The organism is Halomonas sp. IOP_31 (assembly GCF_021151495.1).
Classification (GTDB): Bacteria; Pseudomonadota; Gammaproteobacteria; order Pseudomonadales; family Halomonadaceae; genus Modicisalibacter; species Modicisalibacter zincidurans.
This window is the reverse complement of sequence record NZ_JAIRBP010000003.1, coordinates 1-56402: the sequence shown is the minus strand read 5'-3', so window position 1 is coordinate 56402 and position 56402 is coordinate 1. Positions and strand designations below refer to the sequence as shown.

General features: G+C 62.9%; 57 protein-coding genes and 1 pseudogene (1 of these 58 running past the window's edge). 39 read left to right on the top strand and 19 right to left on the bottom strand.

Annotated features, from left to right (window positions below):
- Positions 1–1593: the 3' portion of an ATP-binding cassette domain-containing protein gene (locus K7I12_RS02975; protein ID WP_231662964.1), read on the top strand. It extends 342 nt beyond the left edge of the window; only the last 1593 of its 1935 coding nucleotides appear in the window; its start codon lies beyond the left edge, outside the window; its stop codon occupies positions 1591–1593.
- 29 nt (positions 1594–1622) lie between these two features.
- On the opposite strand, the gene dtd is transcribed toward K7I12_RS02975, so the two are convergent.
- From dtd to thiD (K7I12_RS02960), 3 genes are all read right to left on the bottom strand, one after another.
- Positions 1623–2060 (bottom strand): D-aminoacyl-tRNA deacylase, encoded by a 438-nt coding sequence (gene dtd / locus K7I12_RS02970; RefSeq protein WP_031384919.1) that lies wholly within the window; start codon positions 2058–2060, stop codon positions 1623–1625.
- A gap of 301 nt (positions 2061–2361) precedes the next feature.
- Positions 2362–3213, bottom strand: a complete 852-nt coding sequence (locus tag K7I12_RS02965; RefSeq protein WP_031384920.1) for a universal stress protein — start codon at positions 3211–3213, stop codon at positions 2362–2364.
- 112 nt (positions 3214–3325) lie between these two features.
- Positions 3326–4138: a bifunctional hydroxymethylpyrimidine kinase/phosphomethylpyrimidine kinase gene (thiD, locus tag K7I12_RS02960; protein ID WP_231662962.1), complete on the bottom strand. Its 813-nt coding sequence runs from the start codon at positions 4136–4138 to the stop codon at positions 3326–3328.
- Between the two features lie 60 nt (positions 4139–4198).
- Between thiD (K7I12_RS02960) and K7I12_RS02955 the strand changes: the two genes are divergently transcribed.
- The 14 genes from K7I12_RS02955 (at position 4199) to nuoN (ending at position 19941) form a co-directional block, all read left to right on the top strand.
- The gene (locus K7I12_RS02955) at positions 4199–4627 is read left to right on the top strand and encodes a YqaA family protein (RefSeq protein ID WP_231662960.1); all 429 of its coding nucleotides are present in this window, start codon (positions 4199–4201) and stop codon (positions 4625–4627) included.
- Positions 4628–4871: 244 nt separating this feature from the next.
- On the top strand, positions 4872–5279 hold the full coding sequence (ndhC, locus tag K7I12_RS02950) for an NADH-quinone oxidoreductase subunit A (protein WP_231662959.1): 408 nt from the start codon (positions 4872–4874) through the stop codon (positions 5277–5279).
- A 95-nt stretch (positions 5280–5374) separates the two neighbouring features.
- Positions 5375–6055: an NADH-quinone oxidoreductase subunit B gene (locus K7I12_RS02945; RefSeq protein ID WP_231662957.1), complete on the top strand. Its 681-nt coding sequence runs from the start codon at positions 5375–5377 to the stop codon at positions 6053–6055.
- Positions 6056–6095: 40 nt separating this feature from the next.
- Positions 6096–7871 (top strand): NADH-quinone oxidoreductase subunit C/D, encoded by a 1776-nt coding sequence (gene nuoC, locus K7I12_RS02940; RefSeq protein ID WP_231662956.1) that lies wholly within the window; start codon positions 6096–6098, stop codon positions 7869–7871.
- Between the two features lies 1 nt (position 7872).
- Positions 7873–8382, top strand: a complete 510-nt coding sequence (nuoE, locus tag K7I12_RS02935) for an NADH-quinone oxidoreductase subunit NuoE (RefSeq protein WP_231662955.1) — start codon at positions 7873–7875, stop codon at positions 8380–8382.
- Complete coding sequence (nuoF, locus tag K7I12_RS02930; protein ID WP_231662953.1) at positions 8379–9755, top strand: NADH-quinone oxidoreductase subunit NuoF; 1377 nt, start codon at positions 8379–8381, stop codon at positions 9753–9755. Before nuoE ends, nuoF begins: the two co-directional genes overlap by 4 nt.
- A gap of 33 nt (positions 9756–9788) precedes the next feature.
- A complete protein-coding gene (nuoG, locus tag K7I12_RS02925) occupies positions 9789–12569 on the top strand; it encodes an NADH-quinone oxidoreductase subunit NuoG (RefSeq protein WP_231662951.1) in 2781 nt (926 codons plus the stop codon).
- The gene (gene nuoH, locus K7I12_RS02920; RefSeq protein ID WP_231662949.1) at positions 12566–13546 is read left to right on the top strand and encodes an NADH-quinone oxidoreductase subunit NuoH; all 981 of its coding nucleotides are present in this window, start codon (positions 12566–12568) and stop codon (positions 13544–13546) included. The genes nuoG and nuoH overlap by 4 nt, the downstream gene beginning before the upstream one ends.
- Positions 13547–13576: 30 nt before the next feature.
- Positions 13577–14116 carry an NADH-quinone oxidoreductase subunit NuoI gene (gene nuoI, locus K7I12_RS02915; protein ID WP_031384930.1) on the top strand — a complete coding sequence of 180 codons (540 nt, stop codon included), beginning with the start codon at positions 13577–13579 and terminating at the stop codon, positions 14114–14116.
- A 26-nt stretch (positions 14117–14142) separates the two neighbouring features.
- Positions 14143–14688: an NADH-quinone oxidoreductase subunit J gene (nuoJ, locus tag K7I12_RS02910; protein ID WP_031384931.1), complete on the top strand. Its 546-nt coding sequence runs from the start codon at positions 14143–14145 to the stop codon at positions 14686–14688.
- A complete protein-coding gene (gene nuoK / locus K7I12_RS02905; protein ID WP_031384932.1) occupies positions 14685–14993 on the top strand; it encodes an NADH-quinone oxidoreductase subunit NuoK in 309 nt (102 codons plus the stop codon). The genes nuoJ and nuoK overlap by 4 nt, the downstream gene beginning before the upstream one ends.
- A gap of 11 nt (positions 14994–15004) precedes the next feature.
- Positions 15005–16858 carry an NADH-quinone oxidoreductase subunit L gene (nuoL, locus tag K7I12_RS02900; protein ID WP_031384933.1) on the top strand — a complete coding sequence of 618 codons (1854 nt, stop codon included), beginning with the start codon at positions 15005–15007 and terminating at the stop codon, positions 16856–16858.
- An 87-nt stretch (positions 16859–16945) separates the two neighbouring features.
- The gene (nuoM, locus tag K7I12_RS02895; RefSeq protein WP_231662948.1) at positions 16946–18490 is read left to right on the top strand and encodes an NADH-quinone oxidoreductase subunit M; all 1545 of its coding nucleotides are present in this window, start codon (positions 16946–16948) and stop codon (positions 18488–18490) included.
- Positions 18487–19941 carry an NADH-quinone oxidoreductase subunit NuoN gene (gene nuoN, locus K7I12_RS02890; protein ID WP_231662947.1) on the top strand — a complete coding sequence of 485 codons (1455 nt, stop codon included), beginning with the start codon at positions 18487–18489 and terminating at the stop codon, positions 19939–19941. Before nuoM ends, nuoN begins: the two co-directional genes overlap by 4 nt.
- Positions 19942–19972: 31 nt before the next feature.
- Here the strand turns inward: nuoN and K7I12_RS02885 are convergent, their stop codons facing one another.
- The 4 genes from K7I12_RS02885 to K7I12_RS02870 all read right to left on the bottom strand — a co-directional run bounded on the left by K7I12_RS02885 (position 19973) and on the right by K7I12_RS02870 (position 23512).
- On the bottom strand, positions 19973–21379 hold the full coding sequence (locus K7I12_RS02885; RefSeq protein WP_031384936.1) for a TRAP transporter large permease: 1407 nt from the start codon (positions 21377–21379) through the stop codon (positions 19973–19975).
- A complete protein-coding gene (locus K7I12_RS02880) occupies positions 21379–21936 on the bottom strand; it encodes a TRAP transporter small permease subunit (RefSeq protein WP_031384937.1) in 558 nt (185 codons plus the stop codon). Before K7I12_RS02880 ends, K7I12_RS02885 begins: the two co-directional genes overlap by 1 nt.
- Before the next feature lie 126 nt (positions 21937–22062).
- Positions 22063–22875, bottom strand: a complete 813-nt coding sequence (locus tag K7I12_RS02875) for an endonuclease/exonuclease/phosphatase family protein (RefSeq protein WP_231662945.1) — start codon at positions 22873–22875, stop codon at positions 22063–22065.
- A gap of 4 nt (positions 22876–22879) precedes the next feature.
- The gene (locus K7I12_RS02870) at positions 22880–23512 is read right to left on the bottom strand and encodes a thiol:disulfide interchange protein DsbA/DsbL (protein ID WP_031384939.1); all 633 of its coding nucleotides are present in this window, start codon (positions 23510–23512) and stop codon (positions 22880–22882) included.
- Between the two features lie 326 nt (positions 23513–23838).
- Between K7I12_RS02870 and yihA the strand changes: the two genes are divergently transcribed.
- Positions 23839–24426: a ribosome biogenesis GTP-binding protein YihA/YsxC gene (gene yihA / locus K7I12_RS02865; protein ID WP_231663026.1), complete on the top strand. Its 588-nt coding sequence runs from the start codon at positions 23839–23841 to the stop codon at positions 24424–24426.
- A gap of 38 nt (positions 24427–24464) precedes the next feature.
- Here the strand turns inward: yihA and K7I12_RS02860 are convergent, their stop codons facing one another.
- The 5 genes from K7I12_RS02860 to rdgB all read right to left on the bottom strand — a co-directional run bounded on the left by K7I12_RS02860 (position 24465) and on the right by rdgB (position 28799).
- Positions 24465–25241, bottom strand: coding sequence for an HAD family hydrolase (locus K7I12_RS02860; protein ID WP_231662943.1), 777 nt, complete (start codon positions 25239–25241; stop codon positions 24465–24467).
- A 152-nt stretch (positions 25242–25393) separates the two neighbouring features.
- Positions 25394–26245, bottom strand: coding sequence for a 23S rRNA (adenine(2030)-N(6))-methyltransferase RlmJ (locus tag K7I12_RS02855; protein ID WP_231662941.1), 852 nt, complete (start codon positions 26243–26245; stop codon positions 25394–25396).
- 67 nt (positions 26246–26312) lie between these two features.
- Positions 26313–26987 (bottom strand): OmpA family protein, encoded by a 675-nt coding sequence (locus K7I12_RS17450; protein WP_031384943.1) that lies wholly within the window; start codon positions 26985–26987, stop codon positions 26313–26315.
- A 49-nt stretch (positions 26988–27036) separates the two neighbouring features.
- The gene (hemW, locus tag K7I12_RS02840; protein ID WP_031384944.1) at positions 27037–28212 is read right to left on the bottom strand and encodes a radical SAM family heme chaperone HemW; all 1176 of its coding nucleotides are present in this window, start codon (positions 28210–28212) and stop codon (positions 27037–27039) included.
- Complete coding sequence (gene rdgB / locus K7I12_RS02835; RefSeq protein ID WP_031384945.1) at positions 28209–28799, bottom strand: RdgB/HAM1 family non-canonical purine NTP pyrophosphatase; 591 nt, start codon at positions 28797–28799, stop codon at positions 28209–28211. The genes hemW and rdgB overlap by 4 nt, the downstream gene beginning before the upstream one ends.
- 428 nt (positions 28800–29227) lie before the next feature.
- On the opposite strand from rdgB, the gene K7I12_RS02830 reads away from it, so the two are divergent.
- From K7I12_RS02830 to K7I12_RS02805, 6 genes are all read left to right on the top strand, one after another.
- Positions 29228–29896, top strand: a complete 669-nt coding sequence (locus K7I12_RS02830; protein ID WP_031384946.1) for a LuxR C-terminal-related transcriptional regulator — start codon at positions 29228–29230, stop codon at positions 29894–29896.
- A 45-nt stretch (positions 29897–29941) separates the two neighbouring features.
- A complete protein-coding gene (locus K7I12_RS02825; RefSeq protein WP_035575390.1) occupies positions 29942–30469 on the top strand; it encodes a CsgE family curli-type amyloid fiber assembly protein in 528 nt (175 codons plus the stop codon).
- A gap of 19 nt (positions 30470–30488) precedes the next feature.
- Positions 30489–30893, top strand: coding sequence for a curli assembly protein CsgF (locus K7I12_RS02820; protein WP_031384948.1), 405 nt, complete (start codon positions 30489–30491; stop codon positions 30891–30893).
- Between the two features lie 39 nt (positions 30894–30932).
- On the top strand, positions 30933–31763 hold the full coding sequence (locus K7I12_RS02815; RefSeq protein ID WP_031384949.1) for a CsgG/HfaB family protein: 831 nt from the start codon (positions 30933–30935) through the stop codon (positions 31761–31763).
- A gap of 363 nt (positions 31764–32126) precedes the next feature.
- Positions 32127–32702, top strand: a complete 576-nt coding sequence (locus tag K7I12_RS02810) for a hypothetical protein (protein ID WP_160171099.1) — start codon at positions 32127–32129, stop codon at positions 32700–32702.
- 62 nt (positions 32703–32764) lie between these two features.
- On the top strand, positions 32765–33451 hold the full coding sequence (locus K7I12_RS02805; RefSeq protein ID WP_231662939.1) for a hypothetical protein: 687 nt from the start codon (positions 32765–32767) through the stop codon (positions 33449–33451).
- 85 nt (positions 33452–33536) lie between these two features.
- Here K7I12_RS02805 and K7I12_RS02800 read toward each other — a convergent pair whose 3' ends face one another.
- The 7 genes from K7I12_RS02800 to K7I12_RS02770 all read right to left on the bottom strand — a co-directional run bounded on the left by K7I12_RS02800 (position 33537) and on the right by K7I12_RS02770 (position 40682).
- The gene (locus K7I12_RS02800) at positions 33537–33905 is read right to left on the bottom strand and encodes a hypothetical protein (protein ID WP_150113125.1); all 369 of its coding nucleotides are present in this window, start codon (positions 33903–33905) and stop codon (positions 33537–33539) included.
- An 83-nt stretch (positions 33906–33988) separates the two neighbouring features.
- Positions 33989–35557 (bottom strand): bifunctional aminoglycoside phosphotransferase/ATP-binding protein, encoded by a 1569-nt coding sequence (locus tag K7I12_RS02795; RefSeq protein WP_031384950.1) that lies wholly within the window; start codon positions 35555–35557, stop codon positions 33989–33991.
- 27 nt (positions 35558–35584) lie between these two features.
- Entirely contained in the window at positions 35585–36871 is a 1287-nt protein-coding gene (hemL, locus tag K7I12_RS02790) for a glutamate-1-semialdehyde 2,1-aminomutase (RefSeq protein WP_031384951.1), read from the bottom strand.
- A 75-nt stretch (positions 36872–36946) separates the two neighbouring features.
- The gene (thiE, locus tag K7I12_RS02785; RefSeq protein ID WP_231662938.1) at positions 36947–37606 is read right to left on the bottom strand and encodes a thiamine phosphate synthase; all 660 of its coding nucleotides are present in this window, start codon (positions 37604–37606) and stop codon (positions 36947–36949) included.
- Positions 37603–38436 carry a bifunctional hydroxymethylpyrimidine kinase/phosphomethylpyrimidine kinase gene (thiD, locus tag K7I12_RS02780; RefSeq protein WP_031384953.1) on the bottom strand — a complete coding sequence of 278 codons (834 nt, stop codon included), beginning with the start codon at positions 38434–38436 and terminating at the stop codon, positions 37603–37605. The genes thiE and thiD (K7I12_RS02780) overlap by 4 nt, the downstream gene beginning before the upstream one ends.
- The gene (gene hemJ / locus K7I12_RS02775; protein WP_031384954.1) at positions 38436–38867 is read right to left on the bottom strand and encodes a protoporphyrinogen oxidase HemJ; all 432 of its coding nucleotides are present in this window, start codon (positions 38865–38867) and stop codon (positions 38436–38438) included. Before hemJ ends, thiD (K7I12_RS02780) begins: the two co-directional genes overlap by 1 nt.
- Positions 38868–38933: 66 nt before the next feature.
- Positions 38934–40682, bottom strand: coding sequence for a chloride channel protein (locus K7I12_RS02770; RefSeq protein ID WP_031384955.1), 1749 nt, complete (start codon positions 40680–40682; stop codon positions 38934–38936).
- Between the two features lie 223 nt (positions 40683–40905).
- Between K7I12_RS02770 and erpA the strand changes: the two genes are divergently transcribed.
- From erpA to K7I12_RS02685, 17 genes and pseudogenes are all read left to right on the top strand, one after another.
- A complete protein-coding gene (gene erpA, locus K7I12_RS02765) occupies positions 40906–41259 on the top strand; it encodes an iron-sulfur cluster insertion protein ErpA (protein ID WP_031384956.1) in 354 nt (117 codons plus the stop codon).
- Between the two features lie 121 nt (positions 41260–41380).
- Positions 41381–42163, top strand: a complete 783-nt coding sequence (locus K7I12_RS02760) for a transporter substrate-binding domain-containing protein (RefSeq protein WP_231662937.1) — start codon at positions 41381–41383, stop codon at positions 42161–42163.
- A 108-nt stretch (positions 42164–42271) separates the two neighbouring features.
- Positions 42272–42943: an amino acid ABC transporter permease gene (locus K7I12_RS02755; RefSeq protein ID WP_031384958.1), complete on the top strand. Its 672-nt coding sequence runs from the start codon at positions 42272–42274 to the stop codon at positions 42941–42943.
- A 10-nt stretch (positions 42944–42953) separates the two neighbouring features.
- Complete coding sequence (locus K7I12_RS02750) at positions 42954–43733, top strand: amino acid ABC transporter ATP-binding protein (protein WP_031384959.1); 780 nt, start codon at positions 42954–42956, stop codon at positions 43731–43733.
- A 587-nt stretch (positions 43734–44320) separates the two neighbouring features.
- Positions 44321–46240: a tRNA uridine-5-carboxymethylaminomethyl(34) synthesis enzyme MnmG gene (gene mnmG / locus K7I12_RS02745; protein WP_231662936.1), complete on the top strand. Its 1920-nt coding sequence runs from the start codon at positions 44321–44323 to the stop codon at positions 46238–46240.
- On the top strand, positions 46237–46863 hold the full coding sequence (gene rsmG / locus K7I12_RS02740; protein WP_231662935.1) for a 16S rRNA (guanine(527)-N(7))-methyltransferase RsmG: 627 nt from the start codon (positions 46237–46239) through the stop codon (positions 46861–46863). Before mnmG ends, rsmG begins: the two co-directional genes overlap by 4 nt.
- Before the next feature lie 201 nt (positions 46864–47064).
- Positions 47065–47832, top strand: a complete 768-nt coding sequence (locus K7I12_RS02735) for a ParA family protein (protein ID WP_031384962.1) — start codon at positions 47065–47067, stop codon at positions 47830–47832.
- Positions 47833–47890: 58 nt separating this feature from the next.
- Positions 47891–48805 carry a ParB/RepB/Spo0J family partition protein gene (locus K7I12_RS02730; RefSeq protein WP_031384963.1) on the top strand — a complete coding sequence of 305 codons (915 nt, stop codon included), beginning with the start codon at positions 47891–47893 and terminating at the stop codon, positions 48803–48805.
- A gap of 213 nt (positions 48806–49018) precedes the next feature.
- Positions 49019–49414 (top strand): F0F1 ATP synthase subunit I, encoded by a 396-nt coding sequence (locus tag K7I12_RS02725; protein WP_031384964.1) that lies wholly within the window; start codon positions 49019–49021, stop codon positions 49412–49414.
- 15 nt (positions 49415–49429) lie between these two features.
- Positions 49430–50296: a F0F1 ATP synthase subunit A gene (gene atpB, locus K7I12_RS02720; RefSeq protein WP_231662933.1), complete on the top strand. Its 867-nt coding sequence runs from the start codon at positions 49430–49432 to the stop codon at positions 50294–50296.
- 60 nt (positions 50297–50356) lie between these two features.
- Entirely contained in the window at positions 50357–50605 is a 249-nt protein-coding gene (gene atpE, locus K7I12_RS02715; protein ID WP_011508579.1) for a F0F1 ATP synthase subunit C, read from the top strand.
- A 66-nt stretch (positions 50606–50671) separates the two neighbouring features.
- Positions 50672–51142, top strand: coding sequence for a F0F1 ATP synthase subunit B (locus K7I12_RS02710; protein ID WP_231662932.1), 471 nt, complete (start codon positions 50672–50674; stop codon positions 51140–51142).
- A gap of 11 nt (positions 51143–51153) precedes the next feature.
- On the top strand, positions 51154–51693 hold the full coding sequence (locus K7I12_RS02705; protein WP_231662931.1) for a F0F1 ATP synthase subunit delta: 540 nt from the start codon (positions 51154–51156) through the stop codon (positions 51691–51693).
- Positions 51694–51709: 16 nt separating this feature from the next.
- A complete protein-coding gene (gene atpA / locus K7I12_RS02700) occupies positions 51710–53254 on the top strand; it encodes a F0F1 ATP synthase subunit alpha (protein ID WP_231662930.1) in 1545 nt (514 codons plus the stop codon).
- Positions 53255–53319: 65 nt separating this feature from the next.
- Positions 53320–54207, top strand: a complete 888-nt coding sequence (gene atpG, locus K7I12_RS02695; RefSeq protein WP_231662929.1) for a F0F1 ATP synthase subunit gamma — start codon at positions 53320–53322, stop codon at positions 54205–54207.
- A 51-nt stretch (positions 54208–54258) separates the two neighbouring features.
- Positions 54259–55635 carry a F0F1 ATP synthase subunit beta gene (gene atpD, locus K7I12_RS02690; protein ID WP_231662928.1) on the top strand — a complete coding sequence of 459 codons (1377 nt, stop codon included), beginning with the start codon at positions 54259–54261 and terminating at the stop codon, positions 55633–55635.
- Positions 55636–55659: 24 nt separating this feature from the next.
- A pseudogene (locus K7I12_RS02685) lies at positions 55660–56086 on the top strand (F0F1 ATP synthase subunit epsilon).
- Positions 56087–56402 lie beyond the last annotated feature (316 nt).

Below are 56402 nucleotides of genomic sequence, written 5' to 3'. Positions count from 1 at the left end.
GGCCGGCTCGAGGCCCTCGACGGTTACAGTGCGCCGGCCCGGGCGGCGCGGCTGCTGGTCGGGCTGGGTTTTACACAGGCCGATCTCGCGCGCCCGCTGGCGGCATTCTCGGGCGGCTGGCGAATGCGCGTCAACCTTGCCCAGACGCTGTTCATGCCCTCCGACCTGCTGCTGCTCGACGAGCCCACCAACCACCTCGATCTGGACGCGCTGCTGTGGCTCGAGCAATGGCTGACGCGCTACCCCGGCACGCTGCTGCTGATCTCCCACGACCGCGACTTCCTCGACGCGGTATGCGACCACATCGTTCACGTCGACCAGCGCCGGCTGACGCTCTACAGCGGCAATTACACCACCTTCGAGCGCACCCGCGCCGACAAGCTCGCCCAGCAGCAGGCCGAGGCCGCCAAGCAGCAGGCGCGGCGCGAGGAGATCGAGCGCTTCGTGGCACGCTTTCGCGCCCAGGCGACCAAGGCGCGCCAGGCGCAGAGCCGGCTGAAGATGCTCGAACGCATGCAGACCATCGCCGTGGCGCACGTCGATTCGCCGTTCCACTTCACGCTGCCGTCCGCCGACAAGAGCTCGCATCCGCTGCTGGTGCTCGACGAGGCGCGGCTGGGCTATGCGGACGACTCGGCGCTGCTCGACGACGTCAAGCTGACCCTGCTGCCCGGCCAGCGCATCGGCCTGCTGGGCCCCAACGGCGCCGGCAAGTCGACGCTGATCAAGTCGCTGACCGGCGATTTGCCGCTGCTGGCCGGCAAGCGGGTGCCCGGCGAGCACTTGAAGATCGGCTACTTCGCCCAGCACCAGCTTGACGGGCTCGACCTCGCCGCCACGCCGTTCATGCACGTGCAGCGGTTGTCGCCGAGGGCCAGCGACCAGGCGATCCGCGATTTCCTGGGCGGCTTCGGCTTTCGCGGCGACGATGCCTTCGGCGAGGTGGCGCGCTGTTCCGGCGGCGAAAAAGCGCGCCTGGCGCTGGCGCTGGTGGCCTGGCAAAAACCCAACCTGCTGCTGCTCGACGAGCCCACCAACCACCTCGACCTGGAGATGCGCGAAGCGCTCACCGAGGCGCTCGCGGCCTTCGAGGGCACGGTGATCATCGTCTCCCACGATCGTCACCTGCTGCGCGCCACGGTCGACGCGTTCTGGCGGGTTGCCGACGGCAAGGTAACGCCCTTCGATGGCGATCTCGACGACTACCGGGCCTGGCTCAAGGCGCGACTCGAGGGCGCGCGGCGCGAAGCGCGAGCCGAGAAGGCCGGTGCGGTGACGGCCGAGGTGCCGCCAGCCGACCGCAAGGCCTCGCGGCGTGCCGCCGCCGAGCTGCGCGACAAGCTGCGCCCGCTCAAGCGCGAGCGCGACAAGGTCGAGCGGCGCATGAGCGAGGCTCAAGGGCGGCTCGCCACACTCGAGGCGGCGCTGGGCGAACCCGCGCTTTATACCGAGGCGGCGCGCAAGACCGAGCTGACCGATCTGCTGGCCCGCCAGGGCGAGCTCAAGGCCGAGGTAGACGCACTCGAGCAGGCCTGGCTCGAGGCCGAGGAGAAACTGGAACGGCTGGAGGCCGAGCTGGTCGGCGCAAACTGAGTCTGGCTCGCTTGCTCGATGGAGGTGATTCAGGTTTCCAGCAGAAAGGTCACCGGTCCTTCGTTGACCAACGCAACCTGCATGTCGGCGCCGAACTCGCCGCTGGCGACGCGCGGCCAGGCCTGGCGCGCCTCGCCGAGCAGATAGTCGAACAGCCGTCGGCCCTCGTCGGGCGGGGCCGCGCTGGAAAAGCTCGGCCGCAGGCCCTTGCCGGTATCGGCGGCCAGGGTAAACTGCGAGACCAGCAGCAGTCCGCCGTCGGCCTGTTTCAGGTCGCGGTTCATCTTGCCGGCCTCGTCGCCGAACACCCGGTAGTGCAGCAACTTGTGCAACAGCGTGTCGGCGCGTGTCGTATCGTCGCCCTTTTGCACGCCGATCAGTGCCAGCAGGCCGTGATCGATGGCGCCGACGGTCTGTCCATCGACCGCCACGCTGGCGCGACTGACGCGTTGGATCAATGCTCGCATGAGAATTCCGATGGCAAGAAACACATCGGAGACGAGCGTAGCATGGTCCGGGCGCAACGAGCGCAGCGCGAGGATGTCCGTGAAATGAGTCTGCGATGTCCGTGAAATGAGTCTGCGGTCCGCGACATCTACGTCGAACGGGCCGACGAGCGCGGCAGGCGAACCCTGAATACGCTCGCCAAGGCCATTCAGGCGGCCGAGCGAGAAAAGCCGCAGCCGATTGCCGTGACGCGGCCGCGGCTTGTGAACCCAAGGCCCGGCGGATGGCGAGCGGGCCGGGCAGCCACCGCCAAGAGGCCCGCTACCAGGCCCGACAGATCATCAGATCGCAGTGAGGGTCGGCGAGCAGCTGCTCGTTGAGGACATTGTAATGATCTCGGCCCCGGCGGTATTGGTTGCTCAGCGCCAGCAGATCCGGGGGCAGGCGACGCAGACGGCTCGCCAGCACCTCGTCCGGATCGCCTTGTTCGAGCACCAGTTCGAGTTCGGGCACGTCGCCCAGCTCGTCAAGCAGCGCGTCGACCTCGCGCTCGAGTTGACGACGCAGCCCCGCGAGCTCGCTATCGCGCCAGCGGGCATAGTCGCTATTCGAGGCGAGTTCATGTTCGCCGGGGATGTCCCAGGCGTAGAGCAGCGTCAGGCAGGCCTCGGGGAAGCGGGTCAGGGCCTGTCGCAGGACCTGACGACCGGCCATGGAAAAGTCGACGGGAACCAAGATGTCGCGCCACGGCTGATCGGGCGAATGGCTGACCGAGAATACCGGACAGGGCGCGCTGCGCATTACCCGGGCCAGGGTGGTACCGCCAACCAGGTCGGGCTGGCCACGCTTGCGATGGGTACCGAGCATGATCAGCGAGGCCTTGCGTTCGTGGGCCTCGCGCACGATCTCGGCATACGGTTCGCCGGTCATGGTCTGAATCAACACTTCCGGCTCGGGCAGCGCATAATCCTCGCGCAGATCCTGCAGGGTGCGTTCCATGTCGGCGACCACGGCGTCTTCAAGATCGCGCAGCGCCTGGTGCGGCAAATGCGGATCGAGCACATGCAGCACGTCGAGGCGCGCGCCGTTGTCCACGGCCAGGCGCACCGCCCGGGCGAAAGCGGCACGATTCTCGGCGGAAAGGTCACAGGCAAACAGCAGGGTCTGAGGCATGGCGGCATCCTCCCACGATTGTCACTCGGCGAGTCGCTCGGCGGCGACGAACCCGCAAGCGTGATTGGAAGCATGGTGCGCCCTGTCGCGGTCTGCAAGTTTCGCCGGCCGGCTACCACCAGGCATGGAAATGATGCACCGGCCCGCGGCCATGGCCGACGCTGAGCCGCTCGCTCGCGTGCAGCGCCTGGCTGAGCCACACCTTGGCATGCTGGACCGCGCTGACCAGCGGCTCGCCCCGGGCCAAGTGGGCGGTGATCGCCGAGGACAGCGTGCAGCCGGCACCATGCAAATTGCGGGTGGCGATGCGCTCGGCCTCGAGCCAGCTGCTGCCCTCGGCGGAACCCAGCAGATCCGGACAGCGCTCGCCGTCGAGATGGCCGCCCTTGAGAAGCACGTGCGGGGCGCCCAGGTCGAGCAGTCGGGGGAGCAGCGCCTGCATGGCGTCGCTGTCGCGCGGCGTGTCGGCATCGAGCAGCACCGCCGCTTCGGGCAGGTTGGGCGTGATCAGGTCGGCGCCGGGTACCAGCACCTCGCGGACCGCCTGGATGCCTGCGTCGTCGACCAGGATGTCGCCGCTCTTGGCGACCATCACCGGGTCGAGCACCACCCAGCGCGGCCGCCGGCGCTCCAGGCACTCGCGCACGGTTTCGGCGACCTCGCGGCCGGCGATCATGCCGATTTTCACGGCGTCGATGGCGACGTCGTCGAGCAGGGTGTCGAATTGCTCGGCGATGAACGCGGCGGGCACCGGCTGCACGCCGCTGACGCCGCGAGTATTCTGCGCGGTCAGTGCGGTGATCACGCTGGTGGCGTAGGTGCCCAGCGCCGAGAAGGTCTTGAGGTCGGCCTGGATGCCGGCCCCCCCCGAGGGATCGGAGCCGGCGATGGTCAATACATTGGCGATACGAGGAGTCGCGGACATTATCGGATGCAGCTTGCGTTGGAAAAGCTATAGCCTAGTGCATCGGGCGGGGTGTCGGCCATGCTGAGCCTGTTTCTGGTGGCGCTGGCCAGTGCCACGGTGCTGCCCGGCGGCTCGGAGGCGTGGCTGGCGCGCCAGTGGTGTCTCGGCGAGCCACCCTTGGCGCTATGGGGCGTGGCCACACTGGGCAATACGCTAGGCAGTCTGATCAACGTTGCCCTGGGACGCTATGCCCGCGATTTCCAGGGGCGTCGCTGGTTCCCCGTCTCGGTGAGCGCCCTGGTACGCGGCGAGCGCTGGTACGCCCGGCTGGGTGCATGGAGCCTGCTGCTAAGCTGGGCCCCGCTGGTGGGCGATGCATTGACCATGCTGGCCGGCGTGATGCGCCTGCCCTGGTGGCGCGCGAGCCTGTTGATCTTGATCGCCAAGGGTGTACGCTACGCCGTGCTGCTCTGGCTGGCCGGCCGCTGGCTGGCGCCGCTGTGCTGAATCGCGATCGGCACTCAAGGATGGCCTCCAGCCGCCGATAGCGTATTCTTGAGATGGGCGGGAGATGAGTATGAATGTTTATCAGTCAGCGTGGCTGCGCCGAAAGTACCGCTTGCCTCTGACAATTCTCTAATGATCTCCTATACTTGACCCGTACGGACAAAGGCCAGGCCTCAAAAACTACAATCAATGATCGCTGAGCGATTGGGTCTGTCTACCGTTCATGGTTTTAACGAGGGAATGCATGAACCAGAACGCTACCGCGATCATCGCGCAATACTGGGCCGCCGGCCTGTTTGTCGTTGCCGTCGTCGCCCTGTGCGCCTTCATGATCGGTGCCGCCAGTTTGCTCGGTGGGCGCAGCAAGGGACGCAGCAAGTCCCTGCCGTTCGAGTCCGGGGTGGTGGGTACGGGTAGTGCTCGCCAGCGTTTTTCCGTCAAGTTTTACCTGGTCGCGATGCTCTTCGTGATCTTCGATATCGAGGCCGTGTTCCTGTTCGCCTGGGCCGTATCGGTGCGCGAGGTGGGCTGGGGCGGTTTCGCCGGGGCGGCGGTGTTCATTTTCATTCTGCTCGCCGGCCTGGTTTACGACAGCCGTGTCGGCGCCCTCGACTGGGCTCCCAAACGCAAGATGCGTGATCCCGGTTCCTGAACCGGACGTTCCGGCCTTGCTATGCAGCAAGACCCGATACCGACCCGGGATGCTCAATAACGACGTGGCAGCTAGCCGCTAGCTGGAGGAGATGCATGGCTTATACCCTCACGCGTGCCGAAGACGCCGTGTCAGCGGACGCACGTTATCCACTGGGCGAGCGTCAGCGGGTCGAGGACGACCCGATGAAGCAGCAGATCCATCGCAGCGTCTTTACCGGCAAGTTGGAAGAGGTGCTCAATTCGGCCGTCAACTGGGGGCGCAAGAATTCCCTGTGGCCCTACAATTTCGGCCTGTCGTGCTGTTACGTGGAAATGACCACGGCCTTTACCGCGCCGCACGACATCGCCCGTTTCGGCGCCGAGGTGATTCGCGCCTCCCCGCGCCAGGCGGATTTCATGGTCATCGCCGGAACCTGTTTCATCAAGATGGCGCCGGTCATCCAGCAGCTCTATGACCAGATGCTCGAGCCCAAGTGGGTGATCTCGATGGGCTCCTGCGCCAACTCGGGAGGCATGTACGACATCTACTCGGTGGTCCAGGGCGTCGACAAGTTTCTGCCGGTGGACGTTTACGTGCCCGGTTGTCCGCCACGCCCCGAGGCCTTCCTGCAGGGTCTGCAGCTGCTTCAGGACTCGATCCAGGAGGAGCGGCGGCCGTTGTCGTGGGTGGTCGGCGACCAGGGCGTCTATCGCGCCGAAATGCCCTCGCAGCGCGAGAAAGCGCGGGCGCAGCGCATCCAGGCCACCGAATTGCGTACGCCCGACAGCATCTGAGCGCGCTTTCACTTTTTGTCGCAGGAGCCAGTTCACGTCCATGAGCGTTGCCACACCGACCCCCGATTCGACGGCCGCCGACGATCCCGTCGTCGGTGCGCTCAAGCAGCGCTTCGGCGATCATGCCATCCTCGAGCAGGCGACGCTGACCGGCATGCCGGTGCTGTGGGTGGCCCGGGAGGTATTGATCGAGGCACTGAGCTTCTTGCGCGACATGCCCGAGCCGTTCGATATGCTCTACGATCTGTCGGCGATCGACGAACGTCTGCGCGGCAACCGACGCGGCCTGCCCGCCGCGGATTTCACGGTCTTCTATCAGCTGCTGTCGATCTCGCGCAACCGCGACGTGATGCTCAAGGTGGCGTTGCACGAGGATGACCTGGCGTTGCCCACCAGCGTGTCGCTCTACCCCAACGCCAACTGGTACGAGCGCGAAGTGTGGGACATGTTCGGCGTCGACTTCCGCGGCCATCCGCATCTCACCCGGATCCTCATGCCGCCGACCTGGCAAGGCAATCCGCTGCGCAAGGATCACGGCGCGCGGGCCACCGAGTTCGACCCCTACACCCTGACCGTCGAAGGCCAGCGGGTCGAGCAGGAGGCGTTGCAATTCAAGCCCGAAGACTGGGGCATGCAGCGCGAGAACGCCGACACCGAATTCATGTTCCTCAACCTGGGGCCCAACCACCCTTCCGCCCACGGGGCCTTCCGCATCGTCCTGCAGCTCGACGGCGAGGAGATCGTCGACTGCGTGCCGGATATCGGCTATCACCATCGTGGCGCCGAAAAGATGGGCGAGCGCCAGTCCTGGCACAGTTACATTCCCTACACCGACCGCGTCGACTACACCGGCGGGGTGATGAACAACTTCCCTTACATCCTGGCGGTGGAGAAGCTCGCCGGCATCCAGGTGCCCGAACGGGCCCAGACCATTCGCATCATGATGGCCGAGATGTTTCGCATCACCAGCCATTTGCTGTTCCTGGGCACCTATCTGCAGGACCTGGGGGCGATGACTCCGGTATTCTTCACCTTCACTGATCGCCAGAAGGGCTACGAGGTGATCGAGGCGATCACCGGCTTTCGCATGCATCCGGCCTCGTTCCGCATCGGTGGGGTGGCCCAGGACCTGCCCAGGGGCTGGAAGAAGCTGGTGCAGGGCTTTCTCGACTGGATGCCCAAGCGGCTGCGCGAGTACGAACGGGCGATGATGGAGAATGCCATCGTCCGCGAACGGACCCGCCACATCGCCGCCTTCACCACCCGCGAGGCACTTGCCTGGGGGGTCACCGGGCCCAATCTGCGCGCCACCGGCTGCGACTTCGATCTGCGCAAGAAGCGTCCTTACGGCGGCTACGAGAACTTCGATTTCGAGGTGCCGCTGGGCGCCAACGGCGACGTCTTCGATCGCGGTCAGCTGCGCATCGAGGAGATGCGCCAGAGCCTGCGCATCATTCAGCAGTGCGTCGACCACATGCCCGCCGGCGACTACAAGGCCGACCATCCGCTGACCACGCCGCCGCCGCGCGAGAAGATGCTGCAGCACATCGAGACGCTGATCACCCACTTCCTGCAGGTGTCGTGGGGGCCGGTGCTCAAGCCCAACGAGTCGCAGCAGATGATCGAGGCGACCAAGGGCATCAACAGCTACTACCTGACCAGTGACGGCAACACCATGAGCTATCGCACGCGCATCCGCACGCCGAGTTTCCCGCACCTTCAGCAGATTCCCGCGTTGATGCGCGGTGGCTTCGTGCCCGACCTGATTGCCCACCTGGGCAGTATCGATTTCGTGATGGCCGACGTGGATCGCTGACATGACCGAGAGCGCACGACACATCGCCAGCGATGGCGAAGGTTTCACCCTTGCCGACGAGGATCGCCGGGCGATCGAGCACGAGCGCGCTCACTACGAGCAGCCCCAGGCGGCCTGCATCGAGGCGCTCAAGATCGTCCAGCGCCGCCACGGCTGGGTGCCCGACGCGGCGATCCCCGCCATCGCCGAAGTGCTGGGCATCGGTCCCGCTTCCGTCGAGGGCGTGGCGACGTTTTACAGCCTGATCTTTCGTCAGCCGGTGGGGCGCCACGTGATCCTGGTCTGCGACAGCAGTTCCTGCTTCCTGACGGGCTACGAGGAACTCGGCGACGCCCTGGCCAAACGCCTCGGTATCGGCCTGGGTCAGACCACCGCGGACGGCCGCTTCACCCTGCTGCCGGTGTGCTGCCTGGGCGCCTGCGATCGCGGCCCGGCGATGATGATCGATGACGACACCTTCGGCCCCATCGCGCCTGACGATCTGGATGAACTCCTGGAGGCCTATCCATGAATGCGATACCCAAGGACTCCCGGCTGCGCTACCACTGCCAACTGCGCCAGAGCGCCGCCGAGCGCCACGCCGACACCCATCCGCTGACCTGGCGGCTGCGCGAGGATGGCGCGCGGGTCGGGCTCGAGGAGTATCGCGACAAGGAAGGCTATCGCGCCGCCGCCCACGCCCTCGAGCATTGTTCCAGCGCCGACGTGATCGACACCATGAAGAAGGCCAACGTGCGTGGCCGCGGTGGCGGCGGCTTCTCCGCCGGCGTCAAGTGGGGGCTGACCCAGGTGGGCGACCATCTGCCGCGCGGCTACCTGCTCTGCAACGCCGACGAGATGGAACCGGGCACCTTCAAGGATCGTCTGTTGATGGAGCAGCAGCCGCATCTGCTGATCGAGGGCATGATCATCGCCGGCTACGCCAACCGCTCCCGATACGGTTACATCTTCCTGCGCGGCGAATATGTCGAGGCGGCGCATTCCCTGGCCCTGGCCATCGAGGAGGCGCGAGAAGCGGGCTGGCTGGGCAGCAACGTCGGCGGTAGCGGCTTCGATTTCGATATCGCCCTGCACACCGGCGCCGGCCGTTACATCTGCGGCGAGGAGACCGCGCTGATCAACTCCCTGGAGGGCAAGCGCGCCAACCCGCGCGCCAAGCCGCCGTTTCCGGGTCAGTCCGGCGCCTGGGGCAAGCCGACGGTGGTCAACAACGTGGAGACCCTGTGCAACGCCCCGGCGGTGATGCGCCACGGCGCGGACTGGTATCAGGGCCTGTCCGGCGGCCTCAGCGACGATGGCGGCACCAAGCTCTATGGCGTCTCGGGGCTGGTCGAGCGTCCCGGCCTGTGGGAGTTACCCATCGGCACCAGCGGCCGGGAGATTCTCGAGCGCGCCGGGGGCATGCGCGAGGGCCATACCCTCAAGGCCTGGTTGCCCGGCGGCGGCAGTACCGGCTTCCTGCTGCCGGAGCACCTCGATCTGGCCCTGGACTTCGATACCATCGGCCAGCACGGCAGCCGTCTGGGCACCGGGCTGCTGACGGTGGTCAGCGAACGTCAGAGCATCGTATCGCTGCTGCGCAATCTCGAGCAGTTCTTCGCTCGGGAATCCTGCGGCTGGTGCACGCCCTGCCGCGACGGCCTGCCCTGGACGGTAAAGCTCCTTCAGGCCCTGGAGCGTGGCGAAGGCGAACAGGGTGACATCGAGATCCTCGAGCAGCACACCACGGACCTGGGGCCGGGATTGACCTTCTGTGCTCACGCGCCGGGGGCGGCCATGCCGCTGGAATCGGCGCTCAACCACTTTCGGGCGGACTTCGAGGCCGGGATCGCCCATCCGCGTCGCACCGCCCATGCGGATTCGATTCCGGTGGGCGAGGTATGAGCGGGTCCATTCATCCCAAGGCGAGGTAACGGCATGGCGACGATTCACGTGGACGGCAACGCCTATGAGGTGGACGGGTCGGACAACCTGTTGCAGGCCTGCCTGTCGCTGGGCCTCGACATTCCCTATTTCTGCTGGCATCCAGCGATGGGTAGCGTCGGCGCCTGTCGCCAGTGTGCGGTCAAGCAATACAAGGACGCCGACGACACCCAGGGCAAGCTGGTGATGTCGTGCATGACCCCGGCGACCGATGACAGTTGGATCTCGATCGACGACGACGAGGCGAAGGCGTTTCGTGCCCACGTGATCGAGTGGCTGATGACCTACCACCCTCACGACTGTCCGGTGTGCGAGGAGGGCGGTCATTGCCACCTCCAGGACATGACGGTGATGACCGGTCACGACCGTCGGCGCTATCGCTTTCGCAAGCGCACCCACCGCAATCAGTACCTGGGGCCGTTCATCGCCCACGAGATGAACCGCTGCATCAACTGCTATCGCTGCGTGCGCTTCTACCGCGACTATGCCGGCGGTATCGACCTCGGCGCCTTCGGCGCCAACAGTAATCTCTATTTCGGCCGTCACCAGGACGGTGTGCTCGAGAACCCCTTCTCCGGCAACCTCACCGAGGTCTGCCCGACCGGGGTGTTCACCGACCAGACCCACTCCGCTCGCTACACCCGCAAGTGGGATCTGCAGTTCGCGCCAAGCATCTGCCATCAGTGCGCGGCGGGTTGCAACATCAGCCCCGGCGAACGCTACGGCGACATCCGACGCATCGAGAATCGCTATAACGGCGAGGTCAACCGCTACTTCCTGTGCGATCGGGGCCGCTTCGGTTATGGCTACGTCAATCGCCGCGATCGCCCGCTACGGCCCGAGTGGCGCAGCGATCGCAGCGACGCCTCGGTGACCCTGGAAGTCGACGCCGCACTGGACCGCGGCGCCGATTTGCTGCGCACCGCGCGCCGGGTGATCGGCATCGGCTCGCCGCGGGCGAGTCTCGAAAGCAATCATCAGCTGCGCGAGCTGGTCGGCGAAGGCAACTTCTCGACCGGCATCGCCGCGCAGGAGCTGGCCTGCCTGACGGCGATGCACGCGCTCAATCAGAATTGCGGACTGCCCACCCCGACGCTGCGCGACGTCGAAGATCATGACGCGATACTGGTGCTCGGCGAGGATCTGATCGCCAGTGCCGCGCGGGTCGGCCTGGCGGTGCGCCAGGCGGCCACCGCGCGACGCAACGAGCTGGCCGCCGAGCGCGACATCCCGGCCTGGAACGACGAGGCGGTCAGGACGCTCGGCCAGGACAGCTATCACCCACTGTATATCGCCTACCCCACCGCCACCGGGCTCGACGACGTCAGCGCCGCGAGCTGGGCGCTGGCACCGGACGATATCGCACGGCTCGGTTTCGCCGTGGCGCACGCCATCGATTCGGCGGCCCCGGCGGTGGAAGGCCTCGACGAAGCCACCCGGCGCGAAGCCGAAACCATCGCCGAGCGGCTGCTCGCGGCACGCCGTCCACTGATCGTCAGCGGCGGTTCGCTGGGCTCGCTGGCGGTAATCGAGGCGGCCGGCAGCGTGGCCCGGGCACTATCGCGCTCGGCTCGCGAAGGCAGCCTGCTGCTGGTGCGTCGCGAGGCCAACAGCACCGGCCTGGCGATGCTTGGCGGCGAACCGCTCGAATGGGCGCTCGACGAACTTGCCAGCGCCCGCGCCGATGCGCTGGTGATCCTCGAGAACGATCTCTACCAGCGCGCGCCGCGCACCCGGGTCGATGCCGCGCTGGAGCGTGCCGAGACGGTGATCGCCCTCGACCATCAGCGTACCGCCACCTGGCAGCATGCCCACCTGGGCCTGCCGGCGGCGGCCTTTAGCGAGGCCGATGGCACCCTGGTCAGCCTGGAGGGGCGCGCCCAGCGCTTCTTTCAGGTCTTCGATCCGCGCTATATCCGTCCCGAGACGCGTATTCACGAGAGCTGGCGCTGGCTGCATGCGCTGCGCGCCGACATGCTGCGCCACGATGTCGGCGAGATCACCCTCGATGCAGTGACCCGAGCCTGCGCCGAGCGCCATCCCGAGTTGCACGGTATCCTCGGCGCCGCGCCGGGCGCCGATTACCGGGTGCGCGGTCTCAAGCTGGCCCGCGAGCCGCACCGCTACAGCGGACGCACCGCGATGCGCGCGCATCTCGACGTCAACGAGCCGCGCGCCCCCCAGGATGCCGATTCGCCGTTCACCTTCTCGATGGAAGGCTACAACGGCTTCGATCGGCCGCGCGAAGAGGTCGCCTTCGCCTGGGCGCCGGGCTGGAACTCGCCGCAGGCCTGGAACAAGTTCACCGACGAGATCGGCGGCCATCTGAGCGCCGGCGATCCCGGGGTGCGCCTGCTGCACCCGCAGCCGGGCGATTATGCATACCACACCTCGCTACCGGCGAATTTCACCCCGCGCGACTCAGCCTGGCAGGTGGTAGTGCTGCCACGGCTGTTCGGCGGCGAGGAGACCTCGGCGCGCGCCGCGCCGATCGTCGAGCGCAGCGCCCCGGCGACGCTGCGGCTGTCGGCCGACGATGCCCAGCGGCTGGGCTGTAACGACGGCGAGCTGCTCGACGTGGCCACCGAGGGCGGCCGGTGCAGCCTGCCGGTGCAGCTCGATGCCGCGCTACCCGCCGGGCTGATCGGTGTGCCGGCGGGCGTCGAGCCGGCGCTGGTCAGCGGTGACTGGGCCGGGTTGAGCACGCGGGCAACGAACTATCGCGACGCCGGCGCCGCGACACGGCGTGGCGATGAAACAGGAGATCGCCCATGAACTGGTTGTCGCCGACGGTCGTCGCCAGTCTGATCGCCATGCTTCAGGCCGTGGTGATTCTGCTCGGCGCAGTGTTGTTGGGGGCGATGATGACAGTGGTCGAACGGCGCCTGCTGGGACTGTGGCAGGATCGTTACGGGCCCAACCGGGTCGGGCCGTTCGGCTCGATGCAGCTCATGGCCGACATGATCAAGATCTTCTTCAAGGAGGACTGGATCCCGCCGTTCGCCGATCGCACACTGTTCGTGCTGGCCCCGGCGATCGCCATGGCCTCTCTGCTGCTGTCGTTCCTGATCATTCCCATAACCCCGGGCTGGGGCGTGCTGGACTGGAACATCGGCCTGCTGTTCTTCCTCGCCATGGCCGGCATCAACGTCTACGCGGTGCTGTTCGGCGGCTGGTCGAGCGGCAACAAGTATGCCCTGATCGGCGCCATGCGCGCCTCGGCGCAGACGCTGTCCTACGAAGTGTTCATGGGCCTGGCGCTGATGGGCGTGGTGGCGATGACCGGCTCGTTCAACATGCGCGAGATCGTCAACGCCCAGGAGGGACTGTGGTTCGTGATCCCGCAGTTCTTCGGCTTTGTCACCTTCCTGATCGCCGGCATCGCGGTGACCCACCGTCACCCCTTCGACCAGCCCGAGGCCGAGCAGGAGCTGGCCGACGGCTATCACGTCGAGTATTCGAGCATGAAGTTCGGGATGTTCTTCATCGGCGAATACGTCGGCATGGTGCTGGTCTCGGCGCTGATCGTGACGCTGTTCTTCGGGGGCTGGCACGGCCCGCTGCTGCCGCCGATCGTCTGGTTCGCGCTCAAGACCGGCGCCTTTTTGGTGTTCTTCGTGCTGCTGCGCGCTTCGCTGCCGCGCCCGCGCTACGACCGGGTGATGAGTTTCGGCTGGAAGTTCTGCCTGCCGCTGACTCTGATCAATCTGCTGGTGACCGGGGCGGTGGTACTGATCGCCGACCCGCTGTGATCACGCCACTGTAATCGAGGAGATATGGCCATGTTCATGAACGTGATCAAGGGCACCGTCTCCCAGCTGCGCACGCTGGGCATGGTCTTCATGCACAGCTTCCGCAAGCGCGAGACGCTCAACTACCCGGAGGAGTCGGTCTATCTGCCGCCGCGCTACCGGGGACGCATCGTGCTGACCCGCGATCCCGACGGCGAGGAGCGTTGCGTGGCCTGCAACCTGTGTGCGGTCGCCTGTCCGGTGGCCTGTATCTCGCTGCAGAAGGGCGAGCAGGAGGATGGGCGCTGGTATCCCGAGTTCTTTCGCATCAACTTCTCGCGCTGCATCTTCTGCGGCATGTGCGAAGAGGCCTGCCCGACCTCGGCGATCCAGCTCACCCCGGACTTCGAGATGAGCGAGTTCAAGCGCCAGGAACTGGTCTACGAGAAGCAGGACCTGCTGATCAATGGGCCCGGCAAGGATCATGACTATCACTTCTACAAGGTGGCGGGACTCTCGATTGCCGGCAAGGACAAGGGCCAGGCGCAGAACGAGGAACAGCCGATCGACATCAAGTCGCTGTTGCCGTAGTCAGCATTCACTAGCGGGACGCAACCATGGAAATTGCCTTCTATCTGAGTGGTCTGGTCGCCGTACTGGCGACACTGGGGGTCATCACCAATACCAACCCGGTGCACGCACTGCTCTACCTGATCGTTTCGTTGATCTCGGTGGCGCTGGTGTTCTTAGCGCTGGGCGCGCCGTTCGCCGCAGCGCTGGAGGTAATCCTCTACGCCGGGGCGATCATGGTGCTGTTCGTGTTCGTGGTGATGATGCTCAACCTGGGTGAGCAGACCACTGCCCAGGAGAAGGCCTGGCTCAAGCCGCGCATCTGGCTGGGTCCGGCGCTGCTGGCCGCGGTGCTGCTGGTGACCTTGGTGGCCACGCTATGGTCGGGCAATACCGGACGCATGATCAGCGGTGAGGTCGTCACCGCCAAGGCGGTGGGCTCGCTGCTGTTCGGGCCCTGGCTGATGGTCGTCGAGCTGGGCGCCATGCTGCTGCTGGCGGCGCTGGTCACGGCATCGCACGTCGGTCGCGCGGCGTCCCCCGACAAGCCCGAGAGCCAGGCCGAATCCGCTGCCCGCAAGGAGGCGCCATGAACGGAATACCCATGGAACACGGCCTGGTGCTGGCGGCGATCCTCTTCGCGCTGGGCTTCGCCGGGTTGATTACCCGGCGCAACATGGTGTTCGTGCTGATGAGCCTGGAAGTCATGCTCAACGCCGCGGCGTTGGCGTTCATCGTCGGCGGTGCGGCCTGGGGCCAGCCGGAAGGCCAGACGATGTACCTGCTGGTGATCACCCTGGCGGCGGCCGAGGCGAGCGTGGGCCTGGCGCTGCTGATCCAGCTTCACCATCGCTTCAAGTCGCTTGACGTGGACGCCGCCAACCGAATGCGCGGCTAAGGGAGCTGTCGATGTCGTTGTTGCCACTGACGTTTTTACTGCCGCTGGTCGGCACCCTGATCCTGGCCCTGTCGCGAGGCACGCTCAATGCACGCGCCAGCGCCGTGGTCGGCGTGGCCAGCGTCGGGCTGGCGGCCTTGGTCACCGCCTGGCTGGCCTGGAATTTCCAGGTCGGCGAGGTGTTCGACATGACGCTCTGGACCTGGCTGTCGGTGGGCGATTTCCAGCCGACCATCGGCCTGCGTCTCGACGGCCTGTCGCTGACCATGCTGTCGATCATCACCGGCATCGGCTTTCTGATCCATCTGTTCGCCGCCTGGTACATGCGCGGCGAGCATGGATTGCGGCGCTTCTATGCCTACATGAACCTGTTCGTGTTCAGCATGACCCTGCTGGTACTTGGCGACAACGTACTGCTGCTGTTCCTGGGCTGGGAAGGCGTCGGCCTGTGCAGCTACCTGCTGATCGGCTACTACTACCAGACCTCGGCCAATGGCTGGGCGGCCTTCAAGGCGTTCATCGTCACTCGGTTGGGCGATGTGTTCCTGGCCATCGGACTGTTCCTGCTGTTCAACGCGCTGGGCACGCTGAACATCGCCGAGATCCTCACCCGCGCCCCCGAGGTATGGAGTGAGGGCGGCCTCGAGGTTCAGCTGGCGGCCCTGCTGCTGCTCGGTGGCGCGCTGGGCAAGTCGGCCCAGTTGCCGCTGCACACCTGGCTGGCCGACGCCATGGCCGGCCCCACGCCGGTGTCGGCACTGATTCACGCGGCGACCATGGTTACCGCCGGCGTCTACCTGGTCGCCCGGCTGTACGGGATCTTCGAGCTGGCCCCGGTGGTACTCTATCTGATCGGCGTGATCGGCGCGCTGACGCTGCTGATGGCCGGCTTTGCGGCACTCGCCCAGACCGACATCAAGCGAATCCTGGCCTACTCGACGATGAGCCAGATCGGTTATATGTTCCTGGCGCTGGGGGTGGGGGCCTATGATGCGGCAATCTTCCATCTGATGACCCACGCCTTCTTCAAGGCGCTGCTGTTTCTCTCCGCCGGCTCGGTGATCATCAGCTGCCATCACGAGCAGGACATGCGCCGCCTGGGCGGCTTGTGGCGCCGGCTGCCGCTGGCCTATGCCGGTTTCGTGATCGGCGGTGCCGCATTGTCGGCGCTGCCGCTGATCACCGCCGGCTTCTACAGCAAGGACGAGATTCTCTGGGAGACCTGGGCGGCCGGCAATGGCGGTCTGATGCTGGCGGGCCTGGTCGGCGCCGTGCTGACCTCGCTGTACACCCTGCGGCTGATCATCGGCACCTTCCACGGCGAAATGAAAAGTGACAACGCGCGCCATGCCAAGGCCGGTCGCGGGCTGGCCCACGGCCTGCCATTGCTCGTGCTAGCGATCCTGTCGACCTTTCTCGGCGCCTGGATCCAACCGCCGCTGGCGGGCGTGTTGCCAGCGAGCCCGGGTGCCGAGGCCGAGGGGATCGTGCGTAGCGTGGTGGAGATACTCGCCGCGACCGCCTCGCTGGGCGGCCTGGGACTGGCCGCCTGGCTGTTTCTCAGCCGCCGGCGCTGGCTCGCCGAGCGCGTCGCTGGCGGCTGGGAGGCCCGGCTATGGCGATTCTGGTATCACGCCTGGGGCTTCGATATCGTCTACGACCGGTTGCTGGTTCGCCCCTATCTCGGCCTGGTCCATGTGCTGCGCAACGACATCATCGATCGCCTGATGCTGGTGGCAGGCTGGACGGCCTGGTTGTCGCACCGCGGGCTGAGCCACACCCAGTCCGGCAAGCTGCGGCTGTATGCCGTCAGCATGGCGATGGGGATCACGGTGATCTTGATCGTGCTGGTACTGGGCGGCTGAACGGCTTGATTCGCGGATCATGGTTTATATAACGAGGGGCAGGGGGAGGCCACCAATGTATCGACAAACACGGGGAATGCACCGCTTATGACGCTGCTCTGGCTGATCCTGATTCCCTTCGTCGGCGGCCTGCTGTGCTGGCAGGGCGAGCGCTTCGGCGATCAGGCGCCGCGCTGGATTGCGTTGGCGACGATGTTGATCGAACTGTTGATCACGCTGGGGCTGTGGTTCCAGGGTGACTACTATCTGCCGCAGATGGGCACCGCCAGCGAGGGCGTTCGCTGGTCCATGGAGTGGCAGGTGGCATGGATTCCACGCTTTGGCATCAGCGTGCACCTGGCGCTTGATGGCCTGTCGCTGGTGCTGATCGCGTTGACCAGCTTTCTGGGCATACTGGCGGTACTCTGTTCCTGGAACGAGATCGTGCGCCGGGTCGGCTTCTTTCACCTCAACCTGCTGTGGATACTCGGCGGCGTGGTCGGCGTCTTCCTGGCGATCGACCTGTTCCTGTTCTTCTTCTTCTGGGAACTGATGCTGGTGCCGATGTACTTCCTGATCGCGCTGTGGGGGCACAGTGGCTCGGAAGGGCGGACCCGCATCCGCGCAGCGACCAAGTTCTTCATCTATACCCAGGCCAGCGGCCTGTTGATGCTGGTGTCGATCCTCGGTCTGGTATTCGTGAACTACGCCAATACCGGCGAGTACTCGTTCAGTTACGCGACGCTGATGGAAACCCAGCTTTCCGAAGGCACGGCAATGCTGCTGATGCTCGGCTTCTTCATCGCTTTCGCGGTCAAGCTGCCGGTGGTGCCGCTGCATGGCTGGCTGCCCGACGCCCATGCCCAGGCACCCACCGCGGGTAGCGTCGATCTCGCCGGCATTCTGCTCAAGACCGCCGCCTACGGCATGCTGCGCTTCGCCCTGCCGCTGTTTCCCGAGGCGTCGCAGACCTTCGCTCCGGTAGCCATGGCGCTGGGCCTGGTGGGCATCTTCTACGGGGCGCTGCTGGCCTGCGGCCAGCAGGACGTCAAGCGGCTGATCGCCTATACCAGTATCTCGCACATGGGCTTCGTGCTGATCGGCATCTATGTCGGCACCGAGCTCGCCCTGCAGGGGGTGGTGATGTTGATGGTCGCGCATGCCTTCTCGGCGGCCGGGCTGTTCATCTTGAGCGGCCAGCTCTACGAACGGCTGCATACCCGCGACATGCGCGAAATGGGCGGTCTATGGGGGCGCATGGGGAGCCTGCCGGGATTCTCGCTGTTCTTCGTCGTCGCCTCGCTGGGCATGCCCGGCACCGCCAATTTTCTCGGCGAGTTCATGATCCTGTTCGGTAGCTTCCCGGTCGCCCCCTGGACGGTGGTCATCGCCAGCGGCGGGCTGGTGCTGGCGGCGGTCTATTCACTGCTGCTGATGCAGCGAGTTCACTTCGGACCGGCGCAGGGCGAGGGGCGCTTCGCCGACCTCGATGGTCGTGAATATCTGATGATGCTCTCGCTCCTCGGCCTGGTGCTGCTGTTCGGCCTCTACCCACAGCCCCTGCTGGATACCACCGGCGCGGCGATGCTCGAGGTGCAGCAGCTGTTCGGTGCCGCTGTACAGTCGTCCACTCTGCCGACGGGGGCTCCATGACCTTGACCGCGACGCACCTGCTGGCGTTGACGCCGCTGATCCTGGTCAGTGCCACGGCCATCGTGGTGATGCTGACAATCGCCTGGCGCCGCCAGCATACCGCCATCGCCATGACCACGGCCGCAGGACTCAACCTGGCGCTGGTCTCGCTGATCGGCGTCTGGTTCATGGCGCCGCTGGCCACGCCGATGCTGGCCGTCGATGGCCTGGCGATCTTCGCCGCGGTATTGATCCTGGTCGCCGCGCTGGCCTGTGCCACGCTGGGTCATGCTTACCTCGAGCACTATCGAGGACCGCGCGAAGAGTTCTATCTGCTGCTGCTGTGTGCCACGGCGGGGGGCCTGGTGCTGGCCGCCAGCACCCACCTGGCCACGCTGCTCTTCGGCCTCGAACTGTTGTCGATGCCGCTGTACGGCATGCTCGCCTATACCTATCATGAGCGGCGCTCGCTCGAGGCCGGCGTCAAGTATCTGGTGCTGTCCGGGGCGGCGAGCGCCATCCTGCTGTTCGGCATGGCGCTGCTCTACGCCGAGACCGGGCAGCTCGATTTTGCCGGCCTGACGGTCGGTCTGGCGGAAAGTCCCGGTGCCTGGGGGCTTGCCGGGGCCGCGTTGGTGCTCATGGGACTGGGCTTCAAGCTGTCGATCGTACCGTTTCACCTATGGACGCCGGACGTTTACGAAGGCGGTCCGGGGCCGGCATCGACTTTTCTCGCCTCGGCCAGCAAGGTCGCGGTGTTCGTGGTGCTGCTGCGTCTGGTCATGGCGGCGCCGGCCTTTCAGGGGGCCTGGCTGCACGGCGTGCTGGCGGTACTGGCGATCCTCACCATGCTGGTCGGCAACCTGCTGGCGCTGACCCAGTCCAATCTCAAGCGCCTGCTGGGTTACTCGTCGATCGCTCACTTCGGCTACCTGCTCACGGCAGTGGTCATCGGCGAGGGGTTTGCGGTCGAAGCGACCGGGGTCTATCTGGTGGTCTACATGCTGACCACGCTGGGCGCATTCGGCGTGGTGACGCTGATTTCGTCGCCCTATCGGGGCGAGGATGCGGCGGCGCTGCACCATTATCGCGGACTGTTCTGGCGGCGTCCCTACCTGACCGCGGTGCTCACCGTGGCCATGCTCTCGATGGCCGGCATCCCCTTCACCGCAGGCTTTATCGGCAAGTTCTACATCATCGCGCTGGGTGTCGAGGCCGAGCGCTGGTGGCTGGTGGGGGCCGTGATCGTGGGCAGCGCCATCGGGCTTTATTATTACCTGCGGGTGATGGTCACGCTGTATCTGGCCGAGGCGGGCATGCAAAAGCGTGACGCGCCGGAGAACTGGGGCGCGCGCGCTGGCGGTGTGGTCGTGCTGGGGGTGGCCTTGCTGATCATCCTGCTGGGCATCTACCCGACACCGATGATCGAATGGGTGCGGCTCATGGGCGGCGCCATGCTGAATACGGGCTAGCGGCGCCAGGCATCAGCCCGCGCTGGTCGCGTCACTTGAACTGGGCCGGCAGCCAGGTCGCCAGTTCGGGCACGAAGGCCAGCGCCATCAGCATGCAAAGCTGCAGCACGATGAACGGGATCACCCCGCGGTAGATCGCCGTGGTGGGCACCGATTCGGGGGCCACGCCACGCAGATAGAACAGCGCGAAGCCGAACGGCGGAGTGAGAAACGAGGTCTGCAGGTTGATGGCGATCATGATCCCCAGCCAGATCGGGTCGAGGCCCATGGCCAGCAGCACCGGGCCGACAATCGGCACCACCACGAAGGTAATCTCGATGAAGTCGAGGATGAAACCGAGCAGGAAGATCACCAGCATGACGATGATCGTCGCGCCGACCACGCCGCCGGGCATGTTCACGAACAGCTCCTTGACCAGCTGCTCGCCACCGTAGGCACGGAACACCAGCGAGAACAGCGCGGCGCCGATCAGGATCAGGAATACCATGGTGGTGACGTGGGTCGTCGAGCGCACCACGTCGCGCAGGGTGGCGAAGTCCAGCTTGCGATAGGCGAGTGCCAGCACCAGCGCGCCGAAGGCCCCCACCGCCGAGGCCTCGGTAGGCGTGGCGAAGCCGCCGAGAATCGAGCCCAGCACGGTGACGATCAAGACCAGCGGCGGCACCAGGCCCTTGAGCAGCAAGCTGAACAGGCTGCCCTGATGATTGAGCTCGGCCATCAGTTCCTGGCGATCGGCGGGCGGTGCCGATTCCGGCTTGAGCCAGGCGATGAACGCCACATAGGCAATGTACAACACCACCAGGATCAGCCCGGGGACCAGCGCGCCGATGAACAGATCGCCCACCGATACGGTCTTGGGACTCCAGATGCCCATCGTCAACTGCGCCTGCTGATAGGCCGACGAGAGCACGTCGCCAAGCAGTACCAGGGCGATCGACGGCGGAATGATCTGGCCCAGCGTGCCGGTGGCGCAGATCGTGCCGGTTGCCAGCGACGGGCTGTAGCCGCGCTTGAGCATGGTCGGCAGCGACAGCAGGCCCATGGTCACCACGGTGGCGCCGACGATCCCGGTGGAGGCGGCCAGCAGCATGCCGACCAGCGTCACCGAGATTCCCAACCCACCGCGCAGCGAGCCGAACAGCAGCGCCATGGCGTCGAGCAGGGTCTCGGCGACCTTGGACTTCTCCAGCAACACGCCCATCAGCACGAACAATGGCACGGCGAGCAGCGTCTGGTTGGTCATGATGCCGTAGAGGCGGTTGGGCAGCGCGGACAGGAAGCTGGCATCGAAATTGGCAGCGATGCCCAGCGACTCGAGTCCCATGCCCAGCCCGGCGAAAGCCAGCGAAGTGCCCGCCAGCGTCAGCGCTACCGGGAAACCGAGCATCAGTACGGCACAGATCAGAGCGAACAGCACCAGCGGCATGAATTCCAGCATCAGATCGGCTCCTCGCTGTGATCATGCTTGTGCTGTGGCGGCAAGCGACCGGAAATGATCAGCGACTTGCGAACGATCTCGGCGCTGCCCTGGAGGATCATCAATACCGCAAAGGCCGGCATCAAGGTCTTGAGCAGGAATACGGCGGGGATGCCGCCGTTGTCCGGCGAGCCCTCGAGAATCGCCCATGAAGCGCCGACATAGCCCAGGCTGGAGACGATCACGAAGCCCATGAACGGCAGCAGCAGGAACAGCGTGCCCAGCAGGTCGACCCAGGCCTGGGCGCGTGGCGAGAAGCCTCGATAGAAGATGTCCACGCGCACGTGGCCATCGTGCTTGAGGGTATAGGCGGCCGCCAGCAGGAACAGCGCGGCGTGCATGTACATCACCGATTCCTGCATGGGGATGCTGTTGAAGTTGAAGAGATAGCGCAGCACTACGATCAGGAACTGGACCAGCATCATTATCAGGACCAGCCAGGCGAGTGCCTTGCCCAGCCGCTCGGTAAGGGTGTCGATCCAGGCCAGGAGCGCCGGTTCGGATGCAGCTCGGTTCATGAATCCCTCGCTATCATGGCAGCGGTTGCGTTTTTTCTGGTGTTATCGGGCCCTGTGCGGGCAACCGCCAAGCCACGCCTGAAATCAGCGTCACAGTGCCCGTGTACCGGAAAGTCCGGCAACCGGTCATTGGTCTGACGGTCTGGCCAGAGCGCGCCGGCAGGCAGCGGGAAGATGGATATCCACGGCGATCGGCAGGTGATCCGAGTAAAGCTGATCGAGCACTTGCAGGTTGTCCGCTTCCAGCGACGAAGACAGCAGGATGTGGTCCAGCGCCCGGCTTGGCTGCCAGGAAGGATAACTCAACAGAGGGCGCGCTGGCTTTAACGGTAGCGCGGTGCAGAAGCTCGAATGACGGCTGTGGAGTTGATCCGGGGTGCAGTTGAGATCGCCCATCACCACCACATGGCTGAGCGGTGTGATGATCTCGCCGAGATAGTCGAACTGGCGAGCCCGCGAACGGTGGCTCAGGGCCAGATGAACGACAAACACGTGCAGTGCGTCGGGACCCGAGCCGAAGCGGGCATGGATGGCGCCGCGGCCAGGCAGGGTGCCGGGCAACCGGTGCTCCTCGATGCGCTCGGGGGTTAGCCGCGACAACAGACCATTGCTGTGCTGGGCGAGCCGGCCCAGGTTGCGGTTGAGCTGCTTGTAGTGATGCGGAAACCCGGCCCGGTGCGCCAGGTATTCCACCTGATTGACGTTACCCGAACGGAAGCTTCCGCCATCAACCTCCTGCAGGCCGATGATGTCGAACGACCTGAGCACATCGCCCATGGCGTCCAGGCGGCGCTGGCGCGTTGGATGGGGCAGCAGGTGCTGCCAACTGCGCGTCAGGTAATGATGGTAGGCCGAGGTCTGGATGCCGACCTGCAGATTGAAGGTCATCAGTCGCAGGGTGGCGAGGGCCGCGGCCGGCGTGGCGCGTATGCTGCTCATGGCGTCACTCGCTGCGTTCTTGACGTACCTTGTCGATCAGCGCACCGGCGATCTGGGGCATCTCCTCCAGGCTGCCGGCAGTACGCGGGGTCACTACATATTGGCCATCGACCACCAGTGCCGGCACGCCCATCAGCTCATAGGCGCGCATCTTGGCGTACGCCTGGTTGATCTGGCTCTTGACGCCGAACGAGCTCAACGCCTCCTTGGCATCCGCCTCGCTGACAGCGTAGTCGCTGAAGAAGGCGGCGATATCGTCGGTGTCGGTCAGCCGCTGGCCCTGTTGCTGGATCGCGTCGAAGAAGTCGCTGTGGACCTGGTCGAGGATGCCCAACTGCTGGGCGGCATAAAAGGCGCGCGCGTGGGCCGTCCAGGTGTCGCTCATGGTTGCGGGGAGGCGCTGGAAGGTGACGTCATCGGGTAGTTCGTCGACCCAGGCATTGAGCGGCTCTTCCAGCTTGTAACAGTACGGGCAACCGTACCAGAACACTTCGATGACCTCGATCTGGCCCTCGTCCACGCTGGTTTCGACCGAGGTGTCGAGAACCTTGTACTCCTTGCCGGCGACCGGCGAGGCGGCCATGACCAGCGAAGACAGACCCAGGCCGGCGACCGCAGCGATCCACGGTTTCAACATGCGCCCTTTACTCCTCAGAAATGCCAAGTATGTGGCAAAGGTAACAGATATTCGGCCATTTGAGACGGCGACCGGCCCAACTTGGAGCCTCAAGCGGGGGGCTCCCGGTTACGCCGCCGCGCCACGCTAGCGCCGGTTCGATGCCTTTCTGTGCATTCGCCGCCCCCGAGAAGGTAATGGTACACTTCCCGCCCCGGCGCTGCCCGGGGCCATCAACCGAGGCCTGGCGAATGTGCCGGGTCGCGTCCCGCCATGTCCTTCGTCAGTACCGTAACCCCAGGAAACCCGCCGTCGTGAGCCGCCTCAATTTCCATACCGCCCAGTTCATGACCAGCGCCCCGACACTGGCAGCCTGTCCGCCGGATGACGGCCGCGAGGTCGCGTTCGCCGGCCGCTCCAATGCCGGCAAGTCGAGCGCCATCAACGCCCTGGTCCAGCAGAAAGCGCTGGCGCGGACCTCGAAGACCCCGGGGCGCACCCAACTGATCAACTTCTTCGGCCTCGCCAACGACACCCGTGAGCGGCTGGTCGACCTGCCCGGCTACGGTTTCGCCAAGGTCCCCGAATCGGTCAAGCGCGAATGGCAGCGGCATCTTTCCGAGTACCTGCAAAAGCGTCGCTCATTGCAAGGCCTGGTGCTGATGATGGACGTGCGCCACCCGCTGACCGACTTCGACGAGATGCTGCTGGGCTGGGCCGACGATCAGGACATGCCCGTGCACATCCTGCTGACCAAGGCCGACAAGCTCAAGCCCGGCGCCGCCAAGAACACGCTGCTCAAGGTGCGCCGGCAACTCGCCGACTGGGAGGATCTGGTCAGCATTCAGCTGTTCTCGGCGCTCAAGCGCCAGGGCGTCGACGAACTCGCGGCACGCCTCGATACGTGGCTGCTCGACGAGATCGATGGCGGCTGAGACCGCACCGAACAGCTTCATCGACCGATGACGGGACTTCAGCATTCGTCATTCAGGCGCTCGAGCAGTGCCGCCAGCTCGCGGATATGACCCAGGCGGTGCACCCCGGGCGGCAGCTCCGCACGGCACTCGTCGTGCTTGTCGATCCAGGCTATCTGCATGCCCAGCCGCCATGCCGGCAGCACATCCTCCTGCCAGGAGTCGCCGACATGCATGGCACGCGCGGGCGTGCTGCGAAGACGTGCCAGGGCGGCGAGGAAGGGCCGGGCGTCGGGCTTGGGCGCGAGCAGCTCGCCGGCGGCGATCACCACCGGGAAATGCTGCGCCAGCTCCAGGCGCTTGAGGTCGGCATTGCCGTTGGTGATCGCGGCCAGCGCGTAGCGTGGCCGCAGCGCATCGAGCAGCGCGATCGCCTCGGGGTAGGGCGTAAGCGTATGGCGCAGCGTCAGGAAGTGGCCGATGGCCGCCGCGGCCCACAGATGGGCGGCGCTGCGTGGCAGGCCATACTCCTCGAGCAGCTCGATCAGTGCGCGTTCGCGCAACCAGGTGAAGTCGCCGCGGCGCAACGGATGGCGCCGCGCCAGCGCCAGGCGGCGCTCGATGTAGGCGGCCAGCGGAAAACGCTGCGTATAGCGGTCGTGCTCGGCGAACAGCTCGCCGAGCGGCGAGGCGCCCAGCCAATCGGCCAGCGCCGCGTCGAGCCAGGCATAGTGCGTCGACTCGGCATGCTCCATCACCGGCCGGTTGTCCCACAGCGTGTCGTCAAGATCGAAGGTCAACGCCTCGATGCGGGCATGATCTGTCATCGCGTTCATGGGCGCTCCGGGAATCCATCGTCATTTGCCGTCATGTACGAATCTGCCATAGATCGGCCTCGGGCACTTGCGGGTCCGACGTCGTAGCGGGGGTAACGGCTTGCGAAAATGCACGCCCAAGACCCTAGGAGTTTCTTCATCGGCAGTAACCGTTATTCCGCCACCCACCAACCGGCTCGCTGGCGAGCCGGCGGCCCGAATAGCGGCAGCAGGCAGGCCAGCGCCTCCTCGAGCTCGTCGCCCAGCCCCCAGGGCGGATTGAGCACCAGCAGGCCGCTGCCGTACATGCCGTGCGTCGCGCTATCCAGTGAATGCACCTCGAACTCGCTGCGCCAGACCTTGCGTAGTTCGGCCTTGCGGACCGCCTCGAGCAGCGTCGTGTGACGCCCCGCCGGCAGCAACGGGTACCAGAGCATGACTACCGCGTGGCGCGCCTTGCGGGCAACGAAGCGTAGCGACTCGGCCACTTCGGCGTATTCAGCCTTGCGTTCGTAGCTCGGATCGATCAGCACGCACAAGCGGGGCGTCGCGACCGGTAGCACACGCTGCAGCCCGGCCAGACCATCGCCATGGATCCGCCTGGCCGCCTGCAAGAGCGGCTGGCCCTCGAGGTGATCATGCTCACCGGGATGCAGCTCGAACAGCGATAGTCGATCGTGGCTTCTCAGGCCCTGAGCCAGCCACCATGGCGAGCCGGGGTAATGGCTGAGCGCCTTCGCGCCAGGCTGCAGGCGCTGCAAGGCCGCCAACCAGTCATCGAGCAGTTCATGGCAGCCCGAGAGCGCCTGACGCGCCGACCATAGCGTCCCCACACCCGTTTCATACTCCTTGAGCTTCTGCGTCTCGGGTTCGGCAAGACGATACAGGCCACGGCCGGCATGCGTATCAATATACGTAACAGGTGATTTTTTACGTAACATATGACGCACCAGGGAGAGCAGCGCCAGATGCTTGTGAATGTCGGCAAAGTTGCCGGCATGATAGGCATGTTGGTAAGCGAGCATGTGTCGTCCTGCGTAAAGAGCCCACCGTCGGCGAGACGATGGGCTCGTTGACAATCGCTGCCGACGTTTACTGCTGCTGGATCGGCGTTACGATAACCTCGACACGACGGTTCCGGGCACGACCCTGTTCGGTATCGTTGCTGGCGACCGGACGGCTTTCGCCATAGCCGACCCGGCTGAGACGTTGGCTTTCCACCCCGCCCTGAACCAGGTAGTCGCCGACCGCCGCGGCACGCCGCTCGGAGAGCTGCTGGTTATAGGCCTCGGCGCCGGTACTGTCGGTATAGCCCGCGACGGTGATACGCGTTTCGGGATACTGGCGAAGCACGGCGGTCACGTCATTGAGCGCCTGACGAGCCTCGCCGGACAACTCACTGGAATCGACACCGAACGTCACCTGATTGGGCATGTTGAGGACGATGTCGTTGCCCTGACGGTCAACACCGATGCCGGTGCCCTGGAGGCGCTCGCGCAGCTGCTGTTCCTGACGATCCATGTAATAACCGATGCCACCACCGGCAGCGGCACCCACCGCCGCGCCGATGGCCGCACGATCGCGCCGGCTCGCGGTGCTATCGCCACTCAGCAAGCCCGCCACGGCGCCTACGGCCGCGCCGATGCCCGCGCCGGTGGCGGTATTGTTGCGCTGGGTGTCACCGGCCTGAGGGTTGGTCGTGCTGCAACCGCCAAGCGCCAGCACGCTCGCCAACGGTATGGCCATCCAGAGTCGTTTATCGATCATCCTGAACAAAACTCCTATTTTCCTGGTTTGCTTTATCGCTTGCAAAGGATCACTCGGCTTCATCGAGCATGCCCAGCAAGTCGTTCAAGAATAACAGACCCGTCGGGGTCGCCTGCAGCCGCTCGTCGGAATCCATCAGCAGTCCCTTCTTGCGTGCCTGCTGCAAGTGTCGCTCGAGTACGGCGGGTGAACGTCCGGTGTGGGCCGACCACAACGTCAGCGGTACACCCTCCATCAGGCGCAGGGCGTTCATGGCGAACTCGAGCGGTAGCTCGTCGGCTTCAACGCGCCGGCGGTCGGCAATGAAACCGCGCGGGTCGTCATGGCGACGCAAGTAGGCATCGGGCTGACGGCTCTTCCAGCGCCGTTCCACGATCAGCTCGGCATGTTCGTTCCAGGCACTCAGCTTGCCATGGGCGCCCGCGCCGATGCCCAGATAGTCGCCGAACTGCCAGTAATTGAGATTATGCCTGGACACCCTACCCGGCCGGGCATAGGCGGATATCTCGTAACGAACCAGGCCTGCCGACTCGAGGCGCTGATGACCGGCATCCTGGATTGCCCAGAGCGTCTCGTCGTGGGGCAACACCGGCGGCTTAACGTAGAATTCCGTGTTGGGTTCGAGGGTCAGCTGATACCAGGAGAGGTGCTCGGGCGACAGCGACAGGGCCTGGTCGATGTCGGCCAGGGCCCGCTCGATATCCTGCCCCGGCAGGCCGTGCATCAGGTCCAGATTGATGTTGTCGAAACCCGCCCGCCGCGCGCTACCCACGGCTCGGTAAGCCTCGTCACCGCTATGAATTCGCCCCAGTTCCGCCAACTGTTCCGGCTGAAAGCTTTGAATGCCCAGCGACAGACGATTGATACCGGCCGCGCGAAAACCCTCGAAACGCGACTGCTCCACGGTGCCGGGGTTGGCTTCCAGAGTGATCTCGCAATCCTCGTGAAAGGCCAGGCGCTGGTGTAATCCCTCGAGCAACTGGTGAAAGAAATCAGGCGACATCAAGCTCGGCGTACCGCCGCCGATAAAGACACTCTGCACTGCACGCTCGCCCACCAGCGCCAGATCGCCGTCCAGATCGGCGAACAGTGCCGCAAGATAGTCCTGTTCGGGGAGCGCGGCATTACGGCCGACCCCATGGGAGTTGAAATCGCAGTAAGGACACTTGCGCACGCACCACGGCACATGGACGTACAGCGATAAAGCGGGTAGCGGTAGCGTCAAGACACCTGCTCCAGGAGCGCACGAAGTGCGCGACCGCGATGGCTGAGTTGATTCTTTTCGCCAGCGCTCAGTTCAGCGGCGCTCATCCCGCGCTCCGGAACCCAGAACAGCGAATCGTAGCCGAAACCGCCCTCGCCCCGCGGATACGCCAGTATCTCGCCGGCCCAGCGTGTCTGGACGATGCGCGGGACAGGGTCCTCGGCGTGGCGCAGCCACACCAGTACGCACCAGTAACTGGCTGTGCGCTGGCCTTCGGGAACATCCGCCAGTGCTTCAAGCAGCTTGCGGTTATTAGCAGCGTCACTCTTGGGTTCACCGGCATAACGGGCCGAGTGGATGCCCGGCACACCGTCCAGCGCATCCACCGCCAGTCCGGAATCGTCGGCCAGCGCGGGACGGCCACTGATGCGGCAGGCATGTCGGGCCTTGATCAGCGCATTTTCCAGAAATGTCAGTCCTGTCTCATCGGCCTCACTGACGTCATACTCACCTTGTGGCTCTATGTGGTAGCCCAGCGGCTCCAGCAGGTGCCTGAACTCATTCAGCTTGCCGGGGTTGCCGCTGGCCAGTACCAGGGATTTTTCCATGTGCTTGTGCTCTTGAATGGGTCTATACCCATTCTAAAGGCCGAGGAGCTTGACCGCGAACAGCTTTCAGTCAGCAAGAAGGCTATCCAAAAGTGTGGCAAACATAATACTTCCTGAATTAGAAAAATAATCCTTATCTAGCTAAAAATTGTTGCTTAAAAAGGATTACTGAGCTGATTTTTTGCCTACCCAGGTCTTGTATCCGTCGAAAGCGACAACAAAGTTGACCTTTAAAAGCCTATTAGGAAATAGATTTTATAAAAAAATCATAATTATTAATTATCATATATCAAAAATGCATAAGCAATAGTTTGTAACTTAACTTTACAAAAAATGAAAATAGTACAACGCTCAGTCAAGCCTAAGCATGAGTGCGCAGGGACAGCAATAAAACTCAAAGATCGGCCCATACTTCGGGAGCAATAAAAATGAGCCAAGGGAACGCAACAATCATTCTGGTCACTGACTGCAACCCACAAACGCAGCTGTTCATGGAGTACATCGCCGAACGACTGGATTGCCCGATTTCGGCGGTGGCCCCGCACGATACGCAGGAAACCCTCGAAAGCGGCAAGACCCTGATCCTCCTGGATGCCGATCATGTCGATGAGAGCAGCATGCAGCAATGGCACACCAAGGCTGCCGAGAGCGAATCCATGACCCTGGCGGCTATCAACCTGCGCGACGAGGACCATGCCGCCGATGTGCTCTCTTCACTGCACTTGAAGGGCGTCTTCTATCGTCGTGACAGCATGGCACTCATCTGCAAGGGCATCGGTGCCCTTCTGGATGATGATCTGTGGATGTCTCGTTCGCTGATGACGCGATTGATCGAGTTCTACCGTCGTCAGCAGCTCAATGCCTATCGGCCCGTCTGCGGCCTGACCCACCGTGAACTCGAGATCATCGGCCTGCTGGGTTCGGGCGCATCCAATACCGAAATTGCCGATAAGCTGTTCGTCAGCGAGCACACCGTCAAGTCTCATCTGTACAACATCTTCCGAAAGATCAAGGTGCATAACCGCATCCAGGCCATGAACTGGGCACGACAGAATCTGGGCGCACCGCCACCGGCACAAGCCACCAGAAAACGCTAGCCAATTCTCATGGAATGAGCCGAACGCATAAAACGGTAGCTGCACATGACCAATAAAACCAAACGCTGGATTGCCTTCAGAGATATTTTTCTGACAATCCTGTTGACGCTGTTCAGCATGGTAGCTAATGCGCAGGATGCGATTACAGCACCCGACCAGAGCAAAGAAGCGATTAAGGATCCATCGGGAATCAATCGACTCGAAAGCCCCGATGGCCCGAAGATCGAGTCCAGCTACAACGGCAGCAGTGAATTGACCGGCGTGCTGGTCGATCGCACGCTCACTGTGATGGGTCAGAATTTCTATCGGGCATTCAGCCAAATCGGCATGGCACGTCCGATCATTCGCGGGGCAACATTAACGATCCATGAAAGACCGGATGCTCGCTGGGGCATCCAGCTCTGGATTACCGAAGGCTCGCGTATGTATTTCCGTACGCAACTGTCACCACGGCTCAGCGACGCCAATGATATAGCACGGCAAGCAATCGATATTGTTGAGAAGGCCATTCTGAAACGACGGCTTTCGGCGGCCTTGAATCCAAGTATCGATCTTGGAAAAGAAGAATTCTGATTCTGAATGGAGAATGAACATGAAAACTCTGAAAGCCGCTGCCTTTAGCCTGCTATGCGCTTCGCCCCTGGCGAGCGCCGGCGAGCTGATCTATCAACCCATCAACCCCTCCTTTGGTGGCGACCCTTTCAATGGCAGCTATCTACTGGGAAAGGCACAAGCACAGGATACCAATAAGGATCCCAGTGCCTCCCGTTACGAGCCAATGACAACGACTGAACGTCTGGTCCAGAGTTTGCAAAGCAGCCTGGTTAATCAACTGATACGTGATGTCAATAGTGGAGAAGTCGAACAGGGCGTCTTTGACACCAGCGAGTTCGGTGTGGTGATCAACGACGATGGCGGTCAATTGAGCATTGATGTCACCGACAAGATCACGGGTGATGTGACTACCATCAATGTCGGTGGCCTGGCGGACTTTTAAAAATCCAGTAACCAATAATTTATAACCAGGGAACGAGACATGAAGTTAATATTTTTGTGCTTGGCACTTATAAGCCTCAGCGGCTGTGCCAGCATGGTAGCCAACTCGGAAGGGCTGCAGGGCGAGCCCGCAACACTCACCCCCCGCAGCGGAACCTATCAGGACCTGATCGCACTGCCGCCGCCAGCCGGCAAGATTTACGCGTCAGTCTATGACTTTCGCGATATGACCGGTCAATATAAACCCGCGCCTGCCAGTACTTTTTCCACGGCGGTAACCCAAGGGGCCGCCGCCATGCTCACCGGGGCGCTGGCCGATTCGGGCTGGTTCATTCCGTTGGAGCGTGTCGGGCTACAGAATTTGTTGACCGAGCGACGCATCATCCGCGCCGAGTTCGAGCGTTTCGGCCAGCCCGATACATTGCCGTCGTTACGCGCGGCATCAGTCATGTTAGAAGGTGGCATCATCGCCTACGAATCGAATATCCGTACCGGCGGTGCGGGGGCCGAATACTTCGGCATCGGCGCCTCGGGGCAATATCAAGTCGACCAGGTAACCGTGAACCTGCGCGCCATCGAAATTTCCTCGGGTGAAGTACTGGCCAATGTCACTACCACCAAGACCATCTATTCCAAGGAGCTACGGGCCGGCGTCTACCGGTTCATTGATTTCAGTCGCCTGCTGGAAGCCGAAGCCGGTATCACCAATAACGAACCGGTCCAACTTGCCGTCATGTCAGCGATCGAATCATCGGTCATCCATCTGATCGCCCGTGGAGTGACTACCAACCTATGGAATCTACCTGAAGGCACGGATATCCAGGGCACCATTCTCGGCGAATATCTGGAAGCCCCGACCCCCATGCTTTGATCTCTCCTGTGATGAAGGCGGCAGGCTCAGCCTGCCGCCTCTAGCTCGAGCCAGTTTCTCCCACCCTGTCGATCGAAGCCAGTAACGTAAGTAATCAAGCTTTCAAGTGAGACAATCCAAGCCTCCCAAACCACTCTGACAGCACTCTTGAATCGGCATCAATTATTCAAACCTCATTAGTACCAGTAATTCAATACCAACAATATTGAAGTTTTAATTAAATATTAAAATTTGGCACTAGAAAAACAATCCTTATAATTGGCTAATATTTCTTATGGAAAAAGCCTCCAAATGTATCAAACTGTACATATAGGGTTAAGAAAAATTACATCTTGTAATAAAACAGATGGAACGCGGAATATCATGAGCGCGACGCATAAATTAATCTGGAAACATAACTACGCTAGGATGTTTGCGCCCTCGCTATGTGTGCTTTTACTGATGGCATTAAGCCAAGTGACTCATGCGCAGGAACCAAACCTGAAAAATGAAAATAATAGCAACCCCGGACGGGAAAAAATACAGATTTTCATTGCTGCCCCAGGGTTGCAATCTTCTTTTGCATGGCCAAACTCTTGGCGTAGCAATAGCAGCGTTATTACCCAGGTGGGTAACGGTAACCAGGCTCGTGTAGACCAGCGGCGTGATAGGACAAATTTTGATTACGGTAATAATGCAAAAATTTATCAAAACGGTAACTATAACGAAGCCAACATTATCCAGTCGGGCGGCAACAATATCGGCTTGATTGGTCAGATAGGTAATGGCCATCAAGCAACAATCGAGCAATCCGGCAACAGCTTCGAAGCCCAAGTCAATCAATATGGCTATCAGAGCGAAATCAATATTTCACAATCGGGAAGTGCCCAGCGCAGCATATCCGTGAGCCAAAGAGCCAATTCGGGTGCTACTGCGCCGGTTACTATCCGTACAAACTGAACAAGCCAACTTGTTCAGCAACCTAAGCAATACCAAGTCAACTGAAGGAAAGGGAACCACACATGAAAATGCAGCTTACTTCACTCGCCGCCGCCGCTGTTATGCTATCAATGACCTCATTAGCTATGGCAGGCAGTACTTCTGATATTAATCAAGAAGGGGCAGGTCATTTTTCAGATGTTGATCAGCAGGGCGCATCAGAATCAAAAATCGATCAATCTGGTGTTGGGCATGATGCGCGAGTAAAGCAGATTGGCACAGGTTATTCTGAAATCAATCAGGTCAACGGCGGCAATGCTGCTGATGTGAATCAGAATGGCCAAAGTTCATACTCCCAAGTAAACCAGTATAATATTAATAACACAGCCGATATTACTCAAACTGGCAACAATCTTTGGTCACGCGTCACCCAAGCCGAAGGACACGGTCGATATAATTACGCTGAGGTTGATCAGCGCTCATGGGAGAATGATTCAGATATCACACAACTCAGGGACAATAACGAAGCATACGTTAAACAGTATGGCGCCTATAACGAATCTAATATTCTCCAAGCTGGTGGAAACTTCCAAGCTGGTGGAAACGAAGCTTATATCGGGCAGTATGACGACAACAATACCTCTTATGTATCCCAATATAATTCTGGCGGTGATGCTAACTACACTAAAGTCACACAAAGCAGTAACTATAACTATTCTTCTGTTGCTCAGCGCGGCACAGGTAACGAAACTGTAGTTTACCAACACTAAAATAGTCATTAATAGCCTCGTGATAAGCGAGGCTATTATTTTTTATTTTCAATCCTAATTTAAGAATTACGTTCACATAAAATTGCTAACGAACTGAAATTTTAACCTCACTCCCCTTGCCCTGAGTCGACGAACGCGAGCGATTGCCATCCTTGCGAATCTCGATTTCAATCCGTCCCGAGTCATTCAGCACCGTTACAGTCCCGGCAATCGCTTCACCGCTATAGGCATAACTGGCCGGAACACTACCTGACTCCTCGAATTGCTGCTGCTTACCATTACTGCCGTTTACCGTCCAGGTTGCGCTATAGCGCGTTTCGTCGGTTCCGGTGATATTGATTTGAATGTTGTTCTCCGCATCCGATGCTGCTGACGACATATCGCCTCCCCATGCTGTGCTGATGGCGCCAAGACATGCCGTCAGCAGTATTAAGCGTCGCAACCCGTTTGGCATGATCTCTCCTGTTAACAGGACGTATCCGAGACAGCCAGAGGCAATTTTTCCTGTCCGCCTACAGACTCGGCTTCGTCATGGAATTACAAAAGACGCAATCGCTCCTGAATCAGCCCCACCAACGTCAGGTTGGCATTCTCGGCGGTGGTGTCCAGATGCAACAGGTGCAGCCGCTCATCCTCTTCGAAGGCTTCGAAATCGCGCTGCTGGCGCTCGAGCACGGCCAAACCGGCTTCCGAGGGATCGCCCCCACGCTTGGCACGCTTGACGATGCGAGCCCGCAACGTCTGATCATCGGCTTCGAAACTGACCATCAACACCGGCAATCCCCGCGCTTCGGCCTGTTGGCGCAGCAAGTCGCGCTGCTCGCGCTTCAGGCAGGTCGCGTCGATACATACCGGAAAGCCGGCCTCCAACAGTACGCCACTCAGTTGCGCCAGGCGTCGATAGGTCTGCTCGGTGGCTTGGCGGTTGTAGATATCCACCTCCGCCTGTCCGGTCTCGGCCTGTGGATTAAAGCCATACAGCCGCTTGCGCTCGACGTCGGAACGTAACCGGATTCCACCCAGGCGCTGGACCATCTCGCCGGTGAAACGGCTCTTGCCGCTGCCCGACACGCCCACCCCGATAACCAGATAAGGAAAGTTGAATTCGGCGTACTGCCCGGCCAGGGCGATGTAGCGGCGATAATCGGCCATGATCGCCTGGCGGTCGACGCGGTGCAGTTCCGGCTGGTGATAGCCCAGCATCGCCACCTTGGCGCGTACCAGCGCACGATACAGCTTGTAGAAAGGCAACAGCCGCACCAACGTGTAATCGCCCGACAGTTCCAGATAGCGATTCAGGGTGTGATTGGCGAACGTCTGCTCGCCGCGCGCCTCGAGATCCATGAGCAGGAAGGCAAGGTCGCTGCCGACATCGTTCCAGCGCAGCTCATCATTGTACTCGATACCATCGAAGAGCAGTACCTGACCCTCGTGCTGGACGGCATTGCCCAGATGGACGTCGCCGTGGGTTTCGCGCACGAAGCCTTCGCGATGGCGCCGATCGAACTCGCCGGCCAGCCGTTCGAAGGCTTCCGTCACCCAGGTGCTGAGATGTTCGAGGCGGCGCTGATCGGCGCCGCTCGGCAATCGCGCTGCGATCAGCTCGAACTCGCGGGTGAGGATGGCCCGCAGTGCATTCCGCGAGCCATGATCACTCTCGGAGGACAGGCACTCGGCGCCTTCATGAAACGCCACCAACTGGTCGACCAGATTGTCGAGCAATTCCAGCGAGAGTTCGCCGCTGGCCTGCAAGTGGCTGAAAAGATGGCGATTGCTGAACTGACGCATCTTCACGGCGTATTCGAAGGGCGCACTGGCGTCGTTGACCCGGGGGCGCTTTTCATCGCCGGACAGCGCCACCACGCCGAGATACAGATTGGGCGACAAGCGGCGATTGAGGCGCACCTCCTGCTCGCACAAGCGCAGGCGCTTTTCGCATGTGGAAAAGTCCAGGAAGCTGCCGTAATCGAGGGGCTTCTTGATCTTGTAGGCGAAATCGCCGGTCAGCACGATCCACGAAATGTGCGTTTCGAAGACCTCGATGGCCGTGACCGGGTGGTCGTAGCACACGGGGTCTCTGAGGGCATCGATCATCACCTGGCTCACGGCAGTCTCCGACAGTCTGCAAATGGTTCAGCTTGCCATCCCCGCAAAAACGCCCGCCGCGGCGTCCAGCGTCTGACGGATATCCTCATCGCCATGGGCGCTCGACATGAAGCCGGCCTCGAAGGGCGAGGGCGCCAGGTAGACGCCATGGTCGAGCATCGCGACGAAGAAGCGGCAAAACTGAGCGGCGTCGCAGGCGGTCGCCTGGGCGAAATTCTCGACCCGGGACTGGCCGGTAAAGAAGACTCCGAACATGCCTCCGGCTCGCTGCGTGATCAGTTCGATACCGGCATCGGCGGCGCGCTGCTCGAGCCCGTCGCACAAGGTTGCCACCCGTGCGGCCAACGCCTCGTGGAAACCCGGCTCGCGCACCTTGCCGAGCAGCGTGACCCCGGCGGCCATGGCCAGCGGATTGCCGGACAGCGTACCGGCCTGATAGACCGGCCCCAGCGGCGAGATCTGCGCCATGATTGCCTGCTTGCCACCGAAGGCGCCCACCGGCATGCCGCCACCGACGATCTTGCCCAGGCAGGTCAGATCCGGGGTCACCGCGTAATGCGCCTGAGCGCCGCCCAGCGCAACGCGAAAACCGGTCATCACCTCGTCGAAGATCAGTACGCTGGCGTACTGGTCGCAGCGTTCGCGCAGCGCCTCGAGAAAGCCCGGCTTCGGCGGGATGCAATTCATGTTGCCGGCGACCGGTTCAACGATCAGCCCGGCGATCTCGTCGCCGATCTCGGCGAAACAGGCATCCAGCGCGTCGATGTCGTTGTAGGGCAGGGTGATGGTGTGCTCGGCGAGCGAGACAGGGATGCCCGGCGAACTCGGCTCGCCATGGGTCAGCGCCCCCGAGCCGGCCTTGACCAGCAACGAGTCGGTATGGCCGTGGTAGTTGCCCTCGAACTTGACGATCTTGTCGCGCCCGGTATAACCACGCGCCAGACGCACCGCCGACATCGTCGCTTCGGTGCCGGAATTGACCATCCGCACCATCTCGATCGACGGAATGATCTCGCAGATCAGATCCGCCATGGTGGTCTCGATGGCGGTCGGCGTGCCGAACGACAGCCCGGCATCGAGCCGCTCGCGCACCGCGCCGAGCACCTCGGGGTCGGCATGGCCGGTGATCATCGGCCCCCACGAACCGACGTAGTCGATGTAGCGCTTGCCCTCGACGTCGAACAGATAGGCGCCCTGGGCGCGTTCCATGAACAGCGGCGGACGATCCATGCCCTTGAAGGCCCTGACCGGTGAATTCACGCCCCCCGGGATATGCCGGCAGGCCTGTTCGAAAAGTTCGGCGGATGTGGTCATGTCGGCCTCGCGTCAGGTTTGTGGATAACTCTCTGGACAGTTGGAATAACTTACGGTTGGCAGCTTGTGGACAACCTATGCGTAACCGGCATGCTGCCGCAACCCGGCGACACGGCCAGTCGGGTCGTCACCGCCGAATACCGCGTAAACCGTCGCCAGCAGGTCGCCCCCGGCATGCCGCACCCTGGCCACATTGTCGACGTCCAGCCCACCGATGGCCACCCGCGGCAGGCCGAAGCGCGCCGCCTCGGCGAGCAGTTCAAGTGGCGCCGGCGAAGCCTCGGGCTTGGTCTGCGAGGCGAAGAAGCGGCCGAAGGCCAGGTAGCTGGCGCCTGCTGCGGCGGCCCGCTCGGCGATGGCCAGACTGGCATAGCAGCTGGCGCCGATGATCGGTTCGCTGCCGAGTAGACGGCGCGCCTCGTCCAGCGAAGTATCTTGCTCGCCGAGATGCAGGCCGACGCCGTCGAAGCCGGCCACGCGCAAGCGACGCGTCAGCGCGAGGTCGTCGTTGATGATCAGCGGCACGTCGAAGCGCCGGCACAGGGCGGCCAGTGCCTGCGATTGTCGCCAGCGGCGTGCGTCGTCGGTGGACTTGTCGCGATACTGCAGCAGCGCCAGGCCGCCCTGCAACGCCGCCTCACAGGCCGCGATCAATCGCTCATCGTCGGGCAACAGGCTGCTGTCGGTAATCGCGTAGATACCCCGCTGCCAGCTCATGCTTCGTTGCCAACTCATAGACTGTCTTCCTCGACGGTGAACGGCGTCGGCTGCTGCCACAGCCGACGCGGCAGGACTTGGCCATTGCCGCCTGGCCGCCAGCCGTGACGCAGGCTGTGCCAGGCAAAACGCTGGGCCTGTTCGCAAGCGCTTACCAAGCGTTCGCCGGCCGCCAGCCGGGCGGCCAATGCGGAGGCCAGGGTACAGCCGGAGCCATGGTAGTGATTCGCCAGCCGCGGCCATTGCCATTGGCGGCTACTGTCGGGCGTGTGCAGGGTATGCACCACCTGGTCGGCAGCGGTGCCGGGGACCGGCTCGTCGGTGGCGGTGATCAGCAACGCCTGGCAGCCCAGCGACAGCAGCTCGACGACGCGCTCGACATCCTCGCTCTGATTACCGGCCAGACGCGCCAGCTCGCGGCGATTGGGAGTCAATACATCGACCAGCGGCAGCAGCCGGCGGCGCAGGTCGTCGACCAGCTCGCGGGAACTCAGTTCGCTGCCGCCGCCGGCGCTGAGTACCGGATCGATCACCACCGGTACCCCAGGGCAGGCGCGGATCACGTCCTCCACGGCATCGAGGGTTTGCTCGGCGGCGATCAGACCCACCTTGATCGCAGCGATCTCGAACTCGTCGAGCAGCGGCCAGACCATGTCGCGCACGCTATCGCCGGGGCACGGCATGACCCGCAGTACATCGCGGGTAGTCTGTACCGTCAGACTGGTCGGCACGGTGAGCGCCCAGCCGCCACAGGCGGCGATCGCCTCGCCATCGGCGATCAGTCCGGCGCCGCCGGTGGGGTCGTGGCCGCCCAGCGCGAGCACCACGGGAAGCTTGGCATCGTGCATCAGAACGGCTTCACCACGACCAGGATGAGGATCAGCACCAACGCAATGGTCGGTGCCTCGTTGAAGGCCCGGAAGAAGCGCTCCGACTTTTCGCAGGTACCCGCTGCCAGGCGCTTCATGTAGACCAGGCACATATGGTGGTAGCCGATCAACGCAGCGACCAGCAGCAATTTGGCATGCAGCCAGGCTTGTGTGAGGAAACCGGGCACCAGGTAGATCAGCCAACCGCCGAACAGCACCACGGCGATCATCGAGGGAGTCATGATCGCGCGATACAGCTTGCGCTCCATCACCTTGAAATAGTCGATGGCTTGCGTATCGCCCTTGTCACGTGCCTGGGCGTGGTAGACGAATAGTCGCGGCAGGTAGAACAGCGCCGCGAACCAGGTCACCACGGCCAACAGGTGAAGGGCTTTTATCCATGGATACATGGCATCTCCTCGATAGGACTGGCTGAATTCAGCGCTTGTAACGCCAATCAGGGCTTGTAGCGCCGGTCAGGGTTTATAGCGATAGTAGCTCTCGATGGCGCTGCGGGTGATGATACCGGAAATCTTCTGGATCATCGGCGCCGTGGTGTGCTGAACGTAGAGCGCGTCGACGCCATAGTCGTTGAGACGATCAAAGGCTTCGCTGAGCGTCGCCTGGAGATGAATGGGCGCCAGCTCGAGGCGCTGACCGGGGATTTCCAGCAGATCGATACCGCGCTCATCGAGCTCCTGCTCGTCGAGCAGCGCCCGCGCTAGGTCGGCGGCCTTGAGCGCCAAGGGCGACTTGTCGTCGCTGGAACGGATGATCACCAGCCAGGTGGGCTTGTCGTCGAGCAACTTGCGCGCCTGCTCGGGGGTGATCCTGCGCTGGGTGCGCGCCACGCTGCGTTCCATCACCGCCGGCACCGCGACCCGCGACAGCGCCTGCATCAATGGCTGCTGCAACCGATGCAGGCCATGCTGCGTCTGGGTCACGAAGAATCCCTGGCATCCACAGATCTGACGTGAAGTGAGCATCGCCACCGCCACCGACAACATGCCCGGCAGGATGATATTGGGATTGTGGGTCAGCTCGAGCAGTGCCATCAGCGCCGCCAACGGCGCCTGCAGCACCGCCCCCATCATCGCCGCCATGCCCAGCATGGCGTAGAACGTGGCATCGGAGGCGACCTGTGGCCACAGCCAGCCTCCCAGCATCCCGCACAGTGCCCCCGCAGCGGCACCCACCACCAGTATCGGCCCGATGATGCTGACCGACACGCCACAGGCAACGGCGCCGGCGGTCAGCAACAGCTTGCCGATGGCAACGGCCACCAGAACGTCCGTGGCCACGTTGCCGGCCAATGCGGCACCCAGCGTGTCATAGCCCATGCCCTGGACCTGGGGATACCACCAGGCCACGGCGCCGACGCTCACACCGACCAAGGCCAGGCGCAACCATCCCGGCACGGACTTCAGGTATGCGTCGCTGCGGGCCATGTGGACGAACAGACCGGCAAGCAGCCCGATGATCAAGGCGGTGACGATGATCCACGGTAAGTCGATCAACGATCCCAGGCTCACCGGCGGCACCTGGAAGGCCGGCGTGCTGCCGTAAACCAGCTGCGCGACCACCGCTCCCGTGCTCGATGCCAGGATCACCGGCAGGAAACCGGCCGTGGTGTATTCCATCATCACCACTTCCATGGCGAAGATGACCCCGGCGATGGGTGTGTTGAATGACACCGCGATGCCTGCGGCCGTGCCGCACCCGACCAACACCCGCAAGCTGTTGTGAGGCAGGCGCAGACCCTGACCAAGCCCACTGGAGGCCGCCGCAGCGAGATGGATAGCCGGCCCCTCGCGCCCGGCAGAGAGCCCGCCGACGACGGAAACGATCCCGATCCACCACTGGTTGATCCAGTTGCGTAGCGGAAAACGACCCTGATGATAACTGAGCCGATCGATGACATGAGCAACGCCGATCTTGCGTGCCTGGCGTGGCTGGCGCCACAGCCAGACGCCGATCAGCGTGACCGCGGCGATCGGCAACAGCGAGCGCAGGTAGGGCGACAGTGCCTCGAAGGATTCGATGTTGCCTTGTGGCATCAGCAGCCAGGCACCCACGCCGAGAAGCAACCGGAAGATGACCATCACGCCACCGGTCACCAGACCCGATGCAACCCCGAGCACACAGAGCTGGGGCAGCGCGTCGACACTGGCCAACTGGCGACGAAAACGCTCGAGGCTAAGATCGGGCAAGGGCAGACGAGGCAAGACATGTTCCTTACAGTCTGGCTGGGAAGACTGGCGATTAGGCCAGAGAAGTCACCCACACCCTGTGTATCATATTTCAAGGTCAACGTCTTAGCCGCCGGCGGCCACTTGTGCGCTGGCAAAAGTTGACCCTTTTGCTGGGGATTGTGGATAATTGGCCCAGTCACCGACGAAAGTAAGTCACCGACGAAATAAGTCACTCACGGATTCCTGGAGGCCCCACATGAGCGGTGCCGCATCCTTCGCCCCCACGCCGTTGCTGATGACCGATTCGGCCGTTCATCGCCTGCGCGCGCTGGCCGACGAGGAGAGCAATACGTCCCTCAAACTGCGCGTCTACGTCACCGGCGGCGGCTGCTCGGGCTTTCAATACGGCTTCGATTTCGCCGACACCGTCGCCGAGGACGATACCCTGATCGAGATCAATGACGTCGCGATGGTCGTGGATCCGCTGTCCTATCAGTATCTGGTCGGCTCGACCGTCGACTTCGAGGAAGGACTGGCCGGCGCGCGGTTTCTGATCAAGAACCCCAATGCCAGCTCGACCTGCGGCTGCGGCGCCTCGTTCATGGTCTGAACCGCCGGTTCCTACATCGACCGAGTCAAGGCTCGCACCAACCCCTGCTTGACGGCTTCCCGGGAACTCGCCAAGGTAAAAGGCGTGTTCCAATGAATAAAATTTCCAACTGGGGAACCCCATGAAAAGCAATACATTCAAGCAGGCTACACTGATTACCGCCATGGCCTTGGGACTGGGCATTTCGGCCTTGGCGCCCGCCCAGGAAACTGTCAGCGCCGTTACCGACCCGAGCTTCGTGCCGTTCGAAATGATGGACAAGGAAAGCGGCGAGATGGTCGGTTTCGACATGGACATCCTGCGCGAAGTGGCCAAGCGTGCCGGTTTCGACATCAACCTGCGCACCATGGATTTCAACGGCATCATCCCTGCCGTGCAGACCGGCAATGCCGACCTGGCCATCGCCGGCATCACCATCACCGATGAACGCGAGAAGATCGTCGACTTCAGCGATCCCTACTATGACTCGGGCCTGCGCATCCTGGTGGCCGCCAGCAACGACAAGGTCGACGAGCTGAGCGATCTGGAAGGCATGAGCATCGGCACCAAGATCGGCTCCACCAGCTACGACTATCTTCAGAAAAATCTCGGCGACAGTGCCGAAATCAAGCCCTACCCGGGCAGTGCCGACATGTACTTGGCGTTGATGGGGGGTAGCGTCGACGCGGTGTTCTATGATGCACCCAACGTCGGCTACTTCGCCAAGACCCAGGGTGAAGGCAGGGCCAAGGTCGTCGGCCCACTCTACGAGGGCCAGCAGTACGGTATCGCCTTCACCTCCGGCAGCCAGTGGCTGGAGCCCACCAACAAGGCGCTGGCTGCCATGAAGAAAGATGGCACCTACGACGAAATCTACACAAAGTGGTTCGGCGAGGCGCCCAACCAGGACAATACCGCCAAGTAACCACGCGCCGTTAGTCACGGGGCCGGGTGGCCGAAGCGCGCCCGGCCCCGCTTCGTTTCATGCCCAACAGGCGCTCCGTTGGCGGGGCGCCCATCCGGAGACCACGACGTGGACGTCACTTTCCAGTTCGACTGGCAGGCGGCCATCGCCTCGATCCCTTATCTCCTCGAGGGGATCCCCTGGACGCTGCTGATCTCGTTCGGTGGCCTGGCCATCGGCTTCATCATCGGCATCGTCTTCGGCCTGCTACGCATCAATCCGATCCGCCTGCTGCGCTGGCCGGCGATCGCCTACATCGAAATCTTCCGCGGCACCCCGGTACTCGTCCAGGTGCTGTTCATCTTCTATGGCCTGCCACAGGTCATCGGCGGCCCGATCAATGCGCTCACCGCCGGCATCGCCGCCATCGCCCTCAATTCCGGTGCGTACATCTCGGAAATCGTCCGTGGCGGCGTGCAATCGATCGAGAAGGGTCAGCGCGAGGCCGGCCTGTCGCTGGGCTTGTCGCGCACCCAGGCATTTCGCTACATCATCTGGCCACAAGCCCTGCGACGCATGATTCCGGCACTCGGCAACCAGGGCATCGTCAGCATCAAGGACACCTCGCTGTTCTCGGTGATCGGCGTCGGCGAGCTTGTTCGCCAGGGTCAGATCTACATTGCCACCACTTTCACTGCGCTGGAGGTCTACTTCATGGTCGCGCTGATGTATCTGGCGATCACTCTGAGCCTGTCATTCGCCCTGCGGCTGCTCGAGCGCCGCGGTCTGGTCGGCCAATAAGGAACACGCCATGAACGATTCACAGCGTCACGAGGCCCTCCACAAGGCGCCCATCGTCAAGATGGACAAGGTCAACAAGCATTTCGGTTCGCTGCACGTCATGCAGGACATCGATCTCGAGGTGGCCCCCGGCGAGGTGGTGGTGATCGTCGGTGCCAGCGGCTCCGGCAAGTCGACCCTGATTCGCTGCGTCAACGGTCTCGAGGAGTTCCAGAGCGGCGCCATCGAAGTCGACGGCAATCAGCTGTTGCCCTACGGCAAGAGCGGCAGGTCGCTACAGACCATTCGCACCGAAGTCGGCATGGTCTTCCAGCAGTTCAACCTGTTTCCGCATCTGTCGGTGCGCGACAACGTCACCCTGGCACCGCTCAAGGTACGTGGCTGGAATCGCCAGCATTCGACCGAGATCGCCGACCGGCTGCTCGAGCGGGTCGGCATCAGCGATCAGGCCGACAAGTATCCCAGCCAGCTCTCCGGCGGCCAGCAGCAGCGCGTCGCCCTGGCCCGGGCGCTGGCCATGGAACCGCGCTTGATGCTGTTCGACGAGCCGACCTCGGCGCTCGACCCGGAGATGATCGGTGAAGTGCTCGATGCCATGCGCGAGCTGGCCAACGAGGGTATGACGATGATGATCGTCACTCACGAGATGGGCTTCGCCCGGGAAGTCGCCGACCGGGTGATCTTCGTCCATGGCGGCCGCATCGTCGAGCAGGGCCCGCCGGACGAGATCTTCGACAACCCCCGCCACGAACGTACGCAATCCTTCCTCGCGCGAGTGCTCAAGCACTGACCGTTCGACTTTGCCCAGGCAGGCAATGAGCAATCGTTCGCCTGCCTGGACGCAGCGACTCCCTCGATTTCCAGAATCCACCTCACCAAGAAGCCGCCCACAGCGGCTTTTTTGGCTTGTGGATAAGATTTTCTGCCAGCCGCCTCGAATCGGGCCGCAAGCCGTATCGCAGGCGGTTTCCACACTTCGAGACAGGGCTGTTGATCATTACCGGCAATGCCCCGGTACGTATCGGTGGATAAACGGGGTACAATCTCGGCTGTGGATATCCGGGCCATCCATCCACAGTCTCACGACAGCCTGTACCGTTCCGGTCGACTTGTTTTGCAATGCACCATCAACAATGCAAATTTTTGTTTTTGCTACTTTAAAAGTACTTTTCCACAAAAAATGTCCACACTAGTAGTAACAACCACAACAGAACTTCTTCTTTATATATCTACGTTGTTATTGATAGTCGTACGCTCAGCGCGTTGTGTCCAAGGCGGTGTGGAAAACCCCTGACGGTTACCCACAGGGACGTTATACTGGCGCGCTTCATCACACTCGCCAGAACGTACGCGCACCGCGCAAGTCGAGGTAAAAACGTGGATTATCCCAACCGCTTCGATGTCATCGTCATCGGCGGTGGTCATGCGGGAACGGAAGCCGCATTGGCCGCTGCCCGCATGGGTTGCCAGACGCTGCTGCTGACGCACAACATCGAGACGCTCGGACAGATGTCCTGCAATCCGGCCATCGGCGGCATCGGCAAGAGCCACCTGGTCAAGGAGATCGACGCCCTGGGCGGCGCGATGGGGCTGGCAACCGACCAGGCCGGTATCCAGTTCCGGGTACTCAATGCCCGCAAGGGACCGGCGGTGCGCGCCACGCGTGCCCAGGCCGACCGTGTTCGCTACAAGGCGTCGATTCGCGGCCTTCTGGAGAACCAGCCCAACCTGACGCTGTTCCAGCAGGGGGTGGATGACCTGATCGTCGACGGCGACACTGTCCGCGGCGCGGTGACCCAGACCGGAATCCGCTTTCTCGGTGAAACCGTGGTGCTGTGTACCGGCACCTTCCTCGGCGGCATCATCCACATCGGTCTGGATACCCATACCGGCGGCCGTGCCGGCGACCCGCCGGCCAATGCCCTGGCACAACGCCTGCGGGCACTGCCGTTTCGTGTCGATCGGCTCAAGACCGGCACACCGCCGCGCATCGATGCCAAGAGCGTCGACTTCAGCGTCCTCGAGGAGCAGCCCGGCGACGCGCCTAGCCCGCTAATGTCCTACATGGGTTCGCACGCGATGCATCCGCGTCAGGTGAGTTGTCACATCGCCCATACCAACGCGCACACCCACGAGATCATCTTCGCCAACCTCGACCGCTCGCCGATGTATTCCGGCGTGATCGAGGGCGTCGGGCCGCGCTATTGCCCGTCGATCGAGGACAAGGTCCATCGCTTCGCCGACAAGGCGAGCCATCAGGTATTCATCGAACCCGAGGGACTGGAGACCAACGAGCTCTACCCCAACGGCATATCCACCTCGCTGCCGTTCGACGTGCAGCTCGAGGTGGTGCGCTCGATCAGGGGGCTGGAAAACGCCCATATCACCCGTCCGGGCTACGCCATCGAATACGATTTCTTCGATCCGCGCGATCTCCGGCATTCGCTGGAAACCAGATTTATCCATAACCTGTTTTTCGCCGGACAGATCAACGGCACCACGGGTTACGAGGAGGCCGGCGCCCAGGGACTGCTGGCCGGCGTCAACGCCGCACTGCGCGTGCGCGGTGAAGCCAGCTGGTGTCCGCGCCGCGACGAGGCCTACCTTGGCGTGCTGGTCGACGATCTGATCAGCATGGGCACCCAGGAGCCCTACCGCATGTTCACCTCCCGCGCCGAATACCGCTTGCTGTTGCGCGAGGACAACGCCGATCTGCGGCTTACCGAGACCGGACGTTCGCTGGGGCTGGTCGACGATGCCCGCTGGGCGGCGTTCAGCGCCAAGCGCGAGGCGATCGTCGTCGAGCAGGCGCGGCTCAAGGCGACCTGGATTCAGCCGGGCTCGAGCGAAGCCGGGCAACTCGCCGCCAAGTTGCCCAAACCGCTTAATCGCGAGTACAACCTGCTCGAGCTGCTCAAGCGTCCGGAGCTGGGCTACGCCGACCTCGTCACTCTCAAAGGCCAGCTCAACGGCGAGGACGTGACCGACGAGCGCGTCGCCGAACAGGTCCAGATCCAGGCCAAGTATCAAGGCTACATCGAGCGTCAGCAGGGCGAGATCGACAAGCTCAAGCGCCACGAGGCGACGCCGCTGCCGGCCGATCTCGATTACACCCGGGTCGAGGGGTTGTCCAACGAGATTCGCGACAAGCTCAATGCGGCTCGCCCGGAGACGCTGGCGCAGGCCGGGCGCATCTCGGGAGTTACCCCGGCGGCGGTATCGCTCCTGCTGATCTACCTGAAGAAGCGCCGGCTGGTGGGTGACGCCCGCGGCGGCGATCGCGCGGTGAATGCATGACACCGGGCTGCGAATGGCTGCTCGACAGCGGTCTCGACGAACTGCGCATCGGCGCCGACGGCCAGGCCCGCGAGCGGCTGCTGGCACTGCTGGCGTTATTGCACAAGTGGAACCGCGCCTATAACCTCACCGCAGTGCGCGACCCCGAGACCATGGTCACCCGGCATCTGCTCGACAGCGCCTCGGTGGCGGCGGCGGTGCGCGGCCCCCGGCTGCTGGATGTCGGCGCCGGGCCCGGATTGCCCGGGCTGGTGCTGGCGATTCTCGATCCGGCGCTCGCCGTGACGCTGCTCGACAGCAACGGCAAGAAGGTGCGCTTCCAGCGTCAGGCGGTGCTCGAACTGGGGCTTGCCAACGTCGCGCCGGTACAGACCCGGGTCGAGGATTACACGGCCACACCGTTCGACCAGATCATTTCGCGGGCCTTCGCCAGCCTGGCCGACTTCGTCGCCCTCAGCGACCGGCTGCTGGCCGTTGACGGCGAATGGCTGGCGATGAAGGGGCCGGCCTGCGAGGATGAGGTCAGCCGGTTGCCGGCCTCGGTCGTGCTCGGCGAGCGCCGTCGCCTCAACGTGCCCGGCGATTCGGCCGTCCGCCACCTGCTGCACCTGCGTCGACGCTAGGAGTCTGTCGGGTTTGGCCGATCGTCAAGAGAACGGTTTTTTCGAGGCAAATTTATCGATCGATTGAGGCGAATAGCATGCTATCTAACGAAATGGATCGATAAAGTTGGCCGAAAGGCCGGGATTCACAGTAGATCAGCGTCGAGCTCGACAGGCTCTTAGCCGGCGCTTGGGGATCATCGTCGAGATAGGGAGTCACCCGTGACCAAGATCATCGCCTTGACCAACCAGAAGGGCGGCGTTGGCAAGACCACTACCGCGGTCAATCTGGCGGCCTGCCTGGCGGCGCTCGATCGGCGCGTGCTGCTGGTGGATCTCGATCCGCAGGGCCACGCCACCATGGGCAGCGGGGTCGACAAGCATGAACTGGACGGCAGCGTGCTCGACGTGTTGCTCGGCGAGAAGCGCGCCGCCGAGGTGATTCTCGATTGCCCCGAGGCCGGCTATGCGCTGTTGCCGGGCAATGCCGACCTGACCGCCGCCGAGGTTGACCTGCTCGACCGCGAGGGTCGCGAGCGTTGTCTGCACGAGGCGATCAGCGGCGTGGCCAGCGAATACGACGTGGTGCTGATCGACTGCCCGCCCTCGCTCAACATGCTCACCGTCAATGGCCTGACCGCCGCCGATGGCGTGCTGATTCCGTTGCAGTGCGAGTTCTATGCCCTCGAGGGGCTCTCGGCGCTGCTCGATACCGTCGAGCAGATCCAGGCCAGCGTGAATCCCGCGCTGCAGGTATTCGGCATCGTCCGCACCATGTACGACAACCGCAACAGCCTGACCCGCGACGTCACCAAGCAGTTGCGTGAATACTTCGGCGATACCCTGCTCAAGGCCGCCATTCCCCGCAACGTGCGGGTCGCCGAGGCGCCCAGTCATGGCCTGCCGGTGACCAAGTATGCGCGCTTCTCGCGTGGCAGCCAGGCCCACCGGGTACTGGCCAAGGAACTCATCCGTCGCCTTTCGCTATGACCTGTCGTCATCAATCGGCCAACCTTGCCGAGCCGGGCCAACAATCAAGGAGCGCCCCATGACTCGTAAACGTGCCCTGGGCCGTGGCCTGGATGCCCTGATCGGGGCGAACGCCCGTCGCCGCGACCTGCTCGATACCGATGTGCAGATCGATGGGCCGCTGGAAAGCCGCGAGGAGCCACCGTCGGCAAACGGCGAAGAGCGGCTGGCGCGTCTGCCGCTGGGTCAGCTGAGCCGCGGCAAATATCAGCCGCGTCGCGAGATCCAGCCGGAAGCGCTCGAGGAGCTCACCGACTCGATCCGCAGCCAGGGCGTGATGCAGCCGATCGTGGTGCGCCCGATCGGCGAGGATCGCTACGAGATCATCGCCGGCGAGCGACGCTGGCGGGCCGCCCAGCTTGCCGAGCTCGACACCATCCCGGCGGTGGTGCGCGAGGTCAGCGACCAGAGTGCGTTGGCGCTGGCGCTGATCGAGAACATCCAGCGCGAGAATCTCAACCCGGTCGAGGAAGCCATGGCGCTCAAGCGTCTGCTCGAGGAGTTCGAGCTGACCCAGCAGCAGGTCGCCGACGCGGTGGGCAAGTCCCGCGCCCAGGTCGCCAACCTGCTGCGGCTGCTCGCGCTCGATCCCGAGGTGCAGACGCTGCTCGAGCGCGGCGATCTCGACATGGGACATGCCCGGGCGCTGCTGGTACTGCCCGCGGCGAAACAGCGCAAGGCCGCCCACGAGGTGGTCAACAACGATCTCACCGTGCGTCAGACCGAAGCGCTGGTGAAGAAGTACCAGGAGGGCAAGTCCGCGGAAAAACCGCCCGCCAGGCCCTCGACCGACGTGGCGCGGCTGGAGAGCAAGCTCGGCGATCTGCTCGGTGCGCCGGTGAAGATCCGCCACGGTCAGGGCGGCAAGGGCCGGGTAACCATTCACTACGCCAGTCTCGACGAGCTCGACGGCATCCTCGGGCACATCCGCTGAACCGGGACGACGGATTCTTAGTTAGCCTGTTAACAGGTTTTTCCCGACGATCCTCGCGCTTCGGTCGTAAGGTCGTCCAACTTCGCGTAAATTAGCCGCAGACTCGGTTGAAGGCGGCACGCCGCTTCCCTATAATCCGCCGAGGTCTGACGCCGAGGGTGCGTCGGGTTCGGATTGAAGCTGCGAATGGCGCCGCACAACACGTGAGACTCTATGCCTGATCCGTTACCGGCCCAGATAAAGCGCCCTCAGTTCAAGCGTCTATTGATAGCTCAGACGGCGGTCGTGCTGGTCGCGACGATTATCGGAGCTATCCTGTCAGGCGCAGCAGCGGTTTCGGCATTGTTCGGTGGTCTGGTTTGCCTGCTGCCCAGTGCCTATTTTGCCTGGCGTGCCTTTCGTTATCAGGGGGCTCGATTCGCCAGGGATATCGTCAAGAGTTTCTACCGTGCCGAGGCCGGCAAGTTCGGTTTGACGGCGGCATTGTTTGCCCTGGTGTTCATTGCAGTGCCCCCTTCAAACCCCGCTTTATTCTTTGGCGCTTACGTGGCGACGCTAAGCACGCAGTGGCTGGGCCCCTGGCTGCTGCAACGCCCGTCGCACATCTGACATCGAGGCAGTGCAATGGCAAAAGGCGACAATCTAACGCCCACGGCGTACATCGAGCACCATTTGCAGAACCTGACCTTCGGTCTGCATCCGGAAAACGGCTGGTCATTCGCCAAGAATGCAGAACAAGCCGCCGAAATGGGCTTCTGGGCGATCCACGTCGACACCATGGCCTGGTCGATCGGTCTGGGCATCCTGTTCCTGTGGATTTTTCGCAAGGCCGCCAAGATGGCGAGCACCGGCGTGCCCGGGGGGCTGCAGAATTTCGTCGAGATGATGGTCGAGTTCGTCGACAATTCGGTGAAGGAGACCTTTCATGGCCGCAGCAAGCTGATTGCGCCGCTGTCATTGACGATCCTGTGCTGGATCTTCCTGATGAACCTGATGGATCTGGTGCCGGTCGATTTTCTGCCGACGCTGGCGCAGAGGGTCGGTGTGATGTTCGGCGCCGACCCATCGAGTGTGTATTTCAAGGTGGTGCCGACCACTGATATCAATGTCACCCTGGGCATGTCGCTGTCGGTCTTCGCGTTGATCATCTTCTACGCGATTCGCTCCAAGGGGGTCTCGGGTTTTATCGCCGAATTGACGCTGCATCCGTTCAATACCCCCAACAAGTTTTTTCAAGTTCTGCTGATACCTGCCAACTTCCTGCTCGAGGTGGTGACGTTGCTGGCGCGGCCGATTTCGCTGGCGCTGCGTCTGTTCGGTAACCTCTATGCCGGTGAGTTGATCTTCATCCTGATTGGCCTGCTCGGTCTGTGGCAGTTGCCGCTATATTTTCCCTGGGCGGTCTTCCATATCCTGATCATCGTTCTTCAGGCGTTTATCTTCATGATGCTGACGATCGTCTATCTGAGCATGGCGACCGAAGAGCATTAACCATGTAATCCCGTTAACCCGTAACCCGCTAAACCACTTGACTTGAAATTGGAGTGAACCATGGAAGCACAAGTTCTGGGCATGACCGCTATCGCCGTGTCTCTGCTGATTGGCCTGGGTGCCCTGGGTACCGCCATCGGCTTCGGTATTCTGGGTGGCAAGTTCCTCGAGGGCGCTGCACGCCAGCCGGAGATGATTCCGCAACTGCAGGTGAAGATGTTCATCGTCGCCGGCCTGCTCGACGCCGTGACCATGATCGGTGTCGGTATCGCGCTGTTCTTCACCTTCGCCAACCCGTTTGTCGGTTAAATCACGGGCGGTCGCAAGACCTTCCGGGACGTTAACCCACAAACCTGTGAAGCGAGAGGTGCTGGCGTGAATCTGAACCTAACCCTGATCGGTCAGGCCATTGCCTTCGCGGTGTTCGTCTGGTTCTGCATGAAGTACGTATGGCCTCCGGTCATGCAGGCGCTGCAGGAACGCCAGAAGAAGATCGCCGATGGCCTGGACGCTGCCAGCCGTGCCGCCCGCGACCTCGAAGTGGCCCAGGAACAGGCCAACGAGACGTTGCGCGAGAGCAAGGAACAGGCAGCCGAGATCCTTGAACAGGCCCACAAGCGGTCCAACCAGCTGGTCGAGGAGGCGCGCGAAAACGCCCGCCAGGAGGGCGAGCGGCTGGTGGCCAACGCTCGTTCCGAGATCGAGCAGGAAATCAACCGCGCGAAGGAAGAGCTGCGTTCGCAGGTGGCGCGACTCGCCGTCGAAGGGGCGGAACGCATCCTGGAATCCTCCATCGACGAGGCCAAACATCGCGAGCTCGTCGACAAGCTCGCCGCCGAGCTCTGAGGAGGTGACCCATGGCTGAGACGTCTACCGTCGCCCGGCCCTACGCCAAGGCGGCGTTCGAGTTCGCGCACGCCCAAGGGCAGCTCAAGGCCTGGTCCGAGATGCTGACATTGGCGGCCCGCGTGGTCGCCGATGACGATATGCAATCCCGCGTGCTGGGCAACCCCCGGTTGTCCGGCGACGACAAGGCCGATGTGATCGTCGGCGTCGGCGGTGAGGCATTCGACGAGGAAGCGACGAACTTCCTGCGGATTCTGGGCCAGAAGAACCGCCTGGCGGCGCTGCCGGCCATCGCCGAGCAATTCGAACTGCTCAAGGCGCAGCAGGAGAAGCGCATGGACGTGACCATCGTCTCTGCCTACCCGCTCGACGCCACGCAGCAAGAAACGCTCGCGAGTGCCCTGGCCAAGCGCCTGAACCGCGAAATATCCATTACCACTCAGGTGGACAGTGCCCTGCTGGGCGGCGTCATCCTGCGTGCCGGCGACACCGTCATCGACGGTTCGGTACGCGGTCGACTGGCCCGCTTGCGCGATTCACTTTCCGTCTGAGTTTGAGGGACATGGCATGCAGCAACTGAATCCTTCCGAAATCAGCGACATCATCAAACAGCGTATCGAGAAGCTGGATGTCGCATCCGAAGCCCGTAATCAGGGCACCATCGTCAGCGTTTCCGACGGCATCGTGAAGATTCACGGCCTGGCGGACGCGATGTTCGGCGAGATGATCGAATTCCCCGGCAGCCTCTTCGGCATGGTGCTCAACCTCGAGCGCGACAACGTCGGTGCCGTGGTGCTCGGCGACTACCAGGAGCTCGAAGAGGGCATGACCGCGCAGTGCACCGGTCGCATCCTCGAAGTACCGGTGGGCCCCGAGCTGGTCGGTCGCGTGGTCGACGCACTGGGCACGCCCATCGACGCCAAGGGCGAGATCAACGCCAAGCTGAGCGACGCGGTCGAGAAGGTCGCGCCGGGCGTGATCACCCGCCAGTCCGTCGACGAGCCGATCCAGACCGGCCTCAAGTCGATCGACGCCATGGTGCCGATCGGCCGCGGCCAGCGTGAGCTGATCATCGGCGATCGCCAGATCGGCAAGTCCGCCATCGCGGTTGATACCATCATCAACCAGAAGGGCAAGGGCGTTACCTGCATCTACGTGGCGGTGGGCCAGAAGCAGTCGACCATCGCCAGCGTGGTGCGCAAGCTCGAAGAGCACGGTGCGATGGAGCACACCATCGTCGTCGCCGCCGGCGCCGCCGACCCGGCCGCGATGCAGTTCCTGGCGCCCTACGCCGGCTGCACGATGGGTGAATACTTCCGCGATCGCGGCGAAGACGCGCTGATCGTCTACGACGATCTGACCAAGCAGGCCTGGGCCTACCGCCAGATCTCGCTGCTGCTGCGCCGTCCGCCGGGCCGCGAAGCCTACCCGGGCGACGTCTTCTACCTGCACTCGCGGCTGCTCGAGCGTGCCGCACGGGTCAACGTCGATTACGTCGAGAAGTTCACCAATGGTGAAGTCACCGGCAAGACCGGCTCGCTGACCGCATTGCCGCTGATCGAGACCCAGGGCGGCGACGTCTCGGCATTCGTACCGACCAACGTGATCTCGATCACCGACGGCCAGATCTTCCTCGAGACCGGGCTGTTCAACTCTGGCATCCGCCCGGCGATCAACGCCGGCCTGTCGGTGTCCCGCGTGGGTGGCTCGGCGCAGACCAAGATCATCAAGAAGCTGGGTGGCGGCGTGCGCCTGGCGCTGGCCCAGTACCGCGAACTGGCGGCGTTCTCGCAGTTCGCCTCGGATCTCGACGAAGCTACCCGCAAGCAGCTCGAACACGGCCAGCGGGTCACCGAGCTGATGAAGCAGAAACAGTACTCGCCGATGTCCGTCGCGGAGATGGCGCTGTCGCTGTTCGCTGCCAACGAAGGCTTCCTGGACGATGTCGACGTCAGCAAGGTGCTGGACTTCGAGAGCGCGCTGCACGACTACATGAAGTCGGAAAATGCCGAGCTGCTCGACAAGATCAACCAGACCGGCGACTACAGCGACGAGATCAAGCAAGGTCTCAAGTCCGGCGTCGAGCAATTCAAGGCTACTCAGACCTGGTGATCGTTCGGGCCTGCTCACGCGGGCCCGGGATTTCCCTGAGGGGGCCACGAATAAGGTAGATCGCGATGGCAGCTGCAAAAGAGATTCGCACCCAGATCGGGAGCATCAAGAATACGCAGAAGATCACCAGCGCCATGGAAATGGTCGCTGCGTCGAAGATGCGTAAGGCGCAAGAGCGGATGTGGGCCAGCCAGCCGTATGCCAAGCAGATCCGCAAGGTCGTCGGTCACGTCGGCCGGGCCAACCCCGAGTACCGTCATCCGTACACCCTCGAGCGCGAGGTCGAACGGATCGGTTACATCGTCGTGTCCAGCGACCGCGGCCTGGCCGGTGGCTTGAACGTCAATCTGTTCAAGACCCTGGTCAGGGACGCCCGCGAATGGCGTGACAAGGGCGTCGAGATCGATTTCGTCGCTATCGGGGCCAAGGCCGGAACCTTCTTCCGCAATCATGGCGGCAATCTGCTGGCCGCCAAGAGCGGACTCGGCGAGTCGCCCGAGCCGAAGGATCTGATCGGTAGCGTCAAGGTGATGCTCGACGCCTTCGATGAAGGCACGCTCGACCGGATCAACGTGGTGTACAACGAGTTCGTCAACACCATGTCGCAGAAGCCGGTGGTGCGCCAACTGGTGCCGCTGGCCACTTCCGACGAGGGGGGCGACGAGAGTGCCGACGAGGAACACAACCGTCCCGACAGCTGGGACTACCTGTATGAGCCGGATGCCCAGGACCTGCTCGACAAGCTGCTCAAGCGTTATGTCGAGGCCCAGGTCTATCAGGCGGTGGTCGAGAATGCAGCCTGCGAGCAGGCGGCGCGCATGATCGCGATGAAGAACGCGACCGACAACGCCGGCGACCTGATCGACGATTTGCAACTGGTGTACAACAAGGCCCGTCAGGCGGCCATTACCCAGGAAATCTCCGAGATCGTAAGTGGCGCCGCCGCGGTATAGCGCGCCGGTGAGGCTAAGCAGGTTTCATTTGCAGGTATAAGAGGAACCAAGATGAGCGGACGTATCGTACAAATCATCGGCGCGGTGATTGACGTAGAGTTTCCGCGGGACGACGTGCCCAAGGTCTACGACGCGCTGAAGGTCTCGGAAAGCGAGACCGTACTCGAAGTCCAGCAGCAGCTGGGCGACGGCGTGGTGCGAGCCATCGCCATGGGCTCCACCGAAGGCTTGAAGCGTGGTTATGAAGTCGCCAACAGCGGCACGGCGATCTCCGTGCCGGTGGGCAAGGCCACGTTGGGGCGGATCATGAACGTGCTCGGCGAGCCGATCGATGAAGCCGGCGAGATCGGCGAAGACGAGCGCATGCCGATCCACCGCAAGGCGCCGACCTACGCCGAACAGGCGGCATCCAACGAGCTGCTCGAGACCGGCATCAAGGTCATCGACCTGGTCTGTCCGTTCGCCAAGGGCGGCAAGGTCGGCCTGTTCGGCGGCGCGGGTGTCGGCAAGACCGTCAACATGATGGAACTGATCCGCAACATCGCCACCGAGCACAGCGGTTATTCGGTGTTCGCCGGGGTCGGCGAGCGGACCCGCGAGGGCAACGACTTCTACTACGAGATGCAGGAGTCCAACGTTCTCGACAAGGTCTCGCTGGTCTACGGCCAGATGAACGAGCCGCCGGGCAACCGTCTGCGGGTGGCGCTGACCGGGCTGACCGTCGCCGAGAAATTCCGCGACGAAGGCCGCGACGTGCTGCTGTTCATCGACAACATCTACCGCTACACGCTGGCCGGGACCGAAGTGTCGGCGCTGCTGGGTCGCATGCCCTCCGCGGTGGGCTACCAGCCGACGCTGGCCGAGGAGATGGGTGTGCTGCAGGAGCGCATCACCTCGACCAAGACCGGCTCGATCACCTCCGTGCAGGCCGTCTACGTGCCCGCGGACGACTTGACCGACCCGTCGCCGGCGACCACCTTCGCCCACCTCGACGCCACCGTGGTACTGGCGCGTTCGATCGCCGAACTGGGTATCTACCCGGCCATCGATCCGCTGGATTCCACCTCGCGTCAGCTCGATCCGCTGGTGGTCGGCGACGAGCACTACGACACCGCGCGCGGCGTGCAGAACGTGCTGCAGCGTTACAAGGAGCTCAAGGACATCATCGCGATCCTGGGGATGGACGAGCTGTCCGACGAGGACAAGCAGTCGGTCAACCGGGCGCGCAAGATCCAGCGCTTCCTGTCGCAGCCGTTCTTCGTCGCCGAGGTCTTCACCGGCGCACCCGGCAAGTACGTGTCGCTGAAGGACACCATTCGTGGTTTCCAGGGGATCCTCAACGGCGAGTACGACGAGCTGCCGGAACAGGCTTTCTACATGGTTGGCACCATCGACGAGGCTGTCGAGAAAGCCAACAAGATGAAGTAAGCCGTCCACCAGGGGGATCAAGGTATGGCGAACAGCTTCCAATGCGAGATCGTCAGCGCCGAACGCTCGATCTTCTCCGGCGAGATCCGCCAGATCGTCGCCGCCGGGATGATGGGCGATCTGGGCATCATGCCCGGTCACGCACCGCTGCTGACCGAGCTCAAGCCGGGTCCGCTGCGGATCCTCGGCGAGGATGGCGAGGAGAGCATCTACTACGTCGACGGTGGCTTCATCGAAGTCCAGCCGACGCTGGTATCGGTGCTCGCCGACAGTGCGGTGCGCGCGCGATCTTGACGAGGCCGAGGCCGAGTCGGCGCGCCAGGAGGCGCAGAAGTCGCTCAACGAGCAACAGTCGGACCTGGATTATACCCGGGCCGCGGCCGAGCTCGCCGAGGCGGTGGCCAAGCTGCGCACCCTCGATCAGCTGCGCCGCATGGGCGGCAAGCGCTGATCCGCCAAGGCGCCGCCAATGAATACCCCGTGGGCCGCCACGGGGTATTTTTTTGTCGTGCGCCAGGCATGGCGCGCAGTGCCTGACTGGCACTGTTCCCGGAGGTGGTGCTCCGGGATGACCTGGGTGGAAGTCCCCTGCACGCCCGACAAGGGGAAGTGCTAGCCGAACGGCAAGGGTGTCTCTCGCGAGGGAGAATCTGAAGGAAGCCCGAGGCAAAACGCGGGCTCGACGGGGGCGCCCAGCTGAACAGGAAGCGGATACGAGGCGTCATGATGGGGTGAGATGGCCCAATTCATCAAAGCCCAATCCTTGC

Bases quoted from the DNA above. Each gene is read 5' to 3' on its own strand.
- dtd (WP_031384919.1), bottom strand. From the start codon at position 2,060: ATGCGAGCATTGATCCAACGCGTCAGTCGCGCCAGCGTGGCGGTCGAT.
- K7I12_RS02965 (WP_031384920.1), bottom strand. From the start codon at position 3,213: ATGCCTCAGACCCTGCTGTTTGCCTGTGACCTTTCCGCCGAGAATCGT.
- thiD (WP_231662962.1), bottom strand. From the start codon at position 4,138: ATGTCCGCGACTCCTCGTATCGCCAATGTATTGACCATCGCCGGCTCC.
- K7I12_RS02955 (WP_231662960.1), top strand. From the start codon at position 4,199: ATGCTGAGCCTGTTTCTGGTGGCGCTGGCCAGTGCCACGGTGCTGCCC.
- ndhC (WP_231662959.1), top strand. From the start codon at position 4,872: ATGAACCAGAACGCTACCGCGATCATCGCGCAATACTGGGCCGCCGGC.
- K7I12_RS02945 (WP_231662957.1), top strand. From the start codon at position 5,375: ATGGCTTATACCCTCACGCGTGCCGAAGACGCCGTGTCAGCGGACGCA.
- nuoC (WP_231662956.1), top strand. From the start codon at position 6,096: ATGAGCGTTGCCACACCGACCCCCGATTCGACGGCCGCCGACGATCCC.
- nuoE (WP_231662955.1), top strand. From the start codon at position 7,873: ATGACCGAGAGCGCACGACACATCGCCAGCGATGGCGAAGGTTTCACC.
- nuoF (WP_231662953.1), top strand. From the start codon at position 8,379: ATGAATGCGATACCCAAGGACTCCCGGCTGCGCTACCACTGCCAACTG.
- nuoG (WP_231662951.1), top strand. From the start codon at position 9,789: ATGGCGACGATTCACGTGGACGGCAACGCCTATGAGGTGGACGGGTCG.
- nuoH (WP_231662949.1), top strand. From the start codon at position 12,566: ATGAACTGGTTGTCGCCGACGGTCGTCGCCAGTCTGATCGCCATGCTT.
- nuoI (WP_031384930.1), top strand. From the start codon at position 13,577: ATGTTCATGAACGTGATCAAGGGCACCGTCTCCCAGCTGCGCACGCTG.
- nuoJ (WP_031384931.1), top strand. From the start codon at position 14,143: ATGGAAATTGCCTTCTATCTGAGTGGTCTGGTCGCCGTACTGGCGACA.
- nuoK (WP_031384932.1), top strand. From the start codon at position 14,685: ATGAACGGAATACCCATGGAACACGGCCTGGTGCTGGCGGCGATCCTC.
- nuoL (WP_031384933.1), top strand. From the start codon at position 15,005: ATGTCGTTGTTGCCACTGACGTTTTTACTGCCGCTGGTCGGCACCCTG.
- nuoM (WP_231662948.1), top strand. From the start codon at position 16,946: ATGACGCTGCTCTGGCTGATCCTGATTCCCTTCGTCGGCGGCCTGCTG.
- nuoN (WP_231662947.1), top strand. From the start codon at position 18,487: ATGACCTTGACCGCGACGCACCTGCTGGCGTTGACGCCGCTGATCCTG.
- K7I12_RS02885 (WP_031384936.1), bottom strand. From the start codon at position 21,379: ATGCTGGAATTCATGCCGCTGGTGCTGTTCGCTCTGATCTGTGCCGTA.
- K7I12_RS02880 (WP_031384937.1), bottom strand. From the start codon at position 21,936: ATGAACCGAGCTGCATCCGAACCGGCGCTCCTGGCCTGGATCGACACC.
- K7I12_RS02875 (WP_231662945.1), bottom strand. From the start codon at position 22,875: ATGAGCAGCATACGCGCCACGCCGGCCGCGGCCCTCGCCACCCTGCGA.
- K7I12_RS02870 (WP_031384939.1), bottom strand. From the start codon at position 23,512: ATGTTGAAACCGTGGATCGCTGCGGTCGCCGGCCTGGGTCTGTCTTCG.
- yihA (WP_231663026.1), top strand. From the start codon at position 23,839: ATGACCAGCGCCCCGACACTGGCAGCCTGTCCGCCGGATGACGGCCGC.
- K7I12_RS02860 (WP_231662943.1), bottom strand. From the start codon at position 25,241: ATGAACGCGATGACAGATCATGCCCGCATCGAGGCGTTGACCTTCGAT.
- K7I12_RS02855 (WP_231662941.1), bottom strand. From the start codon at position 26,245: ATGCTCGCTTACCAACATGCCTATCATGCCGGCAACTTTGCCGACATT.
- K7I12_RS17450 (WP_031384943.1), bottom strand. From the start codon at position 26,987: ATGATCGATAAACGACTCTGGATGGCCATACCGTTGGCGAGCGTGCTG.
- rdgB (WP_031384945.1), bottom strand. From the start codon at position 28,799: ATGGAAAAATCCCTGGTACTGGCCAGCGGCAACCCCGGCAAGCTGAAT.
- K7I12_RS02830 (WP_031384946.1), top strand. From the start codon at position 29,228: ATGAGCCAAGGGAACGCAACAATCATTCTGGTCACTGACTGCAACCCA.
- K7I12_RS02825 (WP_035575390.1), top strand. From the start codon at position 29,942: ATGACCAATAAAACCAAACGCTGGATTGCCTTCAGAGATATTTTTCTG.
- K7I12_RS02820 (WP_031384948.1), top strand. From the start codon at position 30,489: ATGAAAACTCTGAAAGCCGCTGCCTTTAGCCTGCTATGCGCTTCGCCC.
- K7I12_RS02815 (WP_031384949.1), top strand. From the start codon at position 30,933: ATGAAGTTAATATTTTTGTGCTTGGCACTTATAAGCCTCAGCGGCTGT.
- K7I12_RS02810 (WP_160171099.1), top strand. From the start codon at position 32,127: ATGAGCGCGACGCATAAATTAATCTGGAAACATAACTACGCTAGGATG.
- K7I12_RS02805 (WP_231662939.1), top strand. From the start codon at position 32,765: ATGAAAATGCAGCTTACTTCACTCGCCGCCGCCGCTGTTATGCTATCA.
- K7I12_RS02800 (WP_150113125.1), bottom strand. From the start codon at position 33,905: ATGCCAAACGGGTTGCGACGCTTAATACTGCTGACGGCATGTCTTGGC.
- hemL (WP_031384951.1), bottom strand. From the start codon at position 36,871: ATGACCACATCCGCCGAACTTTTCGAACAGGCCTGCCGGCATATCCCG.
- thiE (WP_231662938.1), bottom strand. From the start codon at position 37,606: ATGAGTTGGCAACGAAGCATGAGCTGGCAGCGGGGTATCTACGCGATT.
- thiD (WP_031384953.1), bottom strand. From the start codon at position 38,436: ATGCACGATGCCAAGCTTCCCGTGGTGCTCGCGCTGGGCGGCCACGAC.
- hemJ (WP_031384954.1), bottom strand. From the start codon at position 38,867: ATGTATCCATGGATAAAAGCCCTTCACCTGTTGGCCGTGGTGACCTGG.
- erpA (WP_031384956.1), top strand. From the start codon at position 40,906: ATGAGCGGTGCCGCATCCTTCGCCCCCACGCCGTTGCTGATGACCGAT.
- K7I12_RS02760 (WP_231662937.1), top strand. From the start codon at position 41,381: ATGAAAAGCAATACATTCAAGCAGGCTACACTGATTACCGCCATGGCC.
- K7I12_RS02750 (WP_031384959.1), top strand. From the start codon at position 42,954: ATGAACGATTCACAGCGTCACGAGGCCCTCCACAAGGCGCCCATCGTC.
- rsmG (WP_231662935.1), top strand. From the start codon at position 46,237: ATGACACCGGGCTGCGAATGGCTGCTCGACAGCGGTCTCGACGAACTG.
- K7I12_RS02730 (WP_031384963.1), top strand. From the start codon at position 47,891: ATGACTCGTAAACGTGCCCTGGGCCGTGGCCTGGATGCCCTGATCGGG.
- K7I12_RS02725 (WP_031384964.1), top strand. From the start codon at position 49,019: ATGCCTGATCCGTTACCGGCCCAGATAAAGCGCCCTCAGTTCAAGCGT.
- atpB (WP_231662933.1), top strand. From the start codon at position 49,430: ATGGCAAAAGGCGACAATCTAACGCCCACGGCGTACATCGAGCACCAT.
- atpE (WP_011508579.1), top strand. From the start codon at position 50,357: ATGGAAGCACAAGTTCTGGGCATGACCGCTATCGCCGTGTCTCTGCTG.
- K7I12_RS02705 (WP_231662931.1), top strand. From the start codon at position 51,154: ATGGCTGAGACGTCTACCGTCGCCCGGCCCTACGCCAAGGCGGCGTTC.
- atpA (WP_231662930.1), top strand. From the start codon at position 51,710: ATGCAGCAACTGAATCCTTCCGAAATCAGCGACATCATCAAACAGCGT.
- atpG (WP_231662929.1), top strand. From the start codon at position 53,320: ATGGCAGCTGCAAAAGAGATTCGCACCCAGATCGGGAGCATCAAGAAT.
- atpD (WP_231662928.1), top strand. From the start codon at position 54,259: ATGAGCGGACGTATCGTACAAATCATCGGCGCGGTGATTGACGTAGAG.